Origin of the sequence: Amycolatopsis sp. lyj-346 (assembly GCF_046548975.1) — a bacterium.
Taxonomy (GTDB): Bacteria; Actinomycetota; Actinomycetes; order Mycobacteriales; family Pseudonocardiaceae; genus Amycolatopsis.
This window is the reverse complement of record NZ_JAJPWT010000019.1, coordinates 166,382-209,826: the sequence shown is the minus strand read 5'-3', so window position 1 is coordinate 209,826 and position 43,445 is coordinate 166,382. Positions and strand designations below refer to the sequence as shown.

General features: G+C 66.1%; 46 protein-coding genes (1 of these 46 cut by a window edge). 25 read left to right on the top strand and 21 right to left on the bottom strand.

The window, feature by feature from the left end; all coding sequences use genetic code 11:
- Positions 1-1,124 precede the first annotated feature (1,124 nt).
- Positions 1,125-2,027: an IS5 family transposase gene (locus tag ACLJQE_RS38880; protein ID WP_410644619.1), complete on the top strand. Its 903-nt coding sequence runs from the start codon at positions 1,125-1,127 to the stop codon at positions 2,025-2,027.
- A 33-nt stretch (positions 2,028-2,060) separates the two neighbouring features.
- On the opposite strand, the gene ACLJQE_RS38875 is transcribed toward ACLJQE_RS38880, so the two are convergent.
- The 8 genes from ACLJQE_RS38875 to ACLJQE_RS38840 all read right to left on the bottom strand — a co-directional run bounded on the left by ACLJQE_RS38875 (position 2,061) and on the right by ACLJQE_RS38840 (position 7,994).
- Complete coding sequence (locus ACLJQE_RS38875; protein WP_410644617.1) at positions 2,061-2,894, bottom strand: ImmA/IrrE family metallo-endopeptidase; 834 nt, start codon at positions 2,892-2,894, stop codon at positions 2,061-2,063.
- Positions 2,895-3,055: 161 nt separating this feature from the next.
- On the bottom strand, positions 3,056-3,649 hold the full coding sequence (locus tag ACLJQE_RS38870) for a hypothetical protein (protein WP_410644616.1): 594 nt from the start codon (positions 3,647-3,649) through the stop codon (positions 3,056-3,058).
- A gap of 43 nt (positions 3,650-3,692) precedes the next feature.
- Positions 3,693-4,283 carry a sigma-70 family RNA polymerase sigma factor gene (locus tag ACLJQE_RS38865; RefSeq protein WP_410644614.1) on the bottom strand — a complete coding sequence of 197 codons (591 nt, stop codon included), beginning with the start codon at positions 4,281-4,283 and terminating at the stop codon, positions 3,693-3,695.
- 34 nt (positions 4,284-4,317) lie between these two features.
- Entirely contained in the window at positions 4,318-5,877 is a 1,560-nt protein-coding gene (locus ACLJQE_RS38860; protein ID WP_410644613.1) for a hypothetical protein, read from the bottom strand.
- Positions 5,874-6,347: a hypothetical protein gene (locus ACLJQE_RS38855; RefSeq protein WP_410644612.1), complete on the bottom strand. Its 474-nt coding sequence runs from the start codon at positions 6,345-6,347 to the stop codon at positions 5,874-5,876. The genes ACLJQE_RS38860 and ACLJQE_RS38855 overlap by 4 nt, the downstream gene beginning before the upstream one ends.
- On the bottom strand, positions 6,344-6,760 hold the full coding sequence (locus ACLJQE_RS38850; RefSeq protein WP_410644611.1) for a hypothetical protein: 417 nt from the start codon (positions 6,758-6,760) through the stop codon (positions 6,344-6,346). Before ACLJQE_RS38850 ends, ACLJQE_RS38855 begins: the two co-directional genes overlap by 4 nt.
- A complete protein-coding gene (locus ACLJQE_RS38845) occupies positions 6,760-7,086 on the bottom strand; it encodes a hypothetical protein (RefSeq protein ID WP_410644610.1) in 327 nt (108 codons plus the stop codon). The genes ACLJQE_RS38850 and ACLJQE_RS38845 overlap by 1 nt, the downstream gene beginning before the upstream one ends.
- 749 nt (positions 7,087-7,835) lie before the next feature.
- Complete coding sequence (locus ACLJQE_RS38840) at positions 7,836-7,994, bottom strand: hypothetical protein (RefSeq protein WP_410644609.1); 159 nt, start codon at positions 7,992-7,994, stop codon at positions 7,836-7,838.
- 427 nt (positions 7,995-8,421) lie between these two features.
- Here ACLJQE_RS38840 and ACLJQE_RS38835 point away from each other — a divergent pair, with 427 nt between their 5' ends.
- Positions 8,422-11,538: an NACHT domain-containing protein gene (locus ACLJQE_RS38835; RefSeq protein WP_410644608.1), complete on the top strand. Its 3,117-nt coding sequence runs from the start codon at positions 8,422-8,424 to the stop codon at positions 11,536-11,538.
- A 151-nt stretch (positions 11,539-11,689) separates the two neighbouring features.
- On the opposite strand, the gene ACLJQE_RS38830 is transcribed toward ACLJQE_RS38835, so the two are convergent.
- The 5 genes from ACLJQE_RS38830 to ACLJQE_RS38810 form a co-directional block, all read right to left on the bottom strand.
- Positions 11,690-12,091 (bottom strand): hypothetical protein, encoded by a 402-nt coding sequence (locus tag ACLJQE_RS38830; protein ID WP_410644607.1) that lies wholly within the window; start codon positions 12,089-12,091, stop codon positions 11,690-11,692.
- 104 nt (positions 12,092-12,195) lie between these two features.
- Entirely contained in the window at positions 12,196-14,304 is a 2,109-nt protein-coding gene (locus ACLJQE_RS38825) for an alpha/beta hydrolase (protein ID WP_410644606.1), read from the bottom strand.
- Between the two features lie 373 nt (positions 14,305-14,677).
- On the bottom strand, positions 14,678-15,187 hold the full coding sequence (locus tag ACLJQE_RS38820) for an NUDIX domain-containing protein (RefSeq protein WP_410644628.1): 510 nt from the start codon (positions 15,185-15,187) through the stop codon (positions 14,678-14,680).
- 55 nt (positions 15,188-15,242) lie between these two features.
- Complete coding sequence (locus ACLJQE_RS38815) at positions 15,243-16,100, bottom strand: phosphopantetheine-binding protein (RefSeq protein WP_410644605.1); 858 nt, start codon at positions 16,098-16,100, stop codon at positions 15,243-15,245.
- Positions 16,097-17,500, bottom strand: coding sequence for an NAD(P)/FAD-dependent oxidoreductase (locus tag ACLJQE_RS38810; protein ID WP_410644603.1), 1,404 nt, complete (start codon positions 17,498-17,500; stop codon positions 16,097-16,099). The genes ACLJQE_RS38815 and ACLJQE_RS38810 overlap by 4 nt, the downstream gene beginning before the upstream one ends.
- Positions 17,501-17,691: 191 nt before the next feature.
- On the opposite strand from ACLJQE_RS38810, the gene ACLJQE_RS38805 reads away from it, so the two are divergent.
- Positions 17,692-19,029 (top strand): helix-turn-helix domain-containing protein, encoded by a 1,338-nt coding sequence (locus tag ACLJQE_RS38805; protein WP_410644602.1) that lies wholly within the window; start codon positions 17,692-17,694, stop codon positions 19,027-19,029.
- 25 nt (positions 19,030-19,054) lie between these two features.
- On the opposite strand, the gene ACLJQE_RS38800 is transcribed toward ACLJQE_RS38805, so the two are convergent.
- The 5 genes from ACLJQE_RS38800 to ACLJQE_RS38780 form a co-directional block, all read right to left on the bottom strand.
- Positions 19,055-19,321 (bottom strand): zinc finger protein, encoded by a 267-nt coding sequence (locus ACLJQE_RS38800; protein WP_410644601.1) that lies wholly within the window; start codon positions 19,319-19,321, stop codon positions 19,055-19,057.
- Between the two features lie 13 nt (positions 19,322-19,334).
- Entirely contained in the window at positions 19,335-20,108 is a 774-nt protein-coding gene (locus ACLJQE_RS38795) for a Scr1 family TA system antitoxin-like transcriptional regulator (RefSeq protein ID WP_410644600.1), read from the bottom strand.
- A complete protein-coding gene (locus tag ACLJQE_RS38790; RefSeq protein ID WP_410644599.1) occupies positions 20,105-20,326 on the bottom strand; it encodes a hypothetical protein in 222 nt (73 codons plus the stop codon). Before ACLJQE_RS38790 ends, ACLJQE_RS38795 begins: the two co-directional genes overlap by 4 nt.
- Before the next feature lie 168 nt (positions 20,327-20,494).
- Entirely contained in the window at positions 20,495-20,827 is a 333-nt protein-coding gene (locus tag ACLJQE_RS38785; protein WP_410644598.1) for a hypothetical protein, read from the bottom strand.
- Positions 20,828-21,288: 461 nt separating this feature from the next.
- A complete protein-coding gene (locus tag ACLJQE_RS38780) occupies positions 21,289-21,543 on the bottom strand; it encodes a hypothetical protein (protein ID WP_410644597.1) in 255 nt (84 codons plus the stop codon).
- A 148-nt stretch (positions 21,544-21,691) separates the two neighbouring features.
- On the opposite strand from ACLJQE_RS38780, the gene ACLJQE_RS38775 reads away from it, so the two are divergent.
- The 4 genes from ACLJQE_RS38775 to ACLJQE_RS38760 all read left to right on the top strand — a co-directional run bounded on the left by ACLJQE_RS38775 (position 21,692) and on the right by ACLJQE_RS38760 (position 23,798).
- Positions 21,692-22,543 (top strand): helix-turn-helix domain-containing protein, encoded by an 852-nt coding sequence (locus tag ACLJQE_RS38775; protein WP_410644596.1) that lies wholly within the window; start codon positions 21,692-21,694, stop codon positions 22,541-22,543.
- Positions 22,540-22,734 carry a DUF397 domain-containing protein gene (locus ACLJQE_RS38770; RefSeq protein ID WP_410644595.1) on the top strand — a complete coding sequence of 65 codons (195 nt, stop codon included), beginning with the start codon at positions 22,540-22,542 and terminating at the stop codon, positions 22,732-22,734. The genes ACLJQE_RS38775 and ACLJQE_RS38770 overlap by 4 nt, the downstream gene beginning before the upstream one ends.
- Positions 22,735-22,919: 185 nt before the next feature.
- Positions 22,920-23,102, top strand: a complete 183-nt coding sequence (locus tag ACLJQE_RS38765) for a hypothetical protein (protein ID WP_410644594.1) — start codon at positions 22,920-22,922, stop codon at positions 23,100-23,102.
- Between the two features lie 72 nt (positions 23,103-23,174).
- Entirely contained in the window at positions 23,175-23,798 is a 624-nt protein-coding gene (locus tag ACLJQE_RS38760) for a prepilin peptidase (RefSeq protein WP_410644593.1), read from the top strand.
- Here ACLJQE_RS38760 and ACLJQE_RS38755 read toward each other — a convergent pair.
- On the bottom strand, positions 23,790-24,242 hold the full coding sequence (locus tag ACLJQE_RS38755; RefSeq protein WP_410644592.1) for a winged helix-turn-helix transcriptional regulator: 453 nt from the start codon (positions 24,240-24,242) through the stop codon (positions 23,790-23,792). The genes ACLJQE_RS38760 and ACLJQE_RS38755 overlap by 9 nt on opposite strands.
- 153 nt (positions 24,243-24,395) lie before the next feature.
- On the opposite strand from ACLJQE_RS38755, the gene ACLJQE_RS38750 reads away from it, so the two are divergent.
- From ACLJQE_RS38750 to ACLJQE_RS38735, 4 genes are read left to right on the top strand one after another with little or no spacing between them, the layout of a single operon-like run.
- Positions 24,396-24,842, top strand: coding sequence for an XRE family transcriptional regulator (locus ACLJQE_RS38750; RefSeq protein ID WP_410644591.1), 447 nt, complete (start codon positions 24,396-24,398; stop codon positions 24,840-24,842).
- Positions 24,839-25,390, top strand: coding sequence for a hypothetical protein (locus ACLJQE_RS38745; RefSeq protein ID WP_410644590.1), 552 nt, complete (start codon positions 24,839-24,841; stop codon positions 25,388-25,390). The genes ACLJQE_RS38750 and ACLJQE_RS38745 overlap by 4 nt, the downstream gene beginning before the upstream one ends.
- Positions 25,387-26,511: an MAB_1171c family putative transporter gene (locus tag ACLJQE_RS38740; RefSeq protein ID WP_410644589.1), complete on the top strand. Its 1,125-nt coding sequence runs from the start codon at positions 25,387-25,389 to the stop codon at positions 26,509-26,511. Before ACLJQE_RS38745 ends, ACLJQE_RS38740 begins: the two co-directional genes overlap by 4 nt.
- A complete protein-coding gene (locus tag ACLJQE_RS38735) occupies positions 26,508-27,683 on the top strand; it encodes an FAD-dependent oxidoreductase (protein WP_410644588.1) in 1,176 nt (391 codons plus the stop codon). Before ACLJQE_RS38740 ends, ACLJQE_RS38735 begins: the two co-directional genes overlap by 4 nt.
- A gap of 16 nt (positions 27,684-27,699) precedes the next feature.
- On the opposite strand, the gene ACLJQE_RS38730 is transcribed toward ACLJQE_RS38735, so the two are convergent.
- Both ACLJQE_RS38730 and ACLJQE_RS38725 read right to left on the bottom strand, forming a co-directional pair.
- Entirely contained in the window at positions 27,700-31,440 is a 3,741-nt protein-coding gene (locus ACLJQE_RS38730; RefSeq protein WP_410644587.1) for a tetratricopeptide repeat protein, read from the bottom strand.
- 366 nt (positions 31,441-31,806) lie between these two features.
- Positions 31,807-32,160: a hypothetical protein gene (locus ACLJQE_RS38725; protein WP_410644586.1), complete on the bottom strand. Its 354-nt coding sequence runs from the start codon at positions 32,158-32,160 to the stop codon at positions 31,807-31,809.
- Positions 32,161-32,387: 227 nt separating this feature from the next.
- On the opposite strand from ACLJQE_RS38725, the gene ACLJQE_RS38720 reads away from it, so the two are divergent.
- The 14 genes from ACLJQE_RS38720 to ACLJQE_RS38655 form a co-directional block, all read left to right on the top strand.
- Entirely contained in the window at positions 32,388-32,729 is a 342-nt protein-coding gene (locus ACLJQE_RS38720; RefSeq protein ID WP_410644585.1) for a DUF6355 family natural product biosynthesis protein, read from the top strand.
- Between the two features lie 95 nt (positions 32,730-32,824).
- On the top strand, positions 32,825-33,403 hold the full coding sequence (locus tag ACLJQE_RS38715) for a hypothetical protein (RefSeq protein ID WP_410644584.1): 579 nt from the start codon (positions 32,825-32,827) through the stop codon (positions 33,401-33,403).
- On the top strand, positions 33,397-34,278 hold the full coding sequence (locus ACLJQE_RS38710; RefSeq protein WP_410644583.1) for a hypothetical protein: 882 nt from the start codon (positions 33,397-33,399) through the stop codon (positions 34,276-34,278). Before ACLJQE_RS38715 ends, ACLJQE_RS38710 begins: the two co-directional genes overlap by 7 nt.
- Complete coding sequence (locus ACLJQE_RS38705) at positions 34,275-34,925, top strand: SAF domain-containing protein (RefSeq protein ID WP_410644582.1); 651 nt, start codon at positions 34,275-34,277, stop codon at positions 34,923-34,925. Before ACLJQE_RS38710 ends, ACLJQE_RS38705 begins: the two co-directional genes overlap by 4 nt.
- A gap of 525 nt (positions 34,926-35,450) precedes the next feature.
- Positions 35,451-35,726, top strand: a complete 276-nt coding sequence (locus tag ACLJQE_RS38700) for a hypothetical protein (protein ID WP_410644581.1) — start codon at positions 35,451-35,453, stop codon at positions 35,724-35,726.
- Positions 35,716-37,068, top strand: coding sequence for a CpaF family protein (locus ACLJQE_RS38695; RefSeq protein ID WP_410644580.1), 1,353 nt, complete (start codon positions 35,716-35,718; stop codon positions 37,066-37,068). Before ACLJQE_RS38700 ends, ACLJQE_RS38695 begins: the two co-directional genes overlap by 11 nt.
- The gene (locus ACLJQE_RS38690) at positions 37,065-37,925 is read left to right on the top strand and encodes a type II secretion system F family protein (protein ID WP_410644579.1); all 861 of its coding nucleotides are present in this window, start codon (positions 37,065-37,067) and stop codon (positions 37,923-37,925) included. Before ACLJQE_RS38695 ends, ACLJQE_RS38690 begins: the two co-directional genes overlap by 4 nt.
- Positions 37,922-38,764 carry a type II secretion system protein gene (locus ACLJQE_RS38685; protein WP_410644578.1) on the top strand — a complete coding sequence of 281 codons (843 nt, stop codon included), beginning with the start codon at positions 37,922-37,924 and terminating at the stop codon, positions 38,762-38,764. Before ACLJQE_RS38690 ends, ACLJQE_RS38685 begins: the two co-directional genes overlap by 4 nt.
- 12 nt (positions 38,765-38,776) lie before the next feature.
- The gene (locus ACLJQE_RS38680) at positions 38,777-38,971 is read left to right on the top strand and encodes a hypothetical protein (protein ID WP_410644577.1); all 195 of its coding nucleotides are present in this window, start codon (positions 38,777-38,779) and stop codon (positions 38,969-38,971) included.
- Complete coding sequence (locus tag ACLJQE_RS38675) at positions 38,971-39,342, top strand: hypothetical protein (protein WP_410644576.1); 372 nt, start codon at positions 38,971-38,973, stop codon at positions 39,340-39,342. The genes ACLJQE_RS38680 and ACLJQE_RS38675 overlap by 1 nt, the downstream gene beginning before the upstream one ends.
- Positions 39,339-39,758, top strand: coding sequence for a hypothetical protein (locus ACLJQE_RS38670; RefSeq protein ID WP_410644575.1), 420 nt, complete (start codon positions 39,339-39,341; stop codon positions 39,756-39,758). The genes ACLJQE_RS38675 and ACLJQE_RS38670 overlap by 4 nt, the downstream gene beginning before the upstream one ends.
- Complete coding sequence (locus ACLJQE_RS38665) at positions 39,755-40,159, top strand: pilus assembly protein TadG-related protein (protein ID WP_410644573.1); 405 nt, start codon at positions 39,755-39,757, stop codon at positions 40,157-40,159. The genes ACLJQE_RS38670 and ACLJQE_RS38665 overlap by 4 nt, the downstream gene beginning before the upstream one ends.
- Before the next feature lie 8 nt (positions 40,160-40,167).
- The gene (locus ACLJQE_RS38660; RefSeq protein WP_410644572.1) at positions 40,168-42,852 is read left to right on the top strand and encodes a LysM peptidoglycan-binding domain-containing protein; all 2,685 of its coding nucleotides are present in this window, start codon (positions 40,168-40,170) and stop codon (positions 42,850-42,852) included.
- A gap of 565 nt (positions 42,853-43,417) precedes the next feature.
- Positions 43,418-43,445: the beginning of a recombinase family protein gene (locus ACLJQE_RS38655; protein ID WP_410644571.1), read on the top strand. The gene runs 1,805 nt beyond the window's last position; only the first 28 of its 1,833 coding nucleotides appear in the window; its start codon is at positions 43,418-43,420; its stop codon lies beyond the right edge, outside the window.

The following is a 43,445-nucleotide window of genomic DNA, read 5'->3' as shown; positions in this document are numbered from 1 at the left end:
TACGGGCATCAGGCTGCGGCCCACCCGCTGGGACAAGAACCACGCCATCGCCGGACGCAGCACGTCCCCGCCAACGAGCAGGGCCATCCCCGGCGGCAGCACGGAGTGCTTTCCCGCCAAAGGAAACATGCCGGTAGGCGGTCGGGCTGTCGGTGTCGCTGTCGGTCACAGCCGGACAGTCAACCAGAATGAGAAGGCCGCGGGCGTGCCATTTTCCGCTAGCGGTCGACGATGATCTTGACGGTGAAGACGCACGTGGCTGCGCGCGGACGTCGAGTCAGGCGCGGGGTGCGGCGTTCGCCGCTTGTGGCCGACGACAATGCTGATCCGCGTTCGTTAACCCGATGGGGTGACGAAGACGTGGGGGCCGGAGCATATCCTGCCTACGGTCGCTCGACATCTGCGGGCCTCCGCACGCCGCGGCGTGGATGGCCAGCCTCGCCCACGTCACCACAGTGGCTCCCCGCGACGGCGAACGCCGTTTGACGACGGTGTTCCCGATACCCCTGCACGTCGAGCATGTCACCCCGCCCCGCGCTGGCAACTTACGAACTTGTGCTGTAATCACGGTGATGTTAGCAACGCTCCCGTTACCTTCTGAATTCTCGTTGTGACTGCCGCCAGGTCGTCCTCGGTGTCGTGGGTGCAGGCAGCGTCGGCGTGCCAACCTCAGGACACCACCGGCGATCGCGCCCATGGCGTACAGGGCTCGTGGACCGCCAAGGCGGCCAGAGCCATCGCTGCCCGCGCCAGGTTGCCGCCATGGGTGTTGAGTGCAGCGTCCGTCCCTGGGGCGATGCCGAGAACTCCGGATGCCGCTCCGATAAGCATGCTCGGCAACTTGCGTGCGATCAGGTTGATCGTTGCCAGGGGCACGCTGAATCCCCCGAGGCTGCTGTTCAGGGCCTGACCGGTCGCTGTCGTAGGCATGGGGCATGGGCGGTGCGGGTCTCGACCACAAAATTGCTCTACGCGCTCAGTTCCGCCCCGTCTAGAGCCTGTTTCGATGTGCTGACCAGCGGGCTTCTGGCCGGCGTTGTGGGTGCGGCGTGTCTTGGGTCAGATAGACGAGGTCTCCGGTAGACCGATCAACGACCAAGCTGATCAAGAACACCGGAGACCTCGTGCCCAGCCTAGCGGCGACGGGGCGAGCCGATCTGACCGACGCGCAGTGGGCGATCCTGGAACCGCTGCTGCCCGTCGGCAAGAAGCCCGGCCGCCCGCCACTGTGGAGTAAACGCCAGCTTTTGGACGGCATCCGCTGGCGGGTTCGTGTCGGTTCGCCGTGGCGTGACGTCCCACCTGTGTATGGCTGCTGGCAAACCGTCTATGGCTTGTTCCGGCGCTGGCAGCGCGCTGGTGTGTGGGCGCTGATCTTGGCGGCGTTGCAGACTCGGGCCGACGCCGCCGGGCTGATCACCTGGGAGGTGAGCGTGGATTCCACGATCAACCGGGCGCACCAGCATGCCGCAGGCGCCCGCATCGAGGGCGACCTGCAGAAAGAACCGCCAGGCGGTATCGGCGAGCCCGAACCGGCCGACCACGCGCTGGGCCGGTCGCGGGGAGGCTGGACGACCAAGCTGCACCTGGCCACCGAGCAAGGCCAGAAGCCATTGTCGTTGCTGGTGACCGCTGGTCAACGTGGTGATTCGCCGCAGTTCGAGGCGGTGCTGGCCAGGGTCCGGGTCGCCCGGATTGGTGGTGGGCGAGCCCGGACCCGGCCGGATCGTGTCCTGGCGGACAAGGCCTACAGTTCCCGCGCCAACCGGGCCTATCTGCGGCGGCGCGGGATCGCGTGCACGATTCCCCAGCCTTCTGATCAGGTCCGGCATCGCCGCAACCGTGGCCGGGCCGGTGGGCGGCCACCGGCATTCGACCCAGAGATCTACAAGCAACGGCACGCGGTGGAGTGCGGCATCAACCGGCTCAAACGCAACCGAGGCGTCGCCACACGGTTCGACAAACTCGCGGTTCGCTACGAGGCGACCGTGCACATCGCGGCGATCAACGAGTGGCTACGACATTGAAACAGGCTCTAGTCCCAACGCGCCGGGTAGCCCTTAGCGGCAATTGCTGCAAACGCCGCCCTCAAGATCATGCTTGGGAGACTGCGCGAAGCATTGTGCACAGCTTACAGTCAGCGCCTGCCGCCGCTGGCAGTCGCAGCGTCCGCATCTTGGGCAGAACTTCTTCTCGCAGGTGGGGCAGGGAAACCCTGATGTGCTGCCACTGAAGCCGCATGGGCAGGTAAAGGGCGTGCTGGGTCGGTCGATTCGCTGGTGTTCTGGGCCGGTCACGTGAAGCGTGTCGACGTTCCAAAGGTCGAGTTCGGCGAGGACTGCGTACGTACGCTTCGGCGACGCCGCTGCGTTGAGGTAGAAGGTGTTCCGAGTACCCCACGGAGTAGACCAGAACGACTTGCGGACGAGTTGCTGGCCGGGTTGTAGGCGGGCCAAAGGGTGGTCGCTGGGGACACCTTGACCGGGACTGGGGTAGACGGCGGGTCGGTCGACCAGCCGGGCGTGAACGACCTTTTGGGTGGCACGGTCGGTGACGACGACCGCGCCTGTGCAGGTGAGACGGCGGGCCAGGGCGATGGCGCACACAGCTTGGCTGGCCTGGGTCGTCTTGAACAGCTCGAGCAGGTGCTGCCCAATGATCGGCCCTTTGCCGACGATCGTGTTCAAGACTTCGTCCGGCACGAGGAGCATGGCGGCGATCTCGTCGCAGAGTTTCTCGAGCTCGATGGCAGGCTCGTCCTGGTCGGCGACCCAGTTCAGAGCTTCCTCGTCCTGAAGCACCAATATGTGCCCGTACTCGTGCAGGAGGGTGAAGTTCTCGCGACGTGAGTCTGTGGGCGAGTAGAAGACGGTGTTGTGTTCACTGAACGACATGCCGTCGCACATCCCGTGTGCGCCACGGCGAGAAGTCAACTGTGCAACTGCGCGAACGGTGAGACCGGTCCCGGTCATCGCTTCGAAAGGCGCTTGGCGAAGTGCGTCTCGAAGCGGTGGGGTGAGGGCTCGCACCAGCTTGGTGGCCTGGCTTCTCCTCGTCATGATCTATCCAAGAATCCGGGGATCGACCGAAACTGTCGGAGGACGCCGAGCAAGGCCTCGACCGAGCCACCGGTGCGGTTCCGGTGGGCGGCGCCGGCCAACGTGGCCGTAGCGCGCTGGCGGAGCACTGCGGGCTGGACGCCGGCCTCGGCTGCCCAGTCCGAAAGGAAGGCCTGGATCCTCTGGTCGTCGAAGAGGTCGTCCACGCCACTGGTCGGCTGCGCCGCCGCGGTCAGGAGCGCATCGTCTCCGACAGATAGCTCTTCGGCAATCGCCGTGATGAGCGCGGGGGCCAGGGCGGGACGGCTCATCTCCCACTTGAACGCTTCCTGCATGGTCACCTCCCACCCGCGAGCGTTGATGCGGGTGACGAGCTGACGGAGGTCCAGTCGTGACCGTTTGCGCGCGGCTGCGAGTTTGCGGCCGTCGACGAGTACGTCCGGATCGGGCACGAGGCCGAGCATCAAAGCGACGAGGTCGTCGTGCCTGACGGGTTCGCGAGTCGGAGGTCCGGTTCGTTCCTGCTCTTCCGCGGCGAGTTCGGCGGCGACGTTCACGGCGTCGAGCCAGGGATCCACTTCGTCGTGCATGTCCGGAGCTTGGCCGTCGTCGGTGCGTTGCCTGGAACCGTCATCAGGGTTGCCGGTCACGCGGACGATTCACCTCCTCCTTGAGCTGCTTGAGTGCGTCCTTGTGCAGCTGGCTTACTCGTTGGCCGGTCAGGTTCAGCTCTTCGCCGATTTCTTTGTTCGTCCGGCGGTGGGCATGCTTGGCGATGACGATCGCGCGGGACCGCTCGTCGAGTGCGTTCAGCGCGGTCTTGGCGCGGTCTGTGCGCTCTGCCTGTTCGAGGTGCTCGTCTTGCTCGAGGACGGAGTCGCCAGTCGGATCGTGCGGTACATCGCGGTGGATCCGCGGATCATCGTCGTCGACCTCCTCGTGCTGCCGCGCCTTCGCCAGGTCCTTGCAGGCGTTGTGGACCGCGCCGTGCAAGTAGGCCTCCCAGTTGCCCGGCCGGGGCATCTGGTTCTCCTTGTGGCAGTTCACCAGTCGCGTGAAGACGATGCTGAGCGCGGTGTCGGCCTCGCTCCGCAGCCTGGCAGGAAGCTTCGCCGTCGCGTACCGGCGCAGTGTTCCGTGGTAACGCAGGTAGAGCGCGCCGGGGTCGGCCGCCGGGCCGGCGGTCGACCCCGGCGCCTCACCCGCTTCCTGACCAGCGCTCACAGCAGCAGTATGCGCCGAATGGCGGTACGTGGGGTCATGACGCACCGTGCGCAACGTCGACCGGTACCTGGGCGTCGCCGTACAGCTGCTGGTACCACCGGAGCCGTGTGCCCGAGCGGCACAGGCACCGGCCCGTGCGGTCGGCGGGTACTCGGCGGACCAGCCCGGGTGGCAGTCCGCTGAGGTCGATATCCACCCGGCCGGTCAGCACGGGTAGACCGTGAATCTGTTTCACAATCTCCGCCGCCGCCAGCACCCCGGCGAACCAGGACACCTGCGGCGCGGCCACGGCGACCACCTCCTCACCGCCGTCAGGGGAGCCCATGCGGACCTCGGCTTCGGCGTAGGCCTGACGGACCAGGTCGTTGATCGTCCGGCCGATGAGCGCGTCGCGCCGATGTGCGGGCAGCTTGCCCGCTGCGATGGCCTGGTCGACGTCCGCGGCGGTCAGCTGGGCTCCGTCCTGGAGCAGCGCGAGTACCCGCTGGACGGATAAGCCGGTGGTCTCGGCGTAGACGCCCGCTTGGGTCGCTGGGGGCTGGGCGCTGACGAAGTCGCAGAACGGACACGCGAACCCGTCACCGAGCCCTTCCCTCTGGGCGTGCAGGGAGAGGCCGGACACGCCGAGGGACAACGTCGACCGGGCCAGCACGTCGGTCACTTCCAACCGGCCCGTGAGGGTGTCGACCGACGACAACACCAGCCCGTCGAAGCCCGGGTTTTCCCGGCTGACGACCCAGTCGGCGACGCTCTTGGAGGCCGGACGCGCGCCCAGCCCGAGCTCCGTGAGCTTCGAGGCCATGTAGACGGCCTTCGGCCCTGTCTCGGTCCCGAGGAGCGCCGGATACCGGAAAGGGTTTCGGGTCCTGTCGAAGATGTCGGAGTCGATGACCGTGATCTCCTCGAGAGCGTCCGTGCTCAACGTCCCGGTGAGCTGTGGCGCGAACGCCGTCGCGAGCAGGGCGAGGCTGCTCGTGCCCACCGAGCCGACTCCCGCGACGGCCAGCTTCAGAAGATCGCGGACCGGCGGGAGCACAGGTATCTCCGGCGCCGCGGTCAACCTGTAGTCGACCAAGTTGGTCACGTACGGCGCGTCCACCGCGACGCCCGAGAACCCGAGGGGGCCGAGCGCTCGGATCAGGAGTTGGCTCACCGCCAGGCACGCCGCCGCGTGCACGCCGAGCGCGTGGGTCGTGACGGCACCCACGGGCTGCGGGGTCAGGCCGAGGCGGACCGTGTAGTCGTCGCCGCCCACACCGAGGTCGCCGGCCTCCACCTGGATGCCGAAGGTGACCACGAGGTTCCGCTGCGGTGCGTGCGCGGGATGAGGGCGTACGTAGGCCAGCGCGGTCAGCAGGGCGGCGCTGTCTCTGCTGCCCCACCAATTGGGTGGCAAGGCGACTGGATGCTCGAAGGCGATGTCACCGAACAGGCGTGCCGCCATGCCGGTGAACGCCGCCAGGGCGGTGGCCGCCCCGCCGATCACGTCCGCCCCGGCGCGGATCACCACCCGCACGTCGTCCAGGGCACCTATGAGCTCGGCCGCGGCCGATTCGTCGGCGGTGCCGAGGAGCCTGAGGCGCGGATCGGTCATCGGGCTTCCACCTCCGGGTCCACGCGGAGGCGGAGGTCCCGTTCGCTGCCCGGGGGCAGGGACCGCCACCGGTCGCCTTCGCGGCGCAGAACTGCACATGCGTCGAGGCCGAGGCGCAACCCGAGCCCGAAGAACGGAACGACGATGGAAAGCGCGCCTTCGTGGGTCAGGATGGGGTTCGCGTCGTCGGCGGGTGAGTGGAATGCCTCTGCCGGGTGGGAGTGGATCCGGGCGACGTAGAGCTCTTCGGGTTCGAGGGCCAAGGCCAGTTCGATCTGCCCGGCCCGGGTGACCTCCACGGAGACGCCGCCGCCGGCACCCCGCCACGGCCGCTGCTGCGGAACGACGAGCGCCGCGCCGTTCGGGCCGCTTTTGATCATGGCGGTGCCTTCGTGACCGCGTGCGCCGCGATCTTCGAAGTACATCCGCGCGTCGACCAGCAGTTGCGCCGGCAGGACCAGGGGGTTCATAGCCCCGCCTTGGTCAGGAGGCGGTCCAGGAGGCTGTCCGCTCGGAGTGCGTATCGCACCGCGTCCCACCTTTCTCCGTAGTGGCTCTCGTGGGCGTAGTAGGCCCGGGTGCCGCTGACGCAGACCCAGGGCACGCCGAGGCTGCTGTGGATGCCGTGGGCGAACCCAGGGATCCACTGGTCGAGCGGAAGCACGTCGCCCCCGTCGTCGACGAGGGCGACGTCGAACGGCTCCGCGTCATACCGGGAGCCGTCCAACCGCAACGTCCACGTGCCGCCGGCGGGCGGCCGCAGCGTCATCAGCAGGCTGGAACCCTCGCGGCGGAGGTCGCCGGCGCGAGGGCCCAGCCGCGCCCGCGCCTGCACGACCTCGATGTCGAGCAGGTCGGCCAGCACCCGGGGGTGCAGGGCCATCAGCCGTCGACCTGCGGCTTGCGGTTGATCAGCACGAGCACGTCGTCCTCGCGCACACCCGCGTGCTGGAGGGTCGACGTGGGGTCGAGCTCGCCTTCGCCGCCGCGGGGCAGCGTCAGGGCGTACTCGCCGTCGACGAGCTCGCCCTTGTTGACGAGGTGCTTCACCGCCTTGCGGGTCAGGTCCGCGACCTTGTCGTCCGGCTTGACCGTCTCCCGCACCTGGTGGCCCGCCAGCGTCCGGACGGTCACGTGGAACGGGTGGTTGCCGCCGCCGTGGCCGGTCTGCTCGTCATTCTGTCCCTGCGGTACATCGGTGTTCGGCATCGTTCTCCTCCTCGGTTTAGGTGCCGTCTACCAGGTAGACGATCGACCTCGCCGGAATGAAAATGCCCAGGTCGAGGGAGCTTCTGTCGCAGCTGAGAGGTCGTCAATCAACGATCAAAGGAATGCCGTGCCGGACCGCGAAGCTGCCAAGGCAGACGCCGCGGGGTTCCGTACGCTTGGACCCGAGGCGGGTGCAGACCCTCAACCTGCTCGTCGAGGCTGGCGGCCCGATGACGGTGGGGGCGAGCATGTCAGCGTGGGCCAGTCGACAGTTTCCGCGGACCTCAAGGTCCTCGCCGACACCGGGTTCGTGCTGGTCGAGCATCGCGGACTGCTCGGCTCTACCGCGTCAACGAAGAGGGCGTCTCCCGCTTCGGCGGTCCGGCGGTAGAGGACATAGGCGCCGTATTGGCACGCTCGTCCTCTCCATGGGCAACGAACCGACCGCCGGGATAGGACAGAAGTTCGGACTTGAGGTGGCAGGTGATCAGGGTGAACGTACCGCCAGCGGCGAGTCCCACGGTGGCCGCCAGAGCCCCACGGCCGAGTTGGTTGCTCGGTGCGGCGGGGAGGATTAGCGACCTGAACCGGCGTCACCTTCTGAGGGCAGTGCCACGCTGTCGGCAACCAACGCCCGCCGTAGTTGTGACAGGAAGCCGACCCGAATCCCGCGGGTATCGGGGTGGTGGGAGGCCGTGGAGGTCCATTACCCAGGCAGCGTTGTGGCCAACTTTTCAAGGGCGACCTGGTCACCGACCTTCCTGCACAGCCAGCACGTCGGGATCAGCGTTCGTGACGGTGTTGCTTGAGGCTTCGAGCCTGGCGGCGTAGGCCTGCTGATCGGGAGGCCTACGCCGCTGCCGGGTCGGAACAAGGTTCTCCAGGTTCCATGTGCCGATGATGACCATGGCGCTTCCCCTGGGCCCTGCTGTTGGCCGCCGGATCATCCGGCGTGCTGCGTACCAGAAACTCGCCGAGTACCAGGTGATCAGTGTCAATGGCGGCCGCAACACTCAAATATTGCGAGCGCCGGGGCTCGCTTAAGCGTAGTCCACGGCATTGCGGCTCAGGCCAGCCGCAATGCAGTCGGCGGGCCTCATTAGTTGGCCCGTGCCAACCAGCAAAATCCTGGAGGCTGAAAGCCTGACGACTTCTATGTCCAGTGAAGGTGATCTTGAGCAGTGAGATTGCGCGAGCACTCCGGCTACACGGTTCTGGCCAGGCAGTTTCAACTCGGCATTCCACGCAGTCTCGATGCCGAGTGATACCTCAGGTCGCGCCATTCACGCCGTCGAAAGTCGGCTACTATGTGGTCCGACAAGGGAGGTTGCAAGCATGACGGCGATGGATGCCTCGAACTTTCGAGAGGCGCTCAGGTTGCTGGGCAAACACGATCATGCGATCGTGGACCGCGTCGATGCCATAGTCGGAGGCGTCATCCTCGCAGCCGGCGTCGCCAGCTTCGTCGGTCCGGTCGCAGCACCCGCCGCAGCGTTCGCGGCCATCTGGGGATGGGTCGATCAAAAAAATGAGGCCACCAACCTTCTTCGGAGAGCTCTTGATGCTGTCGTTGCGCGGCGGAAGAGAACCAGCGGGTTTGAACGAACCCAACTGCTCGCTGCAGCACATACAGTACTTGTAGTTAGCTCGGTATTCGATGTAGTTCGAGAGCGGCTGACAGATAATAAGTTTAACGACCTCGACTTGTCCTTTCGTGAAAAACGCTACTTGACTACCGGTCAAGACGCCGTCGAGACCTTGTATGGCTCGACGTTTCCTATGCCATCATCGACGCATGGCTTCCGCGAGAACATCGCCAGAGTCGAGGCGAGTCAGGGTAAGGTCGCTGAACGTATATGCAAATTTCTGCGCGGATTGGAAGCGTTCAAAAATTTCCGCTTCAATCCGGGTGAAATTGCAGAATCAGCCGCCCTCAGGTATCAATCCAGGTACTTTGAACTCGCCGGACAAGTGCCTGAATTTATGATTTGGGCCATCCTTGGAGAGGAAGACGCAAACCGTACGCTGGCCCGGGCAAACCATAAAGAGCTCCTGTCGTTGATCAAGGCGCACTCGGTGGCATTTTCCCGCCTCGAGTGCCTACTTACCGAAATCACCAGTGTAGTCGAGCCGAGGAAACCCAGTGATCTCACGGAAATAGTGCGAAGAGCCGCAGTGGCAGAGCTTGAGGAACCGGTGATTTCACCTAGTGTAAGTCTTTCGCGCGAATCAGAAATCAAGTTTCCTAGCATTCAGAAGAGTTATATCGAGCCGAACTACCGGATCGCAAGCTACGACCGGGATTCTCATGTCGCGAGTGAGTTTTGGTGGCGTCAAATCCCCGTGCATGCCGATCTTGACATACGTTTAGCTGGCTTCTTCTTTAATCCGGAAGCTGCAAAGATTCCTCTTTTGCTGCTTGGGCATCCCGGTGCCGGAAAGAGCATGTTGACCAAAGTTTTAGCTGCGCGCCTCCCGAATTCAAACTTCACCGGAGTATACGTACCGCTCCGACATGTTACAGCAGATGCCCCGATACACCGACAGATTCACGAGGCGCTCGAGAACTCCACCAATGGACGCGTGAGCTGGCACGAGTTCTCCGATAAGAGTGCTGATGCATTAAGGGTCGTCATCCTCGACGGCTTGGATGAGCTGCTACAAGCGTCCGAACACAACAGGACAACATTCTTGCATGAGGTCGCCGAATTCCAGCGGCGCGAGTCCGATCAGGATCGTCCGGTTGCTGTAATTGTTACTAGTCGCATTGTCGTCGCGGATCGCGTACAAATTCCGGTCGGTACCCCAATTATCAAGCTTGAAGATTTCAGCGATGAGCAAATTTCTGAATGGCGCTCCACTTGGAATAGCTCAAATAAACGAGAGATTGAGGGTGGAAAAGTACGCGCTGTGACCCAAGAAGCAATCGAAGCAAGCGGGGTCCTGGCGCGCCAACCTCTTCTGCTGCTCCTTATTGCCCTGTATTCGGCGGATCCCGCAGCGCCACCGATCGAGCGTGGAATCTCGGACACCATGCTCTACGGTCGACTAATGGAAAGTTTCGCCTTGCGGGAAGTTGACCGTCCAGCTCCCTCGCAGCCCGACGCAGTTGCAGTGCTAGTAAGCGAGCAAATCAGACGTTTATCGATTGCTGCCCTGGCAATGTTCAATCGTGGCCGTCAACACGTTCTCGACATAGAGTTGGGCGAGGACCTTGCAGCCTTGCAGATGTCAGATCACGCAAGGCCAGAAATGGCGGGAAATGAATTAGTTGCTCAGTTCTTCTTTATTCACACGTCGCAGACGAATGTGATCAATGGTCAACATCCGCGCCGAAGCTACGAGTTTCTACACGCCACATTCGGCGAGTATCTTGTAGCCCGTGAAATTGTCGAGGTGCTACTAGAGGCCGGAAATGGCCTGACTGGCAAGCGGCGAAATCGAGATCCCGACGACGCTCTGCTATTCGCACTTCTTGCCCATCAGTGTCTTGCTGGGCGACGGTCGGTGCTTAGCTTCACGTCGGACCTCATGGCAGAATTGAGCGTCGCTCATCGCGAAGAAGTGCTTGCAGTACTAAGAAGAGTTATTCACACATTTCGGAGCCGGCATGGCTCAGATAGATACGTGAACTACCTCCCCGTTCAAATAGATCATGTCCGCGAGTTGGCGGCGTACTCTTCGAATCTCATTCTTCTACTGCTCGCCGGGTCGAAGGGGCGGGTGAAGCTCTCGGAAATATGGGAAGACGACGCCGGAGAACGTCAATGGCACTCCGCACTGTCACTGTGGCGATCTGGCCTCGACGACGGTGGCTGGAATGCTTTCCTGTCGACCATCAGGCGACATGGCTCCTGGCTGAGAATGTCGGACTCGAACCGGGTTGACTCGGATGGCTACTCAGAACTGATGTCGGCCAAATTAATGGGCGACAGGACTCTGATCAGAACCCTGGAGATGGGAATGGAGGTACGACGCAGTCGTGGCTATCGTGAGATACTCAAGGATGACCGAAAAGAAGAGATTGCTCGATGGATAGTTCCCTATGTCACAATGAGTGGGCGCCTGAATAGCGGAATGACTCCCTCTCGTCTCGGTGCCTTGTTTCGAGAGTTAGGCGGCGATCTTCGAGGATTAGAAAATCCACTTATAGAACTACTGACCAGGTACCACGGCGACTTACCTACAGAGATTGTAAAACTTGTCGCCGACGTCATTATGTCGATCAAGAACGTCTCCCATTACAGTGTCTTTCGTGCGATGATCGACGGTCCCGCGCTTGCAAAAGCTGCTCCAGGAATCATTGATCCAGCCAACTATGAGGGAACCGATATCCTGAAGATTCTCACGTTCCGGAGTGAGCAGCGTCGCCGACGTCAGCATGAAAGCCCTGAACTCAAGGCGTTCTACGACGCCCTGGAAGTTTTGTGGCGCGATAGCATGAGTAAATAGTCAGCAATGTTTCGCCACACCTAAGATCAGAACAACTCGTACTCGACCGTAACGGTTTCAGGCAGAATACGACCCCCGAACGTGCGCGTCCGGCGTTGTCGGCCAGGGTCTGACAGCGAGGCTTGCCTTGGCGGGCAGACGGGTTCAAGACCTACTTGGGGTGCCGTAGCGCCAGATGCAGGGGGTGCTGTTGCCAATGGCGAGGCGTTGGTTGATGTTGGCGCAGGCTCATGAGGTAGCCGTCGCGGGTGGCGTTGATGAACATGTCCGCTGGTCGGCTGTCGGTGCTGAGGGTCCAGCCGAGTCCGGTCCACCAGGCTTTCAGGGCGTCGAAGTAGGGGTTGTTGTTCTGGGTGGTGGGGAACCCGTTGACCCAGAAGGTGACTCCGAGCAGGAGCTGTCCGGTGGGTTTGCCGGAAGAGTCGGTGCAGTTCAGCGGCTGGGGCAGCAGCTCTTTCAGGGTGAAGCCGGGCGGGAATGTGCCGGCGGCAGTTTCGCGGATCTGGTTGGTGGCGGCTGCTTGGGCTTCGGTGAGCGGGATGGTGGGGTTCATGGGGTGGTTGTCTCCGCATCCGGCAGTGGTGGCCAGCAGGACTGCGAGGGCCAGGAGCCACCGAAGCGTCTTCGGAGTCTCCCTGCGTCCTCGCGTCGTGCTGGTCACGGTGTCGATGCACCTGCGATGACGTTGGCCATTCCTTGCAGGGATTTCGAGTTGGGGTCCCAGTACTCGGTGTGGCCGGTGGCGAAGTCCGAGTCGAAGGGATGCGCGCCGAACCAGCCGGTGGCGGGGTCGGGGCCGAGCGGATCGACGGGGTCGAGGGCGGGGTTGTCGAAGTTGGTGAACGCAGGGACCGGGTCCATCGCCGACTTGGTGGCGTAGACGTGGTGGCCTATCTGGTCGGGTGGGACGCCGTCGAGGTGCAGGTCGGTGGCGTGCTGCACGCCGACGCCGGGGCTGGCGACCATAACGATGTTGTCCGCGGGGAGGCCGAGGTCGCGGGCGGTTTGGCCGACGACGGTGGTGCCGTAGCTGTGGCCGACCACGGTGGAGTTGACCGGGATCGGGTCGTGGCTGGCACCGAGCCCGTCCTGGAAGCGGCGCAGTCCGGGCTCGGCGTGATCGGCGAAGCTGGTGCTGGCGGTGTCGGGGATGATGCTTTGAGGAGCGTCGTAGCCGGCCCAGGTGATGACCGAGGTCGGGGCCGGGTTGATGATGCTGGCGGTGTGGTTCATCAGGTCGGCTCGCTGGATGTCGGTGGCGAACCCGTCGAGTCCGGCGAAGGTGCCGGGTACGTAGGTGGCGACGTTCTGGGCGTGGTCGGGGTTGCCGATGGCGATGATGGCGCGCCCGGTGTTGGCGGTGTCGATACCCAGCAGGAACGCGGGCGGTTGCCCGGGCAGCGGCTGGGTGAGTCGTTCGTTGATCGCGTCCAGGCCCTGGAGCTTCTTGTCCATCGCCGACGCGTCGCGTTCGAGGTCGAAGTACTCGTTCTGCTGCGTCGGGTCGGCTTGGTCCAGAGCATCCATCTGGTTCCGCAGCTCTTCGCGCTGGTGCTGCAGGTCGGTGTACTGCTGGGTGAAGGCCATCCGGTTGGCCTTGTCTCGGACCTCGGCGGGCAGCCCGTCCATGCTGCCGAGTGCGGCGGGCCGGTCGTGCAGCAGGATTGCCTGGCCGGCGGGGGAGAGGCTGGCCCACCACGCCGCGGTTTGGGACGGGGCCGCGTTCGGCGGTGGCTCGGGCGGGGTAAGACCGGGATCGACGGCTCCCGCCGCAGCTGCGGCGGCCACGGTCGTTTCGGCGCCGGTGCCGAGTTCGCCGTGTTCGGCGCGCTTGAGGACTGAGGCGAGGTCCTGGTCGATGTCGTCGGCGGTGCGGAGCGCTCGGGTGATGTCGTCGAGGACCTGCTGGTGGGCTCGCGCGCGGTCGCCGGGGTCGAACTCCGGTGGGGCTTGCCCGTCGGGGAAGGTGTCGGTGACCGCGCCGGTGTCGGTGATGCGGTAGCCGTACTTGCGGGCGTATTCCTCGGCGTTGGTCACTGCGCGCTGTACGCCGGTGATGGCGTCTGCGGCTTGGGCGCTGGCTTTGCCGACGATGCTGGCGTCGGCGGCGAGCTTGTCGATGCGGGCCATCAGCGCTCGGTGCGCAGACGCCGCGGTGTCGGCAGCGGGCCCGGACCAGCCGTCCACCGGGACGGCCTTGCCGTAGTCGTCGCCGGAATGGACCAGCACGTCGAGCTGACGGCGAATCGCGTTGTAGATCTCGTCGAGCTGGGCGGTGTTCCACCGCTTCACGTCCGACAGCGAGACCGTCAGTGCGGACCCCGGAGAGAACCAGCGCTGGTCAGGTCGTCGCCGCTGGCCTCGTCCGTGGCCTGGTAGCGCTCGGCTGCCGTGGCCAGGCCTTGGGCCTGAGTCTCGGCCTCGATGCACCAGAACTTGAACGCCGTTGTCCACGACTCCCCCATGGATGGAGCAGCTTCGGCGGCCGCGCTTCCCGGCATGGCCGCGCGGTAGGTGAAGCGGCCTTTCGCGGGTCCAGAGCTTGCGGCCGATCTTGCCGAGGACGAGTCCGGTTTCCTCGGCGATCTGGCGTCGGGCGGTGTCCTCTAGCTTCTCGCCGGGGTCTTGGCCGCCGCCGGGGAGCCTCCCACCAGAGGTGGCCCGGGTTGTCTGGGTCGCGGGCGTTGATGAGCAGGACTTCGTCGGCGGGTTGAGGAGCAGGACGGTGGCGCCGACTCGCAGGAGTGGTTCGTTGGCGAAGGTCATCCTGTGGGGCTCTTTGTGCTTGGCGGCTTGTGTGGCGGCCGGGCGCGAGCACTGTGGTTAGAACAGCGTTGTCTCGCGGTCCGCGGCTGGGGTGGACATTATCGGCGGCGGGTCGCGGTTGGCTTCAGCTGGACGGCGAGTCCCGATTGGTCGTCAGGCCGGATTGCCGGTGCGAGTGATAGCGGGTAGCCGAGTTCGGCGCGGCGGCCGCAGCTGCGCTCGACGGCGTTCGGGTACAGCGCGCGGAAACATCGACAAGCCCGTGACGCTGGATCGGCCCGCTGTAGAAGACTGTCTCGGATGTGCAAGCTGCCCGGGATGCGGCGGCACGTGCCCGGTGTGAGCTTTTGGTGCGGCCAGCGGCGTGGTCCGGCTAGATGGTCGCCGGGGCTGTGCCGTGTTGGAGGTGGAGTGGGGTGAGGCTGCCGCTGCGGGCGTGGTGGGCGCAGGCGGCGACGCGGCGGGCGAGGCGGGGCACCATGATGGCGGGGAGTTCGTCGGGGTGGGCGAATCGGCTGTCGCCGATTTCGTGGTCGACGTAGCGGATCGAGCTGAGCTGGGTGGGTGTGAGGACGCCGCCGTAGTAGAGGAACGCGATCATCGGTGCGTGGTCGGGGCCTTCGGGAACGGAGTCGATGCCGAGAATCCGGTCGACGGTGATGTCGAGGCCGAGTTCTTCGGCGATCTCCCGGCGTGCGGTCGCGACGGGTGATTCCCCGGCTCGTGCTTCGGTGACCCCGCCGGGGATCTCCCAGTGCGTGCGGCCGTTCGGCTTCACGATGAGGACGCGTTCGTGGTCGGGGGTGTCGAAGAAGAGCACTCCGGCCGAGGGGATGGCCATCGGGTACTTCTCGAAGAACTCCCGCTGTGTCGCGGTGGGCATCGTCACGAGGAGCAGGCTAGCCCGCAGGCTTGGTCACTGTCCGCTTGCCTTGGCGTTACATTGAGTGGGTGGTGTCTCGCTGATAGCGGGTGTTGCAACGCCGGCAGTTGTCGTCGGTGAGGCGGTGGCCGCAGAGGCAGGCCCAGCCGATCTGGCGGCAGGGGTTACCGGCGATCAGGGCGTGCGGCGGGACGTCGTGGTCGACGACCGCTCCGGCGGCGACGAGCGCGTGTGCGCCGATCCGGACGCCGGGGAGCAGGATGGCGCCGGCGCCGATGGTGGCGCCGCGGCAGACCGTCACCGGTCGTGCCGTCCAGTCCGCTGGTGTTTGCAGGGTCCCTGCCGAGGTGACGGCGCGGGGTGCGGCGTCCTCCAGTATGAGGACGCCGGGCGCGAGCAAGACGTTGTCGTGGATGTCTGCGCCGAAGACCTGGGCCAGGTTCTGCATTTTGACCCGGTTGCCGACCCGGGTTCCGGTGCCGAGGTGGACGCCGGTGCCGAGGGTGCACTGCTCGCCGACTCGGACGCCGTCGGCGAGCCGGACGCGGTGCCAGACGTGGCTCCCGGGCCCGACGTGAGCGCCCTCGCCGAGTTCGGCACTGGGATGCACGACCGCTGGCGGCAGCCGGCGAGGTGCCTTGCGCGGGGCGGGGACCTGGTCGGCGACGATCAGCGGCGGGTCTTCGGCCGGTGGGTGGGTGTCGAGGATCGCGGTGAGGTCGCCGAGCCGGTGGACGTCCGCCAGGAGGGCGTCGGGGATGACGATTCCGTAGGCCGTCTCGAGCGCAGCTGCGAGCCGGATCCGATCGAGCGAATCGAACCCGATCTCGTCCAAGGTGGACGTCGGGCTGAGGGATACGGCCTGTGGGCGCAGCGCGGTGACGATCTCGACCAGCGGCGCGGGCAGGGTCATCGAGTCGTCCGTCCGGCGACGTCCAGCAGGAGCGGCAGGACCTCTTCGACCGGGGCGGAGGCGGCGAGGCGCTGTGTCGCGGGGTCGGCCAACTGGTGAGCCAGCGCGGCGCACAGAAGTCTCCCGAGCACAGCGGGGGCACCGGCGGGCAGCGAGCCGCCGGGCTGGCAAATGACGTCCGCCAGGGCGGGGCCGTGCGCGGTGAGCAGCTCGGTCGTGGCGGTCGTTTGGATCGATCGCCGCGGCGAGTACGGGTGGTCGAGCAGGGCGCCCGGGTGGTCGACCTCGCGTTGGAGGAGGCGGGCCACGTGCGGCGCGAGAAGCATCCCGCAGCGGTAGGTGGCGGTGGCCAGCAGCACCTTCGGGTGCGCGGTCCGGCCAACCAGGGGAAGGTGGTCGGTCGTGTAGGGCCGGTACCCGACCCGGGCACCGCGGATCTGGGCGTGCCGCAGGTCGGCGTTGAGTTCGCAGGTGGCGTCGTGGAGCAGGGTCGCGATCTCGTCGATGCTGGGGCGGCGGTCCAGGACGGGGAGCGTACTGAGCCTGTTGGTCGCCCCCAGGTAGAGCCCGCCGTCGGTGCGGGCGACCAGGTGGGCGCCGCAGGCGAAGCCGCGGTTGGGCGTGCGGATCGGCGAGGCCACCGGGGCCGGGGCGGCGTCGAGGACCATGCTGACCCCGCGCCCGGCCAGCACCGGCGGGGCTCCGAGTTCGAGTTCTGGGCTGTGGCGCAGCAGCGTCGGGATCTGGACGCCGGCGGCGAGCACTACCTGCTCGGCGGTGACCGTCAGGTCGGCGGCGGTGGCGATGCGCATCGCCGATGACGCTTCGGTGACCGCGACGGCGTCGGTGTCGGTGTCGAGCCAGCTGATCCGCGGATGTGCGAGCACCGCGGCCGTGGCCGAGCCGGTCAAGGCCTCCGCGTCGACGCCGGCTTCGCCGGGCAGCCACAGCGCTTCGAACACCGTCTCGGAGACCAGGCCTGGCACGTCACCGGGGGAGTGCAGCTCGCCGGGAACGCCTGCGCCGGCGGCCGCGTCGGCGATCGCGGCGAGTTCGGTCCGGTCGGCGGGCGTGCTCGCGGTGACCCACACGCCCGGGGTGAGCGCCACCAGCCGGCCGCCGACCGCAGTGAGCTGGTCCAGCCAGGCCTCATAGCCGACGCGGGCGGCGATCCGTTCGGCCACTTCCACGGCGACCCGCTCCGGCGGATGTGCGGCCTCGACCTCGGAGAACACCGTCAGCATCGCTCCGGCCGCCCGGCTCGCCTGCCCCAGGTGCTGACCGGTGCGCGGCCCGATCAGCGTCACCGTGGTTCCACACTGTGCCAGCTCCAGCGCACAGGCCAACCCGATGATCCCTGCACCGACAATTACGACGTCCGCAGTCCGTGTCGCTTCCACAGAGGCCTCCTTGCCTCGATGGGCAGGCGCGGCGCCGGCCCTGGTGCGATCGAGCAAACCGCCCCGCCGGCCGGTGTGGTCCTCCGTTGTGCCTGTCCGGCACAGCTGTGCCAGCTCGGCACAGCTCCCTCAGCACGTCACTGGACGGCTACCCTGGGTGAGTCGACCTCTTGAAGGTGGAGGACACGCCGATGTCCCCGATCACCCCGTCGCCGCTACAGGAAGCGATCGCGCGCCAGGACTATCCGGCAGTGCTGCGGTATGCCCGCGAGCTGGCCGGATGGAGCCAGACCGAGCTGGCCCACCGCCTCGGTTTTCACCCGAGCGTGATCTCTAGGTTCGAATCCCGGCGACGACCGCTGCACGATGTCAAGACGCTGCAGCGGCTGGCCGAAGTCCTGCCGGTGCCGGCCGAAGCGTTCGGACTGCACGACCACAAGGGCGTGGCAACCCGGCGCGGCACGCCCGATGCTTCTAGGGTGATCGGCAGTCCCGACCGGGAGGAGGACGACGTGCGTCGGCGCAGCTTTCTGAAGGCCGGCAGCCTGGCTGTCGGTGTCACCGTCGTCGGCGCTGCGACGCCCGCGGCAGCCGACCCGGCTGCCCTGGCGCCCGATCCGGCCACCGTGCTCGCCACGCGCCTCTCCAATGTCCTGGTCGGTGCCCAGGCCGCTCACGGGCCGGCGATGCCCGCCGAACGATTGACCCGCGGTCTTGCAGCCGCGCGCACCGCGTTCGGCAAATCCGATTTCCTCGCCTTGGCCGATGTGTTGCCGCCGGTGGTGCGTGCGGCCGAGGCCATCCAGGACCCGGGGTCACTGGCCCAGGCGTACACGTTGGTCACCCGTGCTCTCGCGAAGCTGATGCCCAACGGGCTGGAGTGGATCAGCGCCGACCGTGCCGTACGCGCCGCCGGCGCGGCCGGGGAACCTTTGGTGCTCGCCGAGGCGGAACGGATGCTCTCGGGTGTTTGTCGCCGCGCAGGTCATCACGCACAGGCGCAAGCGCTCGTCCTCGGCGCCGCCGACCGGCTCACGCTCGACGGGCGTGACCCGCGGCATCTGGTGCTGCATTCCAGCCTGCTGTGCACCGGCGGCTACGCCGCAGCCCGCGCAGGCGACGGCATCCGCGCCAGGGACCTGCTCGACGCGGCTGACTCGACGGCGGCCCGTCTCTCCGGCGATGCCGCCGCCCGCGCGGGTGCGAACCTGCTCAGCCATCGGGTATCTGTCGAACACCTGCTGGGCGACCCGGCCGCGGCCATCCAGCACGCCCGTACCGCCGGCCCGGTGCGGTTCCCCGACGTGGAACGCGAAGGACGGTTCCTGGTCGACCTCGCCGCAGTACACCTCGACCTCGGCAACCCAGGCTCGGCGTACAACACCCTGCTGGCCGCCGAACGGCGCGCGCCCGGGGAGGTCTACACCCGATCCGCCGTCCGGGACATCGTCGGAGTGCTGCTCACCCAGGCCCGCGTCCCTGTCCCGGGTATCCGCGACCTCGCCGCCCGCGTCCACGTCGCCAGCTGACGCCTGGCCAGCTTGAGGCGTCGGTTTACTCCTGAGCGGCCCGGCGGCTGTCGAGCCGGCCCCGTCGTGACGGGATGCCGCGGCGCCGCCGGTAAATCGTGTCGCACGCGTCGCACTGCCTCGGAATGCCGTGGCTTCGACGTTCGTCCAGCGGCATGAACATCGGAGTGTCGGAGATGCCGCACAGTGTCGTGATCGCTTCTGCCGGTTCGAGTGCTCCCGCGAGCCGGTGCCACTCGCCGTTGATGACCGGGTGAACGGTCTGTGCGTCGAGGTAGATCAGTGCGGCCATCGCGACGCCCCGATCACGGAGACCGGAAGTCGGCGCAGGTGACTGACCCGCGTTCGAGAGCCTTGAACGTCGACCGGTAGCCTTGGACTGCGTCGGGTTCGCTGACGAAGATGATGTTGTCCTGGTGTCGCAACGCGACGGTCAAGACGTTGCCCAGGCCTTCGTAGATGGTGAAGGCCTCGATCGTTTTCGCGACGGTCCGAGGGACGATCTTGATTGCCAGGCCGGGAAGGTGGGCTGCCGCCCGGAGAGCTTGTAGCTGCGGTTCGATGGCCGGGGCCAAGGCTGCAGCACCCACCAGAACGGTGCGGTCGGCGGTCCAGCCCTGGTCGAGCTGTCGGACTTGGTGTTCGAAGATCGCCTGATCGAGGTCATCCGGCCCCGCCGCATCCTGGGCGGTCGCCTGGATGTATTCCGGCGTTTGGAACGGTTCCGGGACCACGTACGGCGCCCATTCGAAGGTACGGACCGCGAGCTCCTCCAAGGTTCGCCGCTGACTGGCCGAGCCCGCGTCGAGGGTTTCGATGGAAATCGGCTCCTCAAGCTGCCGCCGGAGCCGCATGACGCGGCTGTACTCCGCTGGGCTCACCCGGAGAAATCCGAGGACGTGGGCCACGTCCTCGATCGCCGGTGCGCGCTTTCCCGTCTCCCAAAGGGACAAAGCTTGGGCTGAGACTCCCAGCTTGTGCGCCAGCCTGCGCAGCCCCAGCCCTTCGGCGGTGCGGGCACCACGCAGAGAGGCGCTCAGGGCAAGCAGAGCCGGAAGGCAGGGCTTTACTTTGGTCATGCGCATTCTCGTTCCAGGTCGTGGGGCGCCGGGATGATCCCGGCAGTGATGTCATCGCCGTGAGAGCGGAGCAGGTCGGGAAGTTCGTCGATCGCATCGGCGAGCTTGTGGTGCTCGTCAGGCGTTGCGGTGTTGTCTCGAATTTGTGCGACGAACAGGAAAAGTTGCCATTGCGTGGCTTCGAGAACGTCGACGAGTCTCTGCGTATCGCGGGTCATGCCGGCTCCGGGGGCGGCAGTTGTTCTGTCCGAATAGGATAGTCGCCGCAGTCCTGTGAGAACTCGGCAGAGGCGGACGTATTCCGGGTGCTCTGCGAAGGACAGGTCGGTTTCGGACGGCCAGGTGATCGCGATTGACGCCACCGTGTTCTACCACCTTGGGAAAATTCATTGCGCCACATCGTCGGACCAGCCCATCACCTGGAGCAGGACATCCTCTGGTACACCGTCGACCGGTCCTCGCAGCGGGAGCGCTCCATGTTTTCCCCAGTCACCGAGGGCGAAACGGGCGCCGATCGCATGCACCGAGGTCTTCAGCATTTCGATGCGCACGACGTCATGATGGGCATCGGTCGTCCGGTGACCGACCAGCGTCTCGGGTTCGGTCGAACCGGCGGCAGCGCCGCGCCACTCCCAGCCGCGACGGCGCGACTCGCCGATGGCCGCGCTGGATCGCTCCCAGGCAAGGACAACTTCGTGCCATCGATCAGAGTCGGTCATCGTGCCTCCGAGGAATGCGTCGTCGCAGGTGTCGCCACCATGAGGTGCCACGCGGTTTGCTGCGGCAGGAGGTTCGATTGGCGGCAAGGCGCCCGCGGCATGCGGGACACGTGCAGCGCGGCGCGTCGATCATCGGCGCGGCGGAGAACTGGGCGCCGCAAATCCCGCGGTACGAGCCGAAGGTTCGCATGCCGTCGGCGAAAGCGGCTTCCGTGACGAGGTGGTTGATGCCGGTCGACGCCTCGGTGACCCACAACAGGCTTGGGGTCGTCCGGCGTCTCGTAGGTGCGGTAGTCATCGTGAATCTCCGCGGTCGAGCTGGAACGAAGGAGCGTTGGACACCCGGCCGGTGCGCTGGGTCGGGGGCAAGCGCACCGACCGGGCTGATCAGGGTGATTTCCGAGCGAACGGCGACTGTGGTGGCGTCCTGGTGCAGTGCCACCTGTCGAAGACTTTGGTTGTCACGTCCGGTCTTCAGGGATGTTCTCGGTCAGCATGGCGCGGGCATGGCTGACGAGTTCGGCCATGGCTTGCCGTGGCAACACGACCGGGTCGCAGTCGTGGCCGACCATGACCGCGCGCTTCGGGCCGTCATTCGTTGCCAACACGCCGACGACGACTTGGCTTGCCGAGCCGTCGAGGCTTCGTGCCGGGACGACAACGCGTCTGCTCCAGCGGGTTCTGACACGATTCGCTCCCGGGTAGGCTCTCTCCACCGCTGTCAAGTGATGACAGGTGATGACGACTGATGCGCATCAGTGTCATCGCTGCTGACTGGCGGGCGCAAGAACCTGATGGGGTGAACTGCTGTCATCGGTTGTCCTAGCGCTCAACCTGCTTGTTGGCTGTCGTAGCATCTGATGCATGGCTGGCATCACCCGCAAGTTCCCGGGCTCCCCGCTTGGCGAAGCGATCTGCGCTGCGCGCGATCTTCGCGGCGTTTCGCAGCGCAAGCTCGGGGTGCTCATCGGTCAGACCAGTGCGGGACTCGTCTCGCGTTGGGAAAGCGGCGAGCGGACGCCTTCGGTGGATGACGTGCAGGCGATCGTCGACGTGTTGGAGATCGAGGGAGATGAGGCTGACCGGTTGCTGGCGCTTGCTGCGGGTGTTGGCCAGTCACGCCGTTTCTCGGTGACGCTGCCGGAGCGGCGCGTAGAACTGGCGGAGTTGCTCGCCGCGGAGCGAACCGCGACTGAGGTCACGCACCTCGCGCCGCTCGTGATCCCCGGCGTGCTGCAGACCGCTGATGCGATTCGCGCGCAGATGCATGAGGCTGGTGTGCCAGAGGCGGAGATCGAGGAGCGGGTGCTGACCCGGATCGGCCGTCGTGACCTCATCACCCGCCGGAACCCGGCGCGGCTCGAGGTCGTGCTGGGAGAAGCCGCGATCCGATACCGCATCGGCGGGCCGGCCGTGTGGGCCGATCAGCTCCAGTACCTCCTGGAGATGGGTGAGCTGCCGAACGTGGAACTCCGGCTCGTGCCGTATTCGGCCGGCTGGTCGCCGCTGCTGGTGGGCAGCTTCACGCTCATCGAGTCCGACCAGGCGCCACCGGTCGTGAGCTTGGAACTGCACGGCAGCGGCCTGACACTCCGCTCACCGGAAGACGTCGCACGGCACCGGCGTGCCGCCAAAGCGGTGCAAGAGAAGGCGATGAGTACTACGCAGACCGCGGAGTTCATCGCGGAGGTTCGACACGAACTGGAGCAGGAATGACGATGCGGTTCGAGCCAGGCAAGTGGTTCAAGTCGAGCTACAGCCCGGATAAGGGTGATTGCGTGGAAGTTCGGCTCGACGCCGAACTCGGTTCGGTGGTCGACGTCCGGGACAGCAAGGCGCCTGAGGCGGGCCAGCTGGCCTTCTCGGAACGGTCGTGGCGGGCGCTGCTCGGGGACCTGACAAGGTAGGGCCTCCGTCGAACGCCGCACTCGGTCAGCGCGCGGGGCAAAGTGCTTGCGCGCTACTCGAGTTCGTCGAGCATTATGGCTGGCCGGTTCGTGCCGACGGCGCCGTCTGCGGTCATCGAACGCACGTTCTATGCCCCTGGTAGGTTCCTCCGCGCCGAAGTCGGATCGCTGAGCCGGAGGTCGCCATGGCGTGGTTGCTGAGGGAGCGCGCAAGCGGTCGGGAGTGGCGCTTCGGCGACAGCGACCTCGCCTGGGAGGCCGGTGGCTACGACATGGCTCGGTTCGAGCTGCACGTGCTCGACGAGGACGTCAGTGGCGCACCCGACGGCCTGCCGAGTTCGTCTCTGATCGCGGCCTGCAAGAACTGACGCGGAGGCGAACCCGCGGCTCGAAACCTACGATGATCATCTCGGGTCTTTTCGATCGTGGGTGGGTGCTGGGTGGTGCGTCTGGCTGTCGGGCTGGCGGTGGGCTTGGTGCTGACACCTGCGGTCATTCTCATGGTGCGACGATCGGTCACGAGGCTGCCGCGTTGGGCCGTGATCGCGACTGCCGTGGCTGTCTCGGCTGCCGGAGCAGCGGTGGCGGTCTGGCCGCCGGTCACCATCGCCTTCGGAGTGGCGTTTGCGGCCCTGGCGATTCCCGCGGCAGTCGTCGATGGGCTTGAGCACCGCATCCCGGACCGGTTCAGCCTGCCGCTTTGCGGCGCCGTCGTTGTAACCGCCCTCGCGGCCGCGGTTGTCAGCAACGACTTCGGGAGTGGCTTGCGAGCCGTTGCCGGCGGTGCGGCCTGGGGTGCGGCGTTGCTGCTGTCCTACCTGATGACCGGACAGCCGGGGCCGGGCGACGTCAAGCTCGCTCCAAGCGTCGGCATCCTGCTCGGCTGGTTCGGTTGGCCGTGGGTCCTGGGTGGCCTCCTCGCGACTTACGTGCTCACTGCGGTAATGGGCTTGGTTGGCGTGCTGCTCCACAGGTATTCATTCCGGGAGGGGCAGGTGCCGATGGGGCCGTCCATGGTCACGGTCGCCTTCGTTTGCGGCACGATCGCCGCTGCTTCAGGCTGAGCGGCGGCCGCTGTCAGCGTCCGCGCTTCGGCGGTGTCGTGCCTGATTGACGATGTCCGCGTGCCGGCTCACCCAGTCCGCGAGCGGCTGCATGGCTTCCAGGGCTTCCCGCGTTGCCGGTGCCAGCGAGTAGACGACCGACGGCGGGAACACGCCAGCTTCCTGGTTGCGGACGATCAGGCGGTCGGCCGTCATCGTCTTCAACGTGCGCGTCAGGACGCTGGCGTGGAGCACCCGCGGCCTCCCGGACCAGCTGTTCGCCGCCGCGGCGTCGTTGAGCGAGCCGACCAAGTCGAGCAGCTCCGTGTAGTGCTTCGGGCCGCTCTTCAACGCCAGCAGGATCGCCGTCATCCAATCGCCGGCGAAGAGCTGCCTCGCGTCGTGCAGCTTGCGCAAGCGCTCGGCGTCCTCGGCGGTGATCGCTTGCGTGCTCGGTCGAGTCATCGTTCCCTCCCCGGTTCGATCACCCCAGGCTGTTGATCTTAAGTTTTCGCAGGTCACGTCTCAACTATCGAACGGGCATTCACCTGATCGGGTCTTAATTTCAGTTAAGACGCCTGGTGAGCGGTACCGTCGAGGGGAGCTGGAGGAGGGGTGATGGCCGAACGCGGGCGTGACTTCGCGGACAAGCTGAACCACCTGTTCGCCGTCACGAAGTCACCGGAGGGCGACGAGTACAGCAACGACTTCGCCGCGGACTCGATCACGACCGCGGGTACAAAGATCTCGGGCACGTACGTCTGGCAGCTGCGCAAGCGGAAGCGGGACAACCCGACGATCAAGCACGTCGAGGGGCTCGCCAAGTTCTTCGGGGTACCGGTCAACTACTTCTTCGACGACGACGTGACCGACCGCGTCGACCAGCAGCTGCGCGAGCTGGAAGCTGAACGGGAACGGCTCAAGGCGAACGCCGGTGACCAGGAAGCGCAGCGGATCGCGATGCGGGCCGGCGAGCTGACGCCGGATCGCCGCCAGCTCGTCATGGACTTGCTAGACGTCGTCTACCGCGACCAGCAAGCAGCGCGGGAGCGAGGGGAGCGATGAACGAGCGGCTGCTGCGCCGTCGCTGCCGGCGGTTGCTGAAGGAACTGGACATCCAGCCTCCACTGGACGTCGTCGAGCTGTGCCGGCGAGTCGGTGAACGCCGCGGCAAGCCGATCAAGCTGCTGGCCCACTCCATCCCGGTGCCCGGCCCCTTCGGCGTGTGGATCAGCACGCGCCCGGCGGACTACATCCTCTACCAGCGTGAAACCAGCAAGCCGCACCAGAACCACATCATCCTGCACGAGCTGGGCCACTTGCTGGCCGGCCACGAGAGCGATCCGTGCGACGACGAACTCCTCGCCGGGATGTACCCGGACATGTCGCCGGACAGCTTGCGTCAGCGGTACCCGGATCTCGAGCCGGACGCCGTTCGGCGGGCGCTGCGGCGCACCTCGTACGACACCGACCAGGAGCGCGAGGCCGAAACGACAGCGACGATCATCCTCGAGTGGGCGTCGGTCCTGGACCAGGTCGGCGTCAGTGGAAGATCGAGCGGGGCTGCTCAGGAAATGGGAGCTGCCCTCGAAGGCCGGCTGGGGTGGCTGTGACACCTCTGGTCCTCGCGTACGGGATCGTGTCGGCGGTCCTGCTGCTGTGGCTGGCCGGGAGGCTGGCGCGGAACCCGAGAAACGCCGCCCTGCGCGCCGTGACGGCGTTCGTGGCGTGCCTGGCCGTCGCGTTCCCGTTCGGGGCGGCGGCCAGCAAGAGCGCCCACGTGCTGGGTCTGCCGCCGATGATCTCGCGACTGATCCAGCACGGCATTCTGCTGGTCGGCGTGTACAGCCTCGTGTGCTTCTTCCTGTTCTCGGCGCGGGAGCGAGCGGTCGCCCGGCGACGCGCCGCCTGGTACGCCGCCCTGCTGCTGGCGGCCGAGGTCGTGCTCCTCGTCGCCGCGCTGGCGACACCGGCGTCCGCTCGGACCAACGACCAGTCGGTACCCAGCGTGGCGGTCTTCTTCATCGCAGCCGACGTATTCATGGCACTCGGTTTCGCCACGGCGGCAGTTTGGGCTTGGCGGTACGCGCGCGAAGCGGGCGGCAGGCCGGCGCGAGGGCTGCGGATCGCGGCCGTCGGCCTGGTCGCGATCGTTCTGGCGAACTGCGTCTTCGTGCCCGCGATCGTGCTGGGATTGATCTACCACGTTGGCGTCGCTGATCGCGCCGGATCCGCCGGGACGGTGGCGGGCGCCATCGCCGTCACCGCCCTGCTGATGCCGGGTGTCCTGCTGTTCCTGGCCGGAGTCAGCTATCCCGCCGTGATGACCAGGGTGGGTGCGTTGCGGATCTGGTGGCGTCACCGCCGCGGGTACCAGCAGCTCGCACCATTGTGGACAGTGCTGCACGCGGAGTTCCCGGATGACGCACTGGACCGGGTGCCGGCCGCGCCATGGCGTGACGCGCTGCGCCTGCGGGGGACGCACCGCAGGTATTACCGCCGGGTCGTCGAATGCCGCGACGGCCTGGTGCGGATCAGCCCGTATCTGGAGCGGACCGACGTTTCCGCCGATCTTCCGAGCCGTCTGCGGCAGGCGCTTGCCGTCCACGCGGCCGGTGAACCCGTTCCGGCGAAGGCGGTGCCGGTCGCGCTGCCGGAAGGCGACGGGCTGGACGCTGACGTCCGCGAGCTGGTGCGGTTGGCACGGGGCTTGGAGACGAGGGGAGCGGTATGACCAAGGCGTTGATCATCGGCGGAGGCATTGCGGGCCCGGTCACGGCCATGGCCCTCCAGAAGGCGGGCATCGATTCCGTCGTCTACGAAGCTCACGAGACGGGCGCGGACGACGTCGGCGCCTTTATGACGATCATGAACAACGGCTTCGACGCCCTGCACGCGATCGACGCCGACAAGCCGGTGCTGCAGGCGTCCTTCCCGGCTGACCGTGCGTTGTTCTGGAGCGGCTCGGGCAAGAAGCTCGGCGAAGCACCCATCGGTGGCGGTTCCGCCGGCGCGTACGGGCCGCACACCATCAAGCGGGCCGAGCTGTATCGGGTGCTGCACGAGGAGGCTACCCGGCGCGGAATCCAGATCGAGCACGGCGAACGGCTCGAGGACGTCGACACCAACCTTGACCACGGCGTGGCGGCGATCTTCTCGGACGGCTCCCGCCGCGAAGGCGACCTGCTGATCGGCGCCGACGGCATCCACTCGGCGGCCCGGGTGCTCATCGACCCGGAGGCGCCCGAGCCGCGCTACACCGGAACGGTCGTGCTCTGCGGCTATGCCCGGCAAGCGCCGGTCGACCCGGTGCCGGGCGTGTACCGGATGATCTACGGCAAGCGCGTCTTCTTCGCCTACACGACCGCGCCCGACGGCGAGACGTGGTGGTTCGTGAACCTGCCGCGTCCAGAGCTGTCGAAGGCCGAGCTCGCGTCGACTTCGCTGGACGAGTGGAAGCGACAGGCGACGGCGCTGCTTCGCCGTGACCGGTCACCGGCGACTGCAATCGTCGAGGCGTCGGAGCAGATCCGCGCGAGCAACGGCTACGACATCGCCTCCACGCCGACGTGGCACGACGGCCGGATGATCGTCATCGGCGACGCCGCCCACGCCGCGGCGCCGAACGCCGGACACGGTGCCTCGATGGCCATGGAGGACGCCGTCGTCCTGGCCAAGTGCCTGCGCGACCTACGGGAACCCGCGGCGGCGTTCCGGGCCTACGAGCAGCAGCGCCGGGAGCGAGTCGAGCGCTTGGTGGCGACCAGCGCGAAGATGGGCGGCACGGCCACGCCCGGCCCGATCAAGCGGATCCTCCGGGACATAGCGATCTCCAAGAGGCTCAAGAGCGGGCCACGGAACACGGCGGCATGGCTCACCCAGCACCACATCGACTGGACGGACTAATTGCATGTCCGAGGATCTAGTGCTGTCGTTGCAGTGCTAGGCGATCCAGTTCCTCTATGATTACTGTCATTGTATCTGGTTCAACTTGAATTACGTCTGGAGCCGCTTGGTGCCAGCTTGAGTTTCTTAAGGCTTCCGCAAGAGCCTGCACTCTGCGATGGCGAGCGCAATTTCGGGTTGCTTTGATTAGTAATTGGGACTGTATGTCGGAGTCGGGTATCGAACGTGTGACTGCTTCCGCGCGATCGGTTTCTTCAGCTTTGAATAGTGCGTCAGCTACGACGGAAAGGGCGTCTATCTGCCAGTCGCCGCCGGCAATGGAACGTGCTACTTCCTCGGCGTGGTCGAGTCTGTCTTGTCTGACCAACTCTTCGGTCAGAATATCTAACGCCAATCCCGAATCGCCGTGGTCGGTAATGGCGCGCGCGATTGCCTCGGCTTGATCGAGGAGCTTGTGCGGCTGGTCTCTTGATTTTGTTAGAGAAGTTGCCTCGGCAGCCCAAGTCAACGCTTGAACTTGTAGGACGGGGTCGGCGATAGATTGCACGATAGTATCGACGCTCCTCATATCGCAATTTTCGGCAACAGCTTTGATTAGTGGTTGAATGAGTAGTTCTAAGTCAGATGCGCTAGCCCGGGAGCGCGTTATAGAAATAACCTTCTGGACCAGATCTGCAAGGCGGTTATTGTTATTGGACTTGGCGAGTTTCCTGGCAATCGAGATCTGTGCGTGTGTTTGGCCAATGGGGTCGACGATTGAGCGCGCTAATCTCTCTGCATCTCTTGTCATGCCAGCCTCAATCATGGCCTCGATGGCAGTCGCGGCCGCAGTACTTTGCATCTCGCCCGGGCTCATGATTCGCGCAATTTGCGCAGCGGGTTCGAGATGCCTGATCCTAATAAAACCGACGAGTATTAGGGTTAGGAGTTCGTTGTGCTTAGATGGGTCATCGTAGCGCGAGAGGACCATATTTAGTGCGCGCTCGAGTGTCTCTTGTGAATGTGCACGCTTGCTCGATTTACTCATACCTTCGGCTAGTGATACAAGCATCTTCACTTGTTCACCATAATCGTCAGTTGATTTAATAAGTGATTCTGCTTGGGAAAGTAGTCCGACCTTGGCTAGCTTCTCGACAATTGATCCCAGTGCTTTCCCCCGGTAGCTTTGAATTGCAATACTGCGCGCCATCATCTCTGCCTGTGTGAGATCCCCTAGCTTGACCAGGACGTCAGCTATTGACACCTGCGCTCGTGCACGTATTTCTAAGTCGGCTATGCGGTCGACTTCAGTTTTCGTGCGGTCTATGACGGTGCGTGCCTGACTATGCAGGTTGGCGCTTGTTAGCTTGTCGGCGAGCGAAATCAGTTCTTTTGTCTCACGCTCAAGATTGTTGACTGATCGAGCGAGTTTCTCGCTGCGTTGAAGGACGTCGTTTGCGGCCTCGCGGTCGTTGATGATCGTCATGGCCCTGGCTACTGAAGTGAGTATCTGGGCTTGTTGGCTCGGGTCATCCGTGAGGTGCGCGATTTTTAGTGCGCGACTGAAGTCTCCAGATTTTGCAAACGCTCCAGCCAGTAGTTCTAGTATGTACATCTTCTCGGGGTCGGAAATAATGCGAATGGCGACGGATTCGGCGCGGAGCAGATTGCCAGTTTTGATCAAAGATGTTGCGATGGATGCCAGCATCTCGGATCGGCCGAACCTATTTTTGATGGAGTATGCGAGCGTCTCGGCGTGGTCGACTTGGTTAGTCTCGGCAAGTGCTTCGGCTACCGGTATGAGTGCCTGAACTCGATAGAAAAGACCGGGTATACCCATTGCGATTGCTTCGGCGCGATCGACATCATTTGATTTGAGGAAGGATCGGATGGCAAGTATAAGCGACTCTGCTCGCCAATCGGCATCCGGAACTAAACGCGCGACTGCTTCGGAGCGCGAACAATTGCCAATCGTCGCCAGAGTTTCGGCTACGGTCACCAGCATCTGTATGCGCTCGGGTCGAGGGGCTGCGTATGCGAGCGTCTCAGCGCGTTCTGTAATTTTGTTTAACTCGTTACTGTTGCCCGCAAAGGCGAGAGTGACGGCGATGGAAGCCAGTGCTTGCACTTGCTCGAAGGGGGCCGCAGAACCCGCGATGGTCTCGGCGCGTTCAAGGAGCTTGGATGCCTGTTTGTGCTTGCCGAACTCAATCAATGTCTTTGAGATAGTTGCAAGTAGCCGCACCTGGAAAACTGAGTAGTTGCTCGAAGCGGCTATTGCTTCTGCGTGCTCGATGTGGCCGGCTTTGCTGATTGCTTTGACTACCGAACCTAATGCTCTTGCTTTGCTGTTCGGATCGGTTATGGATTGTGCGATCGCTTCGGCGTGCTCTACTTCACCAACATGAATCAGATTATCGATCACCAATTCTAACCCTGACGGTTTTCCTGATGGCCAATGGATGGAACGTGCAAGGATCTCGGCTCGATCGATGTTGTCGAAATTAATCAATGCCTCAACGGCTGCGTACAAGACATCTGCGTGGTCTCCGGGTCTGGATGCGACGGCAGCGGCTGTAGCTTCGGCAGTGCCAAGTAGTTCTCTAATTTCTTCGGTGGCGCCATGCTGCTGCTTTAATGAGGCGGCCGCAAAAATCGATGCGTAGATTCGATCTTCAGGTTTGGGTATTGATTTAATGAGGGATTCGGCTCGTTTTATCTGGCCCAGTGCTGCCCAGGCGGCAGGCAGCTCTGTTGGAATGCTTCGGTTGCGAGCGAGAAGGTGATCTCGGTGGATAGAAAGGCGAATCATCTCAGCTAAAGCTGGCTCGGTTTGGTTCGCGATCATGCTTTGGGTTGCGGCGATTTCGGTCAGGATAAGTGCGTCGCCTCCTGACAAGCTGAGCATACGGTCCTGGCGGGCGATATCGGTAGCGCAGTCCGTCATTCTTCGCGCGTCGCCGGCCGCTTGAAGCATGTGGAAGTAGCCGTGAAGCAGATATTCTGGCGTTTCCGGCGGCCATTGTTTTTCCTGATACTGGCCAGCCCACGCGTGGATACGCTCGCGGTAACCGATCATGCGACGTTCGCCTAACATTTCCAAGGCTGTGACCTGAAGTTGCTCGTGGCCTAGCAGGAATACATTGGCTCCGTCAGGGCTAATGTGACTGTTGCGTACAGAGAAGGTCCGTCCGGTCACAGTCCGTAGATGGTCGTCGATGTCCCACGTTGACGATCCGGTTAGCTCCGCCAAGTCCGGCGAAGACAGTCCGCCGCCTGCTGCGGCGACCAGGCCGAGCAAGTCCTGCTCGGCGACTGTACTGCGCAACAGTCGCTTCAGTTCGCGTTCCATCGCTGTTCGCGTGGCTTGTGCCTTCGGCGAGGGTGCTAGCCGGTGGATGACCGACTGGTCATGTAGTGGGTGAAACGCTGGTACGTCGGTAGGGATCGGAGGATTCGGCCTACTGGCGACGATCGCACGCATCCCGGCTGGTAGTTCCGCAGGGAGAAGGGCGGCGATACTGTGTGAGTCTGAACTGTCGTGTTCCCCTCTGTCTTCATCGAGCCCGTCGACGAGGAGGAGAAACTGCTCGCCGCGACGATGGCAGCACTCGGCTGCTTCAGTAAGGAGGCCCAACAGGTGCGCCTCGCGCGTGGACTCGGTCATGAACGGAGGCATCGTCTCGCCAAGAAGGGCCAGCAGTTGCTCCATCACGTTGTCGATGAACGCATTTCGATCGTTCTGGCTCGCCAGTCGTGCCGTCACGAAAAACGACACAACTCTGACGTTGACAGGTGGGTTTAGCGCGAACCAAGACATTAGTGCCGACTTGCCTGACCATGCCCTGCCAATCCACCAGGAGTACTTGCCAGCCGTCTCGGGTGTGCAGCAAAACTCAGTCAGTTCAGCGAGTTCGGCGTCCCGTCCGACCAACTGAGGCGGAGCGATCCGCTTCACCTGCTCGCGATACCGCGTTCGCACGGGGGCCCCGGTCGCCAAGTTAACGTCACCGAGATGCACGCCGGAGTTGGCGTAGCCGCCAGGTGCAGTGGCCGTGCCACTGTCAGTGACAGTGTTCCGGCTCGGCTGTTCATTTGTCATTTGTTCAATCCAGAACTTTGTTGAGCGATGTCAAATGCGATGTCAATCCAGTTGGATGCCGGTGACCGCGTCCCCTCCTCCGGAAGCTTCGGCTCGGCCTGTGCGCTCCACGCATATGCGAGCGTCGAGGACGTTCGCCTTGCCGGAGATACCGGTGGTCGCTTTGCCGCCGGTGTCGGCCCTGGCTGGGCCGGTGTCGGACACAGTTGCCGACTTCGCGGCTGGCGGTGTGCGCACCGCGGCCCATACCGCGATGCCCACTGCTGCCAGTGCACCTAACGCCGACGTCATCGTCGCGATCTTGTTCACGTCGTCCCAGCGTGCGATCGCGAACCATGTTGTCAGCGCTGCCGCCAATCCACAGGTGACGACCAACGCGACACGCGCAGCACTCATAGTTTCCCCATCGTCGAGATTTGATCAACTGCAACGGCAAGCCCGATCCCACTCTAGTCCTGTCGTCCTCAACCGCCGACAGGCGGACTCAGGTGTTTGCGAAGAAGAGTGAACTTCAGCGGGAGCTCATAGGTACTCCAAAGTCCGTGTCATGCGCCGTTTGCAGTGCGTGGGGCCGCGGCCTGTAAACCGGTTTCATAGCAACATGGATCGGTTTGGAGGACGTAATGACGAATTCGCAATACCGTCGCCTGGCGAGGCGAGTTGCTGCAATGGGCTCGATCGCAATCGCCATGCTCGGCGCTGCGTTGACACCGGCCGCGGATGCCGCTGTCCACTTCGGTCTGGAGGGGGCGTGTGGGTATCAGGGCTGGGGTGAGTACCGGCATTGCGACGGTGGCACCGGTTCCACCGTCATGCTTGACGTCCAAGACATCTGGGGCAGCATCTACCGCTACTGCGTGGGGCCGGGTGTTACCGATCTTCAGCCGGTCATCAGATGGCGTGTCACCGGCGCCTGGTGGAACGGCGGCGTGGGCTGTGACCCCGGCTACTACGGGCCGGCGTGAAGCACACATTCGAGTGAACAGAACTGCGACGGCTCACGTCGTCGCGCTTGCCCGGTTTGATGAACCTGATCAACGGTCATCAGGAAGGTTGAACAATGGTGCAAAGCTGGTTCTCGGTTGCGGCGCTCATTCTTGTGTCGGCGGGTTTGGCGAGTTGTGCGGCAGAAACGCGTAAGGAGGCGCCGAGCGCGTCGCCTTCCGAGGTGTCGCTGCCGCCGGGTTCGAAGACCGCCCGGCCCGAGGATGAAGCAGCCCGAGCTGCGTTGGCCGCCTATGAGCTCTACTGGCAGATCAGTGAACAGGCCGGGCACGCGCCCCGCCAGAAGGACTGGCGGCCCGAGCTGGCGAAGGCCATGGCCGACCCGGCGTTGACCGACTACGTCAACGAGGTCGCCAACCTCGCTTCCGTTCCGGCGCACACCGTCGGCCGGTACGGGCGGGCGCCGAAGGTGACCTCGGTGTCGCTTGGCGAGCCACCACGGGTGGTTGTCACCGACTGCCTCGATGCCACCGACGAGCACCTCGTGAGCGACAAGGCCGGCGAGCCCGGCCGGAATCTCGACAACCCGGACCAGCCTCGGCGGTACGAGTTCGAAGCCCAGGTCGTCCGTTACCCGAACCCCGACCGCTGGCTGGTGCAGCAAGTCCAACCACGCTTGGAGAAACCATGCTGAAAGGAAGCTGCCTCCTGGCCGCCGGCCTGGTCGTTGCCGCCTTGCCTGCGACGGCGTACGGCCAGACCGGCCCCGGAGGATGCAAGTCGGCCGGCACCCGCGGGATGTGCTGGGTCGAGGCCACCGACCCCGGTCGGCCTGCCGACGGTGTGCCTCAGCGCGGCAACGGTCCGGCTCATCAGGCCGGCGGCCACGCCGCGGGTAAGCCGCAGTTCGCCTGCGTCGACCAGCCGTGGACGCCCCCGCCCGCGGGTGACCCGCTGTGGGGTGGCCACTCGCCGTCCGAAGGATCGTTGAAGCTGCTGATCTGCCAGGGCGGCGGAGCTCTGCAAGGCTGGCCACGGGTGGTGTTCGCGCCGAACGGACAGCCTGTCGTCGTGCCTCAGGTGTCGCCGGCCGAGCTGGCCGAACAGGCCATCTCGGCGATGGGGTTGTCGGCTCCGGACATCCGGCTCGCGCCACCAGCAGACTCCCCGCACGGTGCGACGATTGGCTTCCCGGTGTGGATGTGGACCGCCCGCCGCGAAGCGACCGTCGGTCCGATCACGCGGACCGCGAGCGCGGGTTCGATCACCGTGACCGCCACGGCGACGTTGGCCAAGATCGACTGGTCCATGGGCGACGGGGCATCGGTCAACTGCGCTGGGCCCGGCACCGAGTTCAGCGACGAACAGGCCGGACGGCCGTCACCGACCTGCGGTCACGTCTACCGCGGCCTCATCGCCGGGGGAGTGGCCGGCATCAACGCGACGAGCCGCTGGGAGATCCGCTGGTCCGGCGGCGGACAGAGCGCGTTCCGGACGATGACACTGACCTCGTCGGCTCGCCTGCCCGTCCGTGAGATCCGCACGCTGAACACCCGGGGCCCGCGATGACCACCCGGGTGCAGCAGCTGCGCGGAGTGCCTGACGCCCCGCCACCGGCGCCGGTTCCGCTCCGGCCGCCCCGGCGTCGCCGGTCGAAGCTGCTTGTCCTGCTCGGCGTGGTGCTGTCGGCGGTCTCGGCCGCGGGCATCGTCTGGATCTTCCGGGCGACCGACGACGCGGTAGCCGCGGTCGGCGTGGCCCGGCCGGTCCGATACGGCGAGACCATCACCGCGGAGGCGTTGCGTGAGGTCCAGGTCCGGCCTGACCCAGGTGTCCGGCCGTTGCCGTGGGAGCGGCGGTTCGACGTCGTCGGCCGGACGTCATCAACCGACTTCCAGCCGGGCGAGATCGTGACGCCGGACGCGGTGTCGGACTCGGCAACCGTGCCCAGCGCCGGGCAACAGCTGATCGGCGTTCCGGTGAAGCCGGGGCAGCTGCCCGCTGCGCCGTTGCAACCTCGCCAGCCGATTCTTCTCGTACCTGCCGGTTCCGAAGCGTGGCCGCCGGTTCGCGGTGCGGTGATCAGCGTGAGCGAACGCGACGCGACCTCGACGCAGGTGGTGGACGTCGTGGTGCCGGAAGCGAACGGTGTCCAGCTGGCCTCTCGAGCCTCGGCCGGCGGTGTCGCGATCGTCGTGCTGCCGAAGGGCCGGTGATCGACGTGCTGATCTCCTTCGTCTCCGTGAATGGCAGCCCAGGCGTCTCAATGGCTGCGCTGGCACTGACCTGGGTCTGGCCGCGCCATGCGGTGGTCGCCGAGTGCGACCCGACCGGTGGGCGCGCGCTCGGCGTGTTCGACCCGGATGGCAGCCACGGCCGGACCGGCGTCTTCGAGCTGATGCTGCAGGCACGGACCATGCCGCTGCACCGGGCGATGTCGAGCCAGCTGCTCGTCCTGCCGGACGGCACCGGTCGCCACCACCTGCTGGCCGGCGCAGGTTCTCCGCGGGAAGCCGACAGCCTGGATTGGCGACGGCTGACCTCGCTGTTCCTGGACTTGGAGACGGTCGACGTCCTGGCGGACTGCGGCCGGTTCCGCAGCCGGGCCACGCCGGCCGCGGTGCTGTCCGAGGCCGACCTCGTCGTAGCGGTCGTGCGCAACTCGCGGCTCGCTGCAGACCTTCGCGAAAGCCCTGGAGATCATCCGAGAGGAGCACGGCGTCTTCGACAACGAAGGGCTCGTGGTCCTGATCACCGATCCGGACCCGCGGACCCATCAGCGCTTTCCGCACGGCGAGATCGGGAAGGAACTCGGTCTGCACGTCGTCGGAGCGCTGCCCTGGGATCCGAACAGTGCGGCACAGTTCACCGACCTGCACCGGCCTGGCCGGAAGTTCGAGACGTCGCCACTGCTGACCCACGCGCGCCGAGCCGCGGACGAGATCGGCCGTCGCGCGATGGAGCGGATGAACTGGCTGCGGAAGCCGCCACCGGTGGTGAACGGCCATGTCCGTTGACGTCGCCGCGTTCGCGGGCATCGACGAGGTCGTCGACCGGGTACAGCAGCGGTTGGCTCCCCTGGTGCAGGAGAAGGTCGCGTCGGGGGAGCGGGACGAGCGCGCGATCGCGGAGATCCTGCTCGACGACGTCCTAGCGACGGTGATCAAGGAGTGGGCAGGCTCCGGGCGGCCGTTCCTCGACTTCGAGCAGGAGCAGACGGTCAGGTCGGCCGTGCTGGCGGAGATGTTCGGCCTCGGCCGGCTCGAGCCCCTGCTGGCCGACGACGAGGTCGAGAACATCGACATCATCGGCAGCGACCCGGTGTGGCTGTCCTACCACGACGGCCGCGTCGGCCGGGCACCACGGATCGCCGCGACCGACCAAGCCGTTGTCCAGTGGTTGCAGCGGATCGCCGCCCGGATGGGCCGCACCGAGCACACGATCAACGACGCCCGCCCGCTGCTCAACATGGAGCTTCCCGGCGGCGAACGCCTGGCCGCAGCCATCGGCGTCACCGACCGCCCGCACATCTCGATCCGACGGCACCGGCTGCCGACCGCGGGCCTGGAAGCGCTGCGACAGCGCAGCATGCTCTCGACCGCCCAGCTTGCGCTGCTGCGCGCAGCGGTTCGGGCGGAGAAGAACATCGTCATCTGCGGACGGCAGAAGGCCGGGAAGACGACGCTGCTGCGGGCGCTGTGCTGGGAGGTGCCGCCCACCGAGCGTTTCGCGACGCTGGAGACCGAGTTCGAGCTCGGCCTGCACCGCCGTCGTGACCGGTTCCCTGCGGTGGTCGCGTTCGAGGAGCGGGAGGGCAACACCGAGCGCTGGGAGAACGGCAGGCCGGTCGGCGGCGTCGACCTCCCGCGGCTGGTGTGGCAGTCGCTGCGGATGCACACCGCGCGCACGGTCGTCGGGGAAGTCCGCGGCGGCGAGATCGTCCCGATGCTCAACGCGCTCGCCGCCGGCGGCGCCGGATCGCTGTCCACCCTGCACGCGCGCAGCGCCGCCCAGGCCATCCACCGCATGGTCCTGCTCTGCCTGGAGACCAACGCGGCCTGGACGCCCGAGTTCGCCTACGAGGTCGTCGCCAACACTATCGACCTGATCGTCCACGTCGACCTGGTGCACGAGCCCGGCCGTCTCGATCGCCACATCGCCGAAGTCGTCGCTGTCGAGCCGGGGGAGTACGGGCGGCCAGCCCGCACCTTCCTCTTCGCCCAGGCGGAAGGCGGCCTTTCGGTGCCGACCGGGAACCTGCCGACCGACATCGAGGACTACGAGCGCGGCGGCTTCGACCGCAGCTGGCTGACGAGCAGCGGCGACGGCGGCTGGCTGACCGAGCGGAGCCCGCGATGACCGAGTTCATCCTGACGCTGGCCGGTGCGGGTGCCGGCCTGGGTCTCACCCTTGCCGTCCTCGGCATCCACGGTCTTGAGCCGAACGACGTGCCGGCGTTCCGGCGCGGCCGACGGTTCCTCGCCTGGTGGTCGGCCCGGCGGCGCAGCTCAGTGCGATGGTCGGTGGCCTGCGGTGTGGGCGCGCTCGTCTGGCTGGTCAGCTGCTGGCCGGTCGCCGGGATTGCCATTGCCGCAGCCGGCGTCTTCCTGCCGTGGCTGTTCGGCGCCGGCAAGCTCGCCACCGAGCGGATCGAGCGGCTGGAGGCGCTCGAGGACTGGCTGCGACGCCTCGCGGACGTCCTGCGCGCGGGCAACGCCGGTCTCGTCGGAGCCCTGCAGGGCTCCGCTCACGACGCGCCGCCTGCGATCAGCTCCGAGGTCACCACACTGGGGCAGCGCCTGCGCACCTGGGACGTCGCCGACGCCCTCCGGCAGTTCGCCGACGACCTCGACGACCAGATCGGCGACGCCGCCGCGGCCGGTCTCTGCGTCGCCCACCGGCAAGGCACCGGCACCGCTGAACTCCTGACCACCCTGGCCCGCCAGATCGCCATCGACGTCGCGGCGCGCCGGGACGCGGAGGCCGAACGGGCTCGCAGGCGGTCCGCCGCCCGGATCCTGCTCGGGCTCTGGGCCGTGATGTTCGTCGGCTTCGCCGCCTTCGGCAGTGACAGCTACACGTCGGTGTACAGCTCGGTCGGCGGGCAGCTGGTGCTCGCTGTGGTGCTGGGCGTTGTCGGCGTTGCGGTGGTGTGGCTGCGCCGGCTCGGCGTCGAGTCCCCGGCACCGCGGTTCCTTCCCCGGGAACGGCCATGAACCCCGAGGCGGCCCTGATCGTCCTGGCGATCACGGCGGCGATCGGCGTGACGCTGGTCGTGGCGGCCTTCGCACCGACGCGGCCGCGGCTCGCCGACGTGCTTCACGAGACGCCGCAGGGTTTACGCCATGTGCTCGTCGCGCGTGCGGATCGGATGAAGCTCATTGCGAACCCCGCTGATCTCGCGCTGGTCGGCCAGTCCAGGGAGCAATTCCTGGTCCAGCGGATCGGCTTGCTGCTCATCGGCGCCCTGTGGATCCCGGTCCTGACCGTCGTCCTGGCGTTGATCGGCGCCGCACCGCCGACGGTGCTGACCGGCGCAGCGTCCGTGGGATGCGCGTTCCTCGGGTGGCAGTTGCCGGTGATCGTGCTGAGGAGCAAGGTCAGGCATGCCCGGACGGCGTTCGCCGGCGCCCTGGCGGCCTATTGCCGGCTCGTCGCGCTGGGCCGGCTCGGCGACCGCGGGCCGGTCGAGGCGTTGCGCTACCCGGCCACGCTCGGCTCGGGCTGGGCGTTCCGACGGATCAGGCTGGCCATCGACGAAGCCACGCTGCGCGGCCGGATGCCCTGGGACGGCTTCGCCGAGCTGGCCGAGGAAACCGGTGTCCGCGAGCTGAAAGACATCGGGCACATCATCGCCAGCGCCGGCCAGGACGGCGCCAGCATCGTCGACACCCTCCGCGCCAAGGCCGCCGCCCTGGACGAGAAGCAGCTCGCCGAGCGCAAGACCGGCTCGTCGGTCCGCTCGGATCGCATGGACATGCCCGTCGCCCTGCTGGGTCTGGCGTTCATCGCCTTCCTCGCGTTCCCCGGCCTCTACCTGATGCTCCATACCTGAAGGGAGAAGTTCATGCTCGGCAAGATCACGTTCTGGTGGCTCTACTTCCAGACCCGCCTGAGCCAGTTCGTCGACGAGGGCGAACGCGGCGACGAGAACATCACCAAGGCCTTCTACGCGGCGCTCGGCATCACCGTCGCCACGCTGATCGGAGCCGGCATCACCGCCTTTGTCAATGGCAAGCTCCCGCTGATCGGCGGCCACTGATGCTGGCCGGTGAGCGCGGCGACGACAACGTCGCCGCGGCCGTCGTCTTCAGCGCCATCCTGCTGGTCGCCTGGGCGATCCTGCAGGTCGCCGTCGTGTTGCTCGGCCGTGGTGTCGCGCTCGAAGCCGCCCGCGACGGCGTCCACGCGGCACGGCTCCCGCCGGTGGACACCGCGGCCGCCGCCTTCGCCGCGGCTGGCTACGTCACCCGGGCCACCGGCTCGTGGCTGGACGCCGTCGCGGCGCATGCCGAAACCGACGGCCGCAACGTCGTCGTGACGGTCACGGGAGAAGCGGTGTCGCTGGTGCCATTCGCGCAGTTCCCGATCAGCCAGACGTCGTCCGGCCCGATCGAGGAGCTGCGGCCATGAAGTCGTCCGAGCGGGGCGACGTCACCATCGAGGCGGTCGTCGGCGTCCTCGCGCTCTTCCTGATCTTCGGACTCGGCCTGGTCGGCCTGCGGGTGCTCGTGGCCGATGCGGCCATCGACGACGCCGCTCGCTCGGCGGCTCGAGCGGCGTCGATCGCCCGCGACGGCCAGGCTGCTGCCGTTACGGCGGACCGGCGCGCCCGCGCGGTGCTTGCCGAGCAGAGGTTGGCGTGCAGCAGCCTGGACGTGGCCGTCGACGCCCGTGACTTCGCCAAGTCGCTCGGAGAGACCGGATACGTCGTCGCGACCGTGACCTGCGTGGTGCCCCTCGTCGACCTGGCCCCGGGGATCGGCGGCTCGAAGACGCTTCGATCGCAGTTCCGCTCGCCGATCGACCGGTACGGAGCCCGATCATGAGATCGCTGCGCGGGGAACGTGGCTCGGCGTCGGTGCTGATCCTCGGCTTGAGCGTCGCGGTGCTGGTCGGCCTCGGGTTTGCCGTGGACGGGACCCGCAAGGGCCAGGCGTACTCCCAGGCCAGGTCGATAGCGGAAGAGGCCGCGCGTGCCGGAGGCCAAGCACTACGCGCCCACGCCTTGGCTGAGGGGACCGACGCGGACGTCGATCCTCAGCTGGCGGTGGTCGAGGCCCAGCACTACCTTGCCACGTCCGGTGCCGGCGGCACCGCGCGATGGGACGGCCGGCTTCTGATCGTCGAAACGACGATCACGAGGCCCACCGTCTTTCTCGGCTCGATCGGTATCCCCGCCTTCACCGTCCACGGCACCGGCACGGCCGTCGTGGTCTCCGCGGGATAGGAGGACCGATGCGTACGGCAAGCGCGATGCGTACGGCAAGGCTGTTCCTGGGCGTCACCACCATGGTCGTGATCACCGTGGCTCCGCTCGCGGCGTTGTGGCAGTTCCGATCCGTCTATATGCCCGACCACGTACCCACCGTCGGCGAGGCAGTCGCTTGGCTCACGAGCGAGGACAACGGCCGGCTTTTCCTCTTGCTCTTGGTTGCGGCGGGCCTCGTCGCGTGGCTGCAACTCGTCGCCGCGATCGTCTTGGAGGTGCTCGCCCGTCTCCGCGGGACGACCGTTCCTCGCCTGCCCGGCTTCGGTTGGGCCCAGCGCATCGCCGCGGCCCTGTTGCTGGTCATGCTCACCGGCACGGCGGCCGAAGCCGCTCAACCGCCGGACGGCGACGAAGCCCGGCCCACGCACGTCGTCGTCCCCGGTGACAGCCTGACGAGGATCGCTGCCGGCGAACTCGGCAGTCCTTCGCGCTACCGCGAGGTCTTCGATCTCAACCGCGGCATCACGCAACCCGACGGCCGATCCCTGCAGAACCCAGGCCTGATCCTGCCAGGTTGGACGCTGCAACTGCCGGACGACAGCCACGCTGACTGTGAGGAGATCGTCGTCCGCCCCGGCCAGACGCTGTCCCAGATCGCCCGCGAGAAACTCGGCGACGCCGGACGTTATCGCGAGATCTTCGATCTCAACCGCGGCCGACCCCAGCTCAGCGGACACCAGTTGGACGACCCCGACACGATCCGCCCAGGCGATGTCCTGCGGATACCCCGCCCGCCGAGACCCGACGCCGGCGGCGGTGCAGCTCCGGCTACCGCGGCCTTCCTCCGCACTCCGGAGTCCTGCCAGCCTCCCGAACCAACCCCGATTCCTCCCAGCCAGCCAGCGAAGCCGCTGCCCAGCGTCCGAATCCCACCCACGTCAGGCCATCCCTCGAGCGTGGCCACACCACCCGTCGACACTGACAACGGGCTACCGATCGCGCTGGCCAGCATCGGTGGTCTTCTCGCCGCGGGCCTGCTAACGCTGCTGGCAACCCGACGACGACGCGCTCAGCAACGCCGACGTCCCGGTCACCGCATCCGGAACAAGCCGCCGGGCAAGTTCGAGAAGGTCCTCCATACCGCCGCACGACCCGCCACCGTCGACGAGCTCGACCAAGCGCTGCGAACTCTCGCGCGAAATGCGGGCGACGAGTTGCCGAACCTGCAAGCGATCAGAGTCGGATCTGACGGGATCAAACTCCAGCTGAGGAAGGGGAGCAAGCCGCTCGAACCGTTCGTCAAGACCGGAATGGCCGAGTGGCAGCTGGATCCGTCGACGAAACTCGATGGCGGCGGCGAACCGCCGCCGTACCCGACGCTGGCGTCGCTCGGCCACACCGCCGGTCGCGACCTCGTGCTGATCGACCTGCGCGAAGCCGGCGTCCTCACCCTCGGCGGAAACCGCGACGCAATCGAGGCCGTCGTCCTCGCGATGGCCTGGGACCTCGTGGCGGCCCCATGGGCGGCGGGAACGCAGATCACGCTGGTAGGTGCTGGGAAGACGTCGGCCGAACGCCACCCGGATCGATTGCGGTACGCGTCAGATTGGGATGAAGCCATCGACTCGCTGGAGCCACGGGCCGGACAGCCTAACCTGATGCTGTCGGTCCTCCCGTTGAGCGAGGACATCGTGCAACGGCTCCCGTACGACCGGCTCGACGCAGTCGTAACGGCTCGCGGCGAAGGCGTCCGGCTGCCGAGTGCGTGGCACCTCGACGTCGGCAGTCAGCGCACCACCGTGGAAGCGCTGGGCGAAGAGGTCGAGCTGCAGAGGCTTACGCCGGCCCAGGTCGACGAACTCGTAGTCGCACTCGCCGAGGCCGACGAGCCGGTCCAGGTTCCGGCCGACGACTACCGTAACGTCCCGCTCGACGAGAGCGGTGCACCGGTTCAGGCTGCGGCCGCGGCGATGCCTTCTCTCCAGGTGCTGGGCCCGGTCCGCTTGCACGGGGCCGACCCGCAGGCCGTCGAGGGCAAGAAGCTCAACCGCCTGACCGAGCTGGCAGCTTTCCTGGCCCTGCACCCCGGCGTGACGGCCGACGAGATCTCCCGCCAGCTCGGCACCGATGCCCAACCCTGGTCAGCAGCTACTCGGCAGGGCTACATCTCGCGGCTTCGAACCTGGCTCGGCCGCGACGAGAACGGCGAGCTGTACGTCCCGAACGTCGACGCACGTCACGGCGGCTACCGGGTGTCCTGCTCATTCACCACCGACTGGGAGACCTTCCGAGACCTCGCGCGCCGCGGTCTCGCCGGGCGAGACGCCGTGGTCTCGGATCTGCAGCAGGCACTGGACCTGGTCCAGGGGACACCCTTCAGCAACGTTCCGCCTGGCAGGTACGCGTGGAGCTCGTGGCTCCAGCGGGAGATGACCGACGCGATCGTCGACGTCGCCCACACCCTCGCTGAGGTGCACCAGAAGGCTGGTGACCTGCCCTCTGCGCGCCGGGCGGCGATGCGTGGACTGCAAGCCGAGCCGGTGAGCGAGATCCTCTACCGAGACCTGCTTCGGATCGAGTACCGAGCGGGCAATCTCGCCGCAGTCCGCCGGACGGCAGACAAGCTCGCCGCCTTGGCCGCCTCGCTGGACGTGGAGCTCGACCAGGAGACCAGCGCGTTGGTGAGCATGCTCCTGGCCAGCCGCCCGTGACGCGGGGCAAGTGTCCGGAAATTCAATCCGGTAAGCGGACATCATAGCGGAACTGAATTGTTCCTGCAGCAGTTCTGCTTGTCTCGCTGAGGGTGCCTCTTAGTGGTGTATGTCGAGACGGGGAGATAAAGAATCTCGCCGCTCTCGGGCTCGGGTCTCGCAGGGTCTCGGTGAGTGAATTGACTGTCTCGGCAGGGGAACAGGGCGTCGATCACGCCTCGACTTCGGGCATGATGCCGCGACGCAGTGGTTCTGAATGGTGTTACCATCAGGATCGCTCGCGCGGCGATGAATGCCATTTCTCCGGTCGCGTCGAGCTTGTTCACGGGGCAAGCGCGCACAACTTGCGCACCCGGCTTGCTCACGCATCGGCAGATCTCCTCCGGTGGGCCGCCGATGCGTCGGCCGCTCAATCCGTCGAGGATGCCTGACTCGCCATGACTTCATCCGATCGTGTGATCATCAATCCGCCGGCTCCCAGCTTAGATGGCTACGGCCAACGAGATCGCCTTGCCGGAGTCTCGGGACCGTCGGGGCTCTCCGACCACGCTGTCTCGCCCTGGGCATGCCCCTGGCCCTCCTGCGCGACGAGG

Coding starts and splice junctions, on each gene's coding strand:
- ACLJQE_RS38875 (WP_410644617.1), bottom strand. CDS start 2,894: ATGTCGTTCAGTGAACACAACACCGTCTTCTACTCGCCCACAGACTCA.
- ACLJQE_RS38870 (WP_410644616.1), bottom strand. CDS start 3,649: ATGCACGACGAAGTGGATCCCTGGCTCGACGCCGTGAACGTCGCCGCC.
- ACLJQE_RS38860 (WP_410644613.1), bottom strand. CDS start 5,877: ATGACCGATCCGCGCCTCAGGCTCCTCGGCACCGCCGACGAATCGGCC.
- ACLJQE_RS38855 (WP_410644612.1), bottom strand. CDS start 6,347: ATGAACCCCCTGGTCCTGCCGGCGCAACTGCTGGTCGACGCGCGGATG.
- ACLJQE_RS38850 (WP_410644611.1), bottom strand. CDS start 6,760: ATGGCCCTGCACCCCCGGGTGCTGGCCGACCTGCTCGACATCGAGGTC.
- ACLJQE_RS38845 (WP_410644610.1), bottom strand. CDS start 7,086: ATGCCGAACACCGATGTACCGCAGGGACAGAATGACGAGCAGACCGGC.
- ACLJQE_RS38840 (WP_410644609.1), bottom strand. CDS start 7,994: ATGGTCATCATCGGCACATGGAACCTGGAGAACCTTGTTCCGACCCGG.
- ACLJQE_RS38835 (WP_410644608.1), top strand. CDS start 8,422: ATGACGGCGATGGATGCCTCGAACTTTCGAGAGGCGCTCAGGTTGCTG.
- ACLJQE_RS38830 (WP_410644607.1), bottom strand. CDS start 12,091: ATGAACCCCACCATCCCGCTCACCGAAGCCCAAGCAGCCGCCACCAAC.
- ACLJQE_RS38825 (WP_410644606.1), bottom strand. CDS start 14,304: ATGACCTTCGCCAACGAACCACTCCTGCGAGTCGGCGCCACCGTCCTG.
- ACLJQE_RS38820 (WP_410644628.1), bottom strand. CDS start 15,187: ATGCCCACCGCGACACAGCGGGAGTTCTTCGAGAAGTACCCGATGGCC.
- ACLJQE_RS38815 (WP_410644605.1), bottom strand. CDS start 16,100: ATGACCCTGCCCGCGCCGCTGGTCGAGATCGTCACCGCGCTGCGCCCA.
- ACLJQE_RS38805 (WP_410644602.1), top strand. CDS start 17,692: ATGTCCCCGATCACCCCGTCGCCGCTACAGGAAGCGATCGCGCGCCAG.
- ACLJQE_RS38800 (WP_410644601.1), bottom strand. CDS start 19,321: ATGGCCGCACTGATCTACCTCGACGCACAGACCGTTCACCCGGTCATC.
- ACLJQE_RS38795 (WP_410644600.1), bottom strand. CDS start 20,108: ATGACCAAAGTAAAGCCCTGCCTTCCGGCTCTGCTTGCCCTGAGCGCC.
- ACLJQE_RS38790 (WP_410644599.1), bottom strand. CDS start 20,326: ATGACCCGCGATACGCAGAGACTCGTCGACGTTCTCGAAGCCACGCAA.
- ACLJQE_RS38785 (WP_410644598.1), bottom strand. CDS start 20,827: ATGACCGACTCTGATCGATGGCACGAAGTTGTCCTTGCCTGGGAGCGA.
- ACLJQE_RS38775 (WP_410644596.1), top strand. CDS start 21,692: ATGGCTGGCATCACCCGCAAGTTCCCGGGCTCCCCGCTTGGCGAAGCG.
- ACLJQE_RS38770 (WP_410644595.1), top strand. CDS start 22,540: ATGACGATGCGGTTCGAGCCAGGCAAGTGGTTCAAGTCGAGCTACAGC.
- ACLJQE_RS38765 (WP_410644594.1), top strand. CDS start 22,920: ATGGCGTGGTTGCTGAGGGAGCGCGCAAGCGGTCGGGAGTGGCGCTTC.
- ACLJQE_RS38755 (WP_410644592.1), bottom strand. CDS start 24,242: ATGACTCGACCGAGCACGCAAGCGATCACCGCCGAGGACGCCGAGCGC.
- ACLJQE_RS38750 (WP_410644591.1), top strand. CDS start 24,396: ATGGCCGAACGCGGGCGTGACTTCGCGGACAAGCTGAACCACCTGTTC.
- ACLJQE_RS38745 (WP_410644590.1), top strand. CDS start 24,839: ATGAACGAGCGGCTGCTGCGCCGTCGCTGCCGGCGGTTGCTGAAGGAA.
- ACLJQE_RS38735 (WP_410644588.1), top strand. CDS start 26,508: ATGACCAAGGCGTTGATCATCGGCGGAGGCATTGCGGGCCCGGTCACG.
- ACLJQE_RS38725 (WP_410644586.1), bottom strand. CDS start 32,160: ATGAGTGCTGCGCGTGTCGCGTTGGTCGTCACCTGTGGATTGGCGGCA.
- ACLJQE_RS38720 (WP_410644585.1), top strand. CDS start 32,388: ATGACGAATTCGCAATACCGTCGCCTGGCGAGGCGAGTTGCTGCAATG.
- ACLJQE_RS38715 (WP_410644584.1), top strand. CDS start 32,825: ATGGTGCAAAGCTGGTTCTCGGTTGCGGCGCTCATTCTTGTGTCGGCG.
- ACLJQE_RS38710 (WP_410644583.1), top strand. CDS start 33,397: ATGCTGAAAGGAAGCTGCCTCCTGGCCGCCGGCCTGGTCGTTGCCGCC.
- ACLJQE_RS38705 (WP_410644582.1), top strand. CDS start 34,275: ATGACCACCCGGGTGCAGCAGCTGCGCGGAGTGCCTGACGCCCCGCCA.
- ACLJQE_RS38695 (WP_410644580.1), top strand. CDS start 35,716: ATGTCCGTTGACGTCGCCGCGTTCGCGGGCATCGACGAGGTCGTCGAC.
- ACLJQE_RS38690 (WP_410644579.1), top strand. CDS start 37,065: ATGACCGAGTTCATCCTGACGCTGGCCGGTGCGGGTGCCGGCCTGGGT.
- ACLJQE_RS38685 (WP_410644578.1), top strand. CDS start 37,922: ATGAACCCCGAGGCGGCCCTGATCGTCCTGGCGATCACGGCGGCGATC.
- ACLJQE_RS38680 (WP_410644577.1), top strand. CDS start 38,777: ATGCTCGGCAAGATCACGTTCTGGTGGCTCTACTTCCAGACCCGCCTG.
- ACLJQE_RS38675 (WP_410644576.1), top strand. CDS start 38,971: ATGCTGGCCGGTGAGCGCGGCGACGACAACGTCGCCGCGGCCGTCGTC.
- ACLJQE_RS38670 (WP_410644575.1), top strand. CDS start 39,339: ATGAAGTCGTCCGAGCGGGGCGACGTCACCATCGAGGCGGTCGTCGGC.
- ACLJQE_RS38665 (WP_410644573.1), top strand. CDS start 39,755: ATGAGATCGCTGCGCGGGGAACGTGGCTCGGCGTCGGTGCTGATCCTC.
- ACLJQE_RS38660 (WP_410644572.1), top strand. CDS start 40,168: ATGCGTACGGCAAGCGCGATGCGTACGGCAAGGCTGTTCCTGGGCGTC.